This window comes from Streptococcus ictaluri 707-05 (assembly GCF_000188015.2).
Lineage (GTDB): Bacteria > Bacillota > Bacilli > Lactobacillales > Streptococcaceae > Streptococcus > Streptococcus ictaluri.
Window position 1 is genome coordinate 57,672 of sequence record NZ_AEUX02000008.1, and the last position, 57,671, is coordinate 115,342.

A 57,671-nucleotide genomic window follows, 5' to 3' on the forward strand; every position below is an offset into this window, starting at 1 on the left:
ATTTAGCTTACCGCTGGTTTCTTGGCTTGACTCTAGAAGATAAGGCGCCTCATTTCACAACATACGGCAAGAACTACAGCCGTCGTTTCCAAGATAAACAAGTCATTGAAGCCATCTTTTCTCATATTCTAGGTCTCTGCCTCAATGCTGGTTTGATTGATCCTACCGAAATCTTTGTGGATGGGACTCATATCAAGGCAGCTGCTAATCATCACAAATACATCAACCAGGAAGTTGAGGCACAAGCTAAATTTATGAGTGACCAATTGGAGAAGGAAATTGCCAAAGATAGGGAGAAACACGGAAAAAAGTCCGTAAGGCTCGCCAAAGAAAAAGAGCCCGCAAGTAAGAAAATGTCTACAACAGACCCTGATAGTGGTTGGTTTCATAAAGGAGAGCATAAACAAATCTTCGCTTATAACGCTCAAGTTGCTTGTGATAAACATGGTTGGGCATTGGGGTATAGTATTCACGCTGGAGATGTCCATGATAGTCAGGCATTTCCTGAACTCTTTGACAAGATTAAAGCATTGAACTCTCACTATCTCATTGCTGATTCTGGTTATAAAACCCCAAGCATCGCTCATTACTTATTAACTCTAGGTGTCATACCAGTTTTTCCCTATACAAGACCTCATAGTAAAAAGGACCTGCTTCGGCCAAAAGAATTTATCTATGATGAGTATTATGATGTCTATCTTCGTCCAGAAAACCAACCTTTGCACTATTCAACGACTAATCGAGACGGTTACCGTGAGTATAATAGCGATCCAGCTATTTGTCAGACTTGTGCTCTTTTATCAGTTTGTACCCAGTCGAAGAACCACCAAAAAGTCATCACACGTCATTTATGGAAAGATGACTTAAAAGTCTGCGAAGACATCCGACACCAACTAGGGATGAAAGAGCGTTATCAACAGCGCTAAAGAGACTATTGAACGCTTGTTCGGGACAGCTAAAGAATACCATAACTTACGCTATACGAGATTAAAAGGAAAGTCCAAAATGGGGGCAACCCTTGGGCTTACTTTAGCGTGTTTAAATCTGAAAAAATACAGCAAATGGATGGCTGGAATAGCCTTATTTCTTTGCCTGAAAGTTGCCAAAATGAGGCAAATCATCATAATGATAGTAAAAGAAAAGACAAACTGGAGGTTTAGACCAGTTTGTCTTCAATCTGAGTGCTCATTCTTACAAATGAGCACTCTTTTTATCTGCTTTGCTTGCTTTTTTAGTCTAAATAATGAAGTTTTCCTCTGAAGTCCTCTAAAGTCTCGTAGCCTTTTGATGTCATAATGGCTTTCAATTCTTCGGATACCCGAGCAAAGATACTAGGACCTTCTTGATGAAGGGCTGTTCCAATTTGGACCATGCTAGCTCCACAGAGGATATGCTCAAAAGCGTCACGTCCATTTTTTACACCGCCTGTTCCAATGATTTGGATAGAAGGATTTAGCCTTTGGTAAAAGGCATGAACATTGGCTAAAGCCGTTGGTTTAATATAATCACCACCAATACCGCCAAAACCTTGTTTGGGCTTGATGACTACATGCTCATCTTCGATAACCATACCATTTCCAATGGAATTAACACAGTTGACGAAGGCTAAAGGGTATTTGTTAAAAATCGCAGCAGCTTGGTCAAAGTGGACAATGTCAAAATAAGGAGGGAGTTTAATTCCTAGTGGTTTGGTGTAATAGGAGAAGATATGGCTTAGGATTGCATCGGTTGTTTCAAAATCGTAAGCAATCTGAGGTTTTCCTGGTACATTAGGACAAGAAAGGTTCAACTCGACCAGGCCTTGATAGGATGAAGCCTGAATAGCCTTAAGGATAAGATCTGTTTCCTGAGGAGACATTCCAACAACTGACAAAAAGTGAGCTTTGGAATTTTTGTCTTTCTCCATCTCTGAAACGATGTCTAAGTAATACTGATAACCATGATTAGGAAGTCCCATAGAATTAATGGAACCTAAATGGGTATCCACATACCTTGGTTCAGGATTTCCTTGCCTTGCTTCTAAGGTGCCGGTCTTGGTAACGAATGAGCCTGCCTGAGACTTTTCTAACTCAAGCAATTCTTCTTTGGTCATGCAGTAGACCCCTGCTGCATTCATCAAACAATTAGTGAAGTCAAAGTGGGCAATTCTTGTTGCGATAGAAACCATGGTTTAGCATTTCCTCCATATTTTAGACAAATTTTTTCTATTCTATCACTAGGCTTTTAGAATAGCAAGCTATTTTTAAAAACTAATTCTAAATCTTCATCATTTCCGAACTTTCTATTTTTCATGATATTACAAAATAATTTTCAAGAAAATAGGAATAGGCTAGCTTTTTTAAGCTATTTTTTGTAGAATAGAAGGGTAAAAGCTCTTAGAGCTAAATAAAAAGGAGATATTACGAATGGTAAAATTGGTTTTCGCTCGCCATGGTGAGTCAGAATGGAACAAAGCAAACCTCTTCACTGGTTGGGCAGATGTGGATCTTTCAGAAAAAGGTACACAACAAGCGATTGATGCTGGTAAATTAATCAAAGCCGCAGGTATTGAATTTGACCTTGCTTTTACATCTGTTTTAAAACGTGCCATCAAAACAACTAACCTTGCTCTTGAAGCTTCTGATCAACTTTGGGTACCTGTTGAAAAATCTTGGCGTTTGAATGAGCGTCACTATGGTGGTTTGACTGGTCAAGATAAAGCTGAAGCAGCAGCTAAATGGGGTGATGAACAAGTTCATATTTGGCGTCGTTCTTACGATGTTTTACCTCCAGATATGGCTGAAGATGATGAGCATTCTGCACATACTGATCGTCGTTACGCTCACCTTGATTATGCCGTTATTCCAGATGCTGAAAACTTAAAAGTTACTTTAGAACGTGCCCTTCCTTTCTGGGAAGACAAAATCGCTCCAGCTCTTGTAGATGGTAAAAATGTTTTTGTAGGTGCACACGGTAACTCTATTCGTGCCCTTGTTAAACACATCAAACGCTTGTCAGATGACGAAATCATGGATGTTGAAATTCCAAACTTCCCACCACTTGTTTTCGAATTTGATGACAAATTAAACCTTACTGCTGAGTATTATCTTGGTGGTGAATAAGACACAGAACCAAGCTTAGTCTTGGTTTTTTTAGTTATTTTTGACAAAAGAAGAGAGCTTTTGAAAAATATGGTATGATAATTAAAAAAACTAAAAGGAAGATATATGATAGCAAACGATCGTCGACAAGCTATTTTGATAAAGCTTCAACAAGTACAAGAAGCTCTGTCAGCCTCTTCTTTGGCCAAAGAGTTAGGGGTCAGTCGTCAAGTTATTGTGGGAGATATTGCTCTCTTACGGGCTCAGCAGATAGATATTATTTCAACTCCAAAGGGCTACTTACTATCAAGTGCCTTATTTACAAATCATTACTCAGCGAGATTAGTCTGCCAACATGGTCCAGAGCAAACCGAGGAAGAGTTGCAGATTATTTTGGCGCATGATGGTATTATTTCTACTGTAGAAGTCGAACACCCTATTTATGGGATGTTAACAGCTCCTTTAAATATCAAATCTCAGTCAGATATGCTTCATTTCATTACCAAACTAAAGGACTCCAAAGCAGAGTTATTGTCTTCTTTGACAGAAGGTGTGCATGCTCATCTTATTTCTTGCCCTAGTCAAGAAGCTTTTGAGGACATTTGCCAAGACTTAAAAGCAGCAAAAATTCTTTATCAAGAAAAATAGGTCATATTATTACAGGTGTCTTGACACCTGTAATAATATGACCTATAATAACTTGTAAAGGAGATTAACATGTCAAAAAAACCGACTCAAATGATAGCTTATTCCTCTATTCTAGTGGCTTTTGCTATTTTAATTCCAATGTTTATGCCAATCAAGCTCATTCTTGGGCCAGCTTCCTTCACATTAGCTAGTCATGTTCCCTTATTTTTAGCGACCTTTATATCACTACCAGTAGCTATATTAGTAGCTATTGGAACTACTTTAGGCTTTTTCTTAGCTGGTTTTCCTTTTGTTATTGTTTGTAGAGCTTTTTCTCATCTTATTTTTGCAGCTTTTGCAGCTTGGTTACTTGAGAGAAGACCTTCCATCTTGCTAAAGAAAGAACAGACTTTTGTGTTTGCTTTGATGATTAATATTGTTCACGGTCTAGCTGAGTTTATCACTGTCTATGTCATGACAGCGACCGATCTTACCAATCTGTCCTATTTTTGGACCATGTTGGGATTAGTGGGATTCGGTTCACTAGTGCATGGCATGGTAGATTTCTATTTAGCACTCAGCCTATGGCGTTTTTTGAGCCAAAAAATTGGCCTACCTTTAGCTAAGCTAAAAGTTTAAGTAAATCAATATGAAAAAGAAGCCCTTCTTAACTGAAAGGGCTTGCATTTTTTTCAAAAATTGGTATACTAAAAAGTGCATTTGTGAACATCGTAACAAAAGGAGATATCATGAAAACACCTGAGCAAATTTTAGAAGCTACTATTCACATTGGAGAACATAAGATTGCAAAGACTGCTGTGACCAAAGCCATTTTAGGTTTTATTGGTGGCGCTATGATTAGTCTAGGATATTTGCTTTATGTGAGAATTGCAGCAAGTGGACTAGAAACCTTTGGAGCCTTTTCAAGTATTTTAGGAGCCTGTGCTTTTCCAATTGGTCTCATTATCATTTTAATGGCAGGAGGCGAGTTGATTACAGGGAACATGATGGCTGTCTCTGCAGCTTTCTTTGCTAAGAAAGTGACAGCAAGTGAGTTATTAAAGAACTGGTTAGTTATTACTCTTTTTAATATCATTGGTGCTGTTTTTGTGGCTTTTATCTTTGGGCATTTTCTGGGGTTGACTGGAACTGGAATTTTTAAACAAGAAGTTATTGAGGTAGCTCATGCAAAATTAGCAGCTAGTCCGCTACAGGCAATTGTTTCGGGAATTGGATGTAACTGGTTTGTAGGTTTAGCCTTATGGCTTTGTTACGGAGCTAATGATGCTACAGGTAAATTGTTAGGGACTTGGTTTCCTGTGATGACTTTTGTTGCTCTTGGATTTCAGCATAGTGTGGCCAATGCCTTTGTCATTCCCGCAGCTATTTTTGAAGGTGGGGCGACTTGGTTAGATTTTCTGACAAACTTCAGCTTGGTTTATATTGGCAATATTATTGGTGGTGCCATCTTTGTTAGTCTCTTTTATTACAAAGCTTACTATCATCCTAAAAGCCATTGAGAAAAGAAATATTTTTTAGACTGGGAGAAAGTCTTCCCAGTCTTCTTTTTATTTTTTTGTGATAAAATAAGAAACGAAGTTTAAAAAGAAAGGTAGAAAGATTGCCATGGGTTCCTTTATTAAAAAGCAAAAAGCCAGTATTCCTAGACGTCTTCATCTCCTTTTTTTCATTATTGTCTTTTTGGTTACTAGCCTGATATTAAGATTAGCCTATATGCAGATTTATGATCATCAGTTCTATTTATCAAAATTAAATGCAACAACCCTTTATCATGTGCGTGAGTCTAAGCCCAGAGGTAGTATTTTTGACCGGGAAGGAAAAGCTTTAGTGACTAACAATGACAAAGAAGTTGTCACCTTTACCAGAAGTCCTAAAGCAAGTGTAGCAGACATAAAAGTGCTCGCTAATAGACTTGCCCAATTTATGGAGTTACCGCAGCTTCCTGTTTCGACTAGGTCTAAAAAAGACTATTATTTAGCTGATCCTAAAGTATATGCTAAAGTGGTGGATCGGTCAGCAGATAAAGAAAAGACAGATCGTTTTGGGAATCGTTTGACCCAAGCGACAATTTATCAAAATGCTTTGGCTTCGGTTAAAGAGAAAGACTTAGTTTATTCGCAAGACCAATTAAAAGTGATAGCTGTCTTTAATCAAATGAATGCAACAGCAAGTTTTAATACCGTAAAGCTAAAGACGGAGCCTTTAACAGATTATATCAAGGCTTATATTCAAGCCAATCAATCTCAGTTGAAAGGTATATGGATAGGTTCTGATTGGGAGAGAGAGGTTAGAGACACTAGCCTAACATCGATTATTGGTAAGATTTCTTCTCGAGAAGCTGGCTTACCTAAAGAGGAAGCCGATGCTTATTTGAAAAAAGGTTATGCGCTCAATGATCGAGTTGGAACCTCTTATTTAGAGAAGCAGTATGAAGATCTTTTGCAAGGAAAACCTGTCATCAAACAAATTAAAATCAATAAGTCTGGGAAAAAATAGCAGAAAATACGACAGACAAGGGTACTTCTGGTAGTAACTTGAAATTAACTATTTCTTTAGATTTTCAAGAGGCTGTTGAGGGTATTTTAGAGAATCATTATCAGGCTGAATTAGCCAATGGCCAAGCCAAATACTCAGATGGCATCTACGCAGTTGCCTTAAACCCACAAACAGGTGCTATTTTAGCCATGACAGGATTATCCCATAATCCTGAAAATGATCACTTACAAAAGGATGCCCTTGGCACCATTACAGATACCGTTACACCAGGATCGGTTGTAAAAGGAGCTACAATAATAGCTGGATGGCAATCAGGGGTGATTGAAGGAAATCAAATCTTAACTGACCAACCGATTCAATTTGGAAATGCAAAGCCTATTCAATCATGGTTTACAGCAGGCTTGCAAAATATATCTGCTCAACAAGCTTTGGAATATTCTTCAAATACTTATATGGTGCAAGTTGCCTTAAAAATGATGGGGCAAGACTATCACACAGGAATGACCTTAACAAGTAGTGGTATGAAAGAAGCCATGGGCAAATTGCGAGAGACCTTTGCTTCATTTGGTTTAGGGGTTCCAACTGGCATTGATTTACCAGGAGAATCTGCGGGTTACTTGGCTAGTGATTATGATATGTCAGCTGTTTTAGGAGAGTCATTTGGACAGTTTGATAACTATACGACCATGCAGTTAGCGCAATATGTGTCGACAATTGCTAATGGAGGTAATCGTATTGCGCCTCACCTTGTTCAAGAGATTTATCATTCTAAAGGACAAGAGGGATTTGGGACCTTAACAAAAACGATAGAACCTAAAGTCTTGAACAAAGTTGTCGTTTCACAAGATCAGTTAGCGATTATTCAAAATGGTTTTTACCAAGTGGTAAACAGTCAAAGTCCTTATGCTACTGGTCGAGAATTATCCGGTGGACTTGTTTCAATTAGTGCTAAAACGGGAACAGCTGAAACCTTTGCTAAAGATAAAGAGGGTCATACCATTGAAACCTTCAACCTAAATGTGGTTGCTTATGGGCCAAGTCAAACTCCTGAGATTGCAGTAGCTGTCATGTACCCCAAAGCCTCTCAACCATTAGCTAAAGCTCATCAACAGATTGCTAAAGAAATAATTAACCTGTACATGACAGATTATGTCACAAAATAAAGGAGAAAAGTGTGTTATATCCACGACCTATTGCAAAATTGATTGAAAGTTATTCAAAGTTACCAGGTATTGGTGCCAAAACAGCTACCAGATTAGCTTTTTATACCATTGGCATGTCTGATGAAGATGTCAATGATTTTGCTAAAAATCTATTAGCAGCTAAACGAGAACTGACTTATTGTTCGATTTGTGGTAATTTGACGGACGAAGACCCCTGTCACATTTGCACGGACCCTAGTCGGGATAAGAGTCTCTTATTGGTGGTTGAAGAGTCAAAAGATGTTTCGGCTATGGAAAAGATTCAAGAATATCACGGTCTTTATCATGTCTTGCATGGTCTTATTTCTCCAATGAATGGTGTTGGTCCAGATGATATTAATTTGAAGGGTCTCATTACTCGCCTGATGGATAGTGAGGTTAATGAAGTTATCGTTGCAACAAATGCCACAGCAGATGGGGAGGCGACTTCTATGTATATCTCACGTGTTTTGAAGCCAGCTGGTATCAAAGTAACGCGTCTAGCAAGAGGCTTAGCAGTGGGTTCAGATATCGAATATGCTGATGAAGTGACACTTTTAAGAGCGATTGAAAATCGTATAGAACTTTAATGTAGACAAAATAAGCCAATTACCAGAGGTAATTGGCTTATTTTTACTATAAGACAGCTTTAGCTAAAGGCCAGTTTTTTTAATCTCTTTACTTGCTTTGCTATTATTAAGGTTTTGAAAAGCCTACTTCTTTTTGTTATAATAAATAGTAATTTAATTCAGATAGGAAAGGTACCTATGTCTAAACAAACGTTAGTGTTATTATATGGAGGACGTTCAGCAGAACGTGAAGTATCAGTTCTTTCAGCAGAGAGCATCATGAGAGCTGTTAACTATGATAAGTTTTTGGTTAAGACTTACTTTATCAGTCAGGCTGGAGAATTCATTAAGACACAAGAATTTTCTGAAAAGCCATCTGAAACAGAACGACTTATGACCAATGATAGCATTAAGTTAGAGCAGGCCATTTCGCCAAGTGACATTTATGAAGAAGGAGCGGTGGTATTTCCTGTCTTACATGGTCCAATGGGAGAAGATGGCTCTATTCAAGGCTTCTTGGAAGTTTTAAAGATGCCTTACGTGGGTACCAATATCTTGTCTTCAAGTCTTGCAATGGATAAGATCACGACTAAGCGAGTCCTTGATTCTACAGGAATTCCTCAAGTTGCCTACACTGTTTATATTGAAGGGCAAGATTTAGAGGCCTGTTTAATAGAGACTCAAAGTCGTCTTAGCTTCCCTATTTTTGTTAAACCAGCTAATATGGGGTCATCCATTGGTATTTCCAAAGCTAATAACAGCAAGGAACTAAAAGAAGCGATTGCTTTAGCCTTAAAATATGATAGTCGTATTTTAATTGAACAAGGGGTAGTGGCGCGTGAGATTGAAGTTGGTCTACTAGGTAACACAGTGGTTCACTCGACCTTGCCAGGTGAAGTTGTTAAAGATGTGGCTTTTTATGATTATCAGGCCAAATATATTGATAACAAGATTAGCATGACCATTCCTGCGGAACTTGACCCAGAACTAGCTTCAAAAATGAGAGCTTATGCTGAAGAAGCCTTTAGAGCTTTAGGAGCCTGTGGCTTATCACGTTGTGATTTCTTTTTGGATGAAGAAGGGCATATTTACCTCAATGAATTAAACACAATGCCAGGATTTACACAATGGTCTATGTATCCTTTATTGTGGGAAAATATGGGCTTAGCCTATCCAGATTTGATTGAACAGTTGGTTGCTCTAGCACAAGAAATGTTCCAAAAGCGAGAAAGTCATTTATTATAAAAGAGGACAGGAAGAGGCCGCAACGTCTCTTCTTTTTTGTATTTTATTCAGACAGATAAGTCGACTACTTGTCAAATGCTGAAAATGCCACAATATTCTTTCTTTTTTATGCTATAATAGAAAAGAAATCGTTACAAACAAGTGTTTTAAGAAGGAAGAAGAGATGAAATTAACATTACATGAAGTTGCTAAAGTAGTTGATGCTCAAAATAGTCTTTCTGATTTAGACGACGTTCCTCTGAATCAGATCGAATTTGATAGCCGAAAAATTAGTGAAGGGGATCTTTTTCTACCTCTAAAAGGAGAAAGAGATGGTCACGACTTTATTGATTTTGCTTTTGATAATGGAGCAGTCGCTACTTTTTCAGAAAAAGAGCTAACAGGTAAACCTTATCTTTTGGTGGATGATTGTTTGACAGCTTTTCAAAAATTAGCACATTATTATATCGACAAAATGCGAATTGATGTCATAGCTGTTACAGGATCTAACGGTAAAACTTCTACGAAAGACATGATTGAAGCTGTTCTAGCTAGTAACTATAAAACTTATAAAACACAAGGTAATTACAATAATGATATTGGCTTGCCCTATACAGTCCTCCATATGCCAGATGATACCGAAAAAATCGTTTTGGAGATGGGACAAGATCACATGGGTGATATCAGCCTACTTTCTAAAATAGCTAGACCTCGAATTTCAGTGCTTACCTTAATTGGTGAAGCACATCTAGAGTATTTTGGCTCAAGACAAAAAATTGCCGAAGGAAAGATGCAAATTCTTGATGGCATGGACTCAGATGGCATCTTGATTGCGCCTGGGGATCCTATCATAGACCCATATCTTCCTGAAAATCAAATGGTGATTCGATTTGGAGATGGTCAAGAAATCTATGTAGAAGAATTGCAGGAAGCTAAAACAAGTTTAACCTTCAAAACAAACTTCTTAAGTCAAGCAATCACTCTCCCCTTACCAGGAAAGTATAATGCTAACAACGCTATGGTAGCGGCTTATGTTGGCAAATTGTTAGCTGTTCCTGATGAAGATATTATTGAAGCTTTAGAGTCCGTTCAATTGACGCGTAACCGTACGGAGTGGAAAAAAGCTAAGAATGGATCTGATATCTTATCAGATGTCTACAACGCTAATCCCACGGCTATGAGACTAATTTTAGAGACATTTTCAGCTATTCCAAGAAATGAAGAAGGACAGAAAATAGCTCTTTTAGCGGATATGAAAGAATTAGGCGAGCAATCCATTGCTTTACATTCTCAACTCATAGAGAGTTTAAATCCTAAGGACATTGATTATTTGATGTTTTACGGGAATGATATTAAAGAGCTTGCTCAATTAGCTACTCAAAAGTATCCCAAAGATCATGTCTTCTTTTTTGAAAAGAGTGAAAGAAGAGATGACTATCAGGAAATGGCTGAGTTTCTCGAGAAGTTAGTGGAACCTGAGGATCAGTTACTTTTAAAGGGAAGTAACTCCATGGGACTTGCTAAACTTGTTGATCATCTTACTTAAGAAAAATCCATAAATCCCTTTTTTGTCTGACAAAACACAGATTACCCCTTGTTCTCTCATCAAGATTAAGGTATAATGAAAAACTGTAGAAAGGGATATTTATGGATTTTTTTGCAATTGAACCAATTGGGTTACCCCATACCTCGCTAATTTTTTACGTGTCATCAATTCTTGTTGCACCGCTCTTGTTTTTTTTGACACTTCAAGCTTACAAATCAAAACCTTACCGTTATTTTTTTCTGGGGCTTCAACTGAGTCAATTAATTGGCCTTTATACTTGGTATGCTTTGAGAGGTTTTCCTTTAAACGAAGCTTTGCCTCTTTACCATTGTCGTATTGCTATGCTAGCTGTTTTTTTCCTGCCAGATCGTAATAGTATTAAGCAATTATTTATGATTTTAGGGATTGGAGGCGCTTTTTTAGCACTCTTATCACCGGATTTATACCCTTATAAGATGTGGCATGTGGCAAATGTAGCTTTTTACTTAGGACACTATGCTTTACTGGTTAATGGCTTAATCTATCTTATTCGTTTTTATAATCCTGCTCAGCTTAGACCAGTCCTTTTACTGCGTTACTTAGCGACTATCAATTTTGCTTTAATTTTAGTTAATTTACTTACTAAAGGTAATTATGGCTTTTTAATGGATATTCCAATTATCCACACTCATCATTTACTGCTTAATTTTGCCATAGTTAGTCTAGGCTTATTAACCTTAATCAAGTTTATTGAAATGTCCTTCTTGCGAATTAGTCAAGCTAATCAATTACGATTAGAATGGTCAAAGGAAAAGTAGGTCGTTGCGAAAGCTTGTGAAATCAGCTATAATAAAAAGAGTTGTCTACACAGCTCTTTTTATTGTGTCATCAATTAGGAGAAGACCAATGTAACTAAATGAAAATGACAAAATGCTATCGTTTCATAACTAGACAGAGGTATAGCTCTGGACCGATCAAAACAAGGAAAAAGTATGTCAATTACAGAAGAAATTAAAAAACGTCGTACCTTTGCCATCATCAGTCACCCGGATGCTGGTAAAACAACTATTACAGAACAATTGCTTTATTTTGGAGGTGAAATCCGAGAAGCTGGAACTGTTAAAGGGAAAAAATCAGGTACCTTTGCCAAATCAGACTGGATGGATATTGAAAAACAACGTGGTATTTCGGTGACGTCATCCGTGATGCAGTTTGACTATGCTGGAAAACGAGTGAATATCTTAGATACCCCAGGACATGAGGACTTTTCAGAAGATACCTATCGAACCCTTATGGCAGTAGATGCGGCTGTTATGGTGGTTGACTCTGCAAAAGGTATTGAGGCCCAAACCAAAAAACTTTTTGAAGTCGTTAAACACCGTAATATTCCTGTATTTACCTTTATCAATAAGCTTGACCGTGACGGTCGTGAGCCTTTAGAGCTTTTAGAAGAGTTAGAAGAGGTTCTGGGAATTGCCTCTTATCCGATGAACTGGCCTATCGGTATGGGAAAAGCTTTTGAAGGACTCTATGATCTTCATAATGAACGCTTAGAACTTTATAAGGGAGAACAACGTTTTGCTGAGTTGGAAGAAGGCGGCAAGCTCTTTGCTAATAATCCTTTTTATGAGCAAGTCTTGGAAGATATTGAACTATTAGAAGAAGCTGGCAATGATTTTTCTAAGCAAGCTATCCTAGATGGCGAGTTGACTCCAGTGTTTTTTGGCTCTGCCTTAACTAATTTTGGGGTTCAAACCTTTTTAGATACTTTCTTGGAGTTTGCTCCAGAACCACATGGTCACAAAACAACTGAGGATAGACTTATTGATCCTTTAGATAAGGACTTTTCAGGTTTTGTCTTTAAAATTCAAGCAAATATGGATCCTAAACACCGTGACCGTATTGCATTTGTCCGTATCGTTTCAGGGGAATTCCAAAAAGGCATGTCCGTTAATTTGACCAGAACGGGTAAAGGGGCTAAATTATCTAATGTCACTCAGTTTATGGCTGAGTCGCGTGAAAATGTGCAGAATGCGGTTGCTGGTGATATTATTGGGGTTTATGATACAGGTACCTACCAGGTGGGTGATACTCTAACGGTTGGTAAAAATAAATTTGAGTTTGAACCCCTTCCAACTTTCACGCCAGAATTGTTCATGAAAGTGTCACCTAAAAATGTGATGAAACAAAAATCCTTCCATAAAGGAATGGAGCAACTGGTTCAAGAAGGGGCCGTTCAACTTTATAAAAATTATCAGACAGGTGAGTACATGCTAGGAGCTGTTGGTCAATTGCAGTTTGAGGTCTTTAAACACCGTATGGAAGGTGAATATAATGCCGAAGTAGTGATGACACCGATGGGCAAAAAGACAGTTCGGTGGATTTCTGAAGACGATTTGGATCAACGCATGTCTTCCAGTCGTAACATCTTAGCTAAAGACCGTTTTGATCAACCCGTCTTTCTCTTTGAGAATGATTTTGCCCTTAGATGGTTTGCTGATAAATACCCTGATGTTAAGTTAGAAGAAAAAATGTAATCTCAAAAGGATAAGTTAGGGTAACTTATCCTTTTTTAATGTTTAATCTTGTCCTTTGAGTTATAATAAAAGAAAAAGGAGATTTTAATGGGATTTTTATCAGGATTAATGGGTAATGCCTCACAAATGGATAATGAAAAGGCTCAAGAAGAGTTAGCGGCTTTACTCATAGAAGGGGAGAAAGTGGAATTAGCTTATATGCTTATTAGGGATTTAATTGTTTTTACTGAAAAGCGTCTAATCTTGGTAGATAAACAAGGTGTGGTTGGTAAAAAAATCGCTTATAAGACTATTCCTTATACTGCCATATCGCGTTTTTCTCTTGAAACTGCTGGTCATTTTGACTTGGATGCTGAATTAAAAATTTGGATTTCTTCAGCTTTGGAGCCTGCAGAAGTGCTGACATTTAGAAATGATGAAAATGTCCTTGTTATACAACAGGCCTTGGCGAAAGCTATTTTAAAATAGGTTTTCCTTTTGCTAGACAAATCAAACAACCAACTCTAAAAAGAGTTGGTTTTTCTTTTTGAAAAAAAGAAACAAATATTTTGAAAACGCTATATTTTTCTGCTAAGACAACTTTTTGAGGAGTATTAAATAATGATAATAGAATTAAGTGATATTTCAAAAGAATTTCCAAAATCATCTTTTAAATTGGAAAATATCTCCTTTGGTATTAAAAAAGGAGAAATTGTAGGCTTGATTGGTTCCAATGGGACTGAAAAAGCACTCTCTTCCATCTCGCTAATATCTTTGCCTAAAAGTACCAGATACATACCAGGATTGAGAGACATGAGGACAGCAGTGACAGTCACCGCTGAAATGCCTAAGAGCCCGCTGGCAGGAAAAAGAGCTTTGAAAAGTAGGCTTACGACCAGACTAATGGCGATTTTGAGTAATAAAACGGGACCAATAGCTTTGATAACTTTTGGGTATGTTGCCAAATCAGTCTGAATACCAGAAACCAATAATAAAACGGCAATGATGAAAAAAGTAGTCTCTTGACTAAAAAGCCCACTAAAAGGCACCCTTAATTGTAATAACTTAGGGAAAAAAGTGTAAACCAAAGAGGTAAAAAACATGGGGATAAGGAAATTGCTTCCTTTGAAATGACTGAGTTTACGAATAAGAGACATGAGATTCCTTTCTAATCTTTGAGTGAGATGGCTAGCATTTTACGTAAGAGCTCTTGCAACTTATCTAATTCAGCGTCTGTCAGACGCTCAGTCAGTTGATCTTCCAGTTGACTCGCCATATCTTTAAAGACACCTTGATAATCCAGTGCTTTTTTAGTTAAGTAGAGTTGTTTTTGGCGTTTGTCTTTGCCATTGGCTAGACGTTGAAGCCAGCCCTCTTTTTCTAAATTTTGTAGAATTCGAGTAACAGTGGGATTGCTCATATTGAAATAATTTTCAATGTCTCGCTGGTTACGGCTACCATTGTCAAATAAGTAAAGGTATTTTAAACATTTGAATTGGCTATGGGTAATGCCATGTGGGGTTAAAACCTTATTGGCAATCTTATCGAAAGACAAATTGGCTCTTTTAATTAAATAAACGGTATTTTTTTCGCGCATCTTATCTCCTAATATATAGCTTGCTATGTAATTAACTAAAAATAAGATAACATAGCTTGCTATCTTTTTCAAGAAAAGCGTTTGAAAAAAAACACCCAACAAGTTAACTTGCTAGGTGTTAGATGTATTTACCAACGATCTGCGTAGAGATGCTCAGCATTGTCTTTTAAGATAGCCAATGTATCCCTATCATCTAGTGGTGCTTAGTCGAATATAGGAGAACGCTACGGCTGTATTTGTTATCTTGAAAGTAAGGAAAATCACTTCCTGCTAAGAGCCGATCTTGGCCTAGAATAGCCTGACTATGTAAAAGAGAAGCCTCTAGGAAATTGGCTGTATCAAACCAGAAATGCTTTTTTAGGGTGGTGAGAGGATTGTGAGAGAAGCTATGCCAGTCCTCGTAATTATCTAGCAAGCGTTGCATTTGGAAAGAAACACCGCCACCTAAGTGAGCCATATGAAACTTGAGATTTGGGAAGCGCTTTGGATAATCAACTTTTAAGAGTTGGACAGTGGCTAACAAGTCTTCGATAGGTGCTCCCACCGTCCATTCTTGCTCATAATCTGTTACCATTGGGCTAAAAGCGCCACAGCCAGTAGGGTGGACATAAATAATAGCCCCTAAAGCATCCATAGCTTCAAAGAAAGGAACAAAGGCAGGGTCCGCAAGAGATTGACCATTTTCTAAGACGGTATTGACCGCTATTCCTAAAAACCCTAATTCTTGCATAATCCGTTTACCTTCAAGAATAGCTGCCTCCACATGAGGCAATGGCACCGCCCCATAAGCTTTAAAATGGCTGGGATACTTGTCAATGACTTCTTGATATAGGTTATTAATAAGCCTAGCTGCTCCTAAGGCTTGGTCGGCATTTCCAAATTGGGGCACTTGAGGGGTAGCAGAGAGAACTTGTTAGGATACCTGAGCCTTATCCATCATGGCAAGGCGTCCTTGCATGTCTTTTTCTTGCTCACTGGCCTTTAAGCCCTTAGCGATAGCAACCCCTTTTGCTCCTAAGTCTTCTAATAAAGAGAGATAGTCGTCGGACCAGAGATGGGCATGGGTATCAATTGCATTAGCTGTCATTTGTCTACTGTCTACCTTCTTTCTATACGATAAGAAACGGAAGTTCTTTGCTTAGTTCTAAAAAGGCTAATCAAGAGAAATTCTATTATTACTATCTAAAGATAATTGTATCAAAAAACAGTCTTTTTGGTTCACCTAAGCCCTTACTCTTGTAAGCCCTTACTCTTGACAAAGAAGTCAGAATCTAGAGCATTTTAAAAAAATAAAAAATAATCCCGCGTTGTAAAATGAAGTGCAACAAAAAAGACATGTTCGTCTGATATACTAGAATTCCCCAATTCAGTATGGAAAGCAGATGAACATGTCCAACATTAATTCTACCAGAAAATCATCCTATTCTCATCTTTCAGCCACAGAACGGGGTGAAATTGCTGCTTATCTTAAAATGGGAAAGAAACCCGCTGAGATTGCTCGACTCTTGGGTCGTCACCGTTCTACAATCTGACCGAGAAATAAAACGTGGTTCAGTAGAACAGGTAAAGGATAAGAATGGAAAACAAACCTTCTTCAACGCCTATTTCGCTGATAGTGGGCAACGTGTCTATGAAACCAATCGTCAAAAGAGTTCTTATCTCAAGTTGAATGACTGCTCCGCTAGGTTCATTGAACAATTAGAATCTGCCTTGACGGCTAACATTCGTCTCCATAGTGTGGATAGTTTTGTTCAGACTTACAAAGTGAACCATCCTGAAGAAGTCGTCCCCTCTACCAAAACGATTTATCGTTATATCAAAGAGGGGGTATTAGCTATTAAACCAATCGATTTGCCTAAGATGGTTAGTATCAGAAAACGTTCTAAGAAAGTCATGAAGACGAATAAGAAGACTTTAGGTAAATCTATCGAAGAACGTCCAGAATATATTAATGATCGTTCTGAATTTGGGCATTGGGAGATTGATTTGGTTCTCGGCAAGAAAACCAAAGGTGAAGCTGTTATGTTGACTTTGGTAGAGCGCCAGACACGCTATGCACTAGGAGTTAAGCTAGAAGACAAGCAGTCCCAAACCATTAACCGAGCTGTCACGCATCTCATCAGTCAGTATCCTATTGCATCCATCACAGCGGATAATGGTTCTGAGTTTAGTTTACTCTCAAACTTAGAAGCTGTTGAAGTTTACTTTGCACATCCCTATTCTTCACATGAGAGAGGAACAAACGAGAACTTCAATGGCCTCCTCAGAGAATATGTCCCTAAAGGAGTCTCACTTAATCCACTAACCTCTGAAGAACTTGACAATTATATTACTGCCATCAATGAGCGCCCAAGACGACTTCTTCAATATCAATCCTCAAAATTCCTGTTTGAGCTATCCCGAACAGCTTAACACCTGGAACTCTAGTTATCTATGAACTGGTTGCACTTGACTTGACAACTTGCGGAAAATTAAAGTTTTAAAAGAAGTCTTGACGAGTGATGAAATCCGTGATTATATCACCAAAGAAATCCCAAGTGAAGCTGATGTTGCCTTTTAAAGAGCAATATAACTGTCTTATCCTTAGTTGGAAAGGCAGTTTTTTGATGAAAACGTGTTATTAATCAGATTAAAATTATTTCCTATCTTTTTAGCTTTTATTGTGTTACACTAGATAAGTTGTTAATGGAACGACAAAAATTAAAGGCTTATAAGGCAGCTTCGCACTGCTTTTTTAGAAAAGAGAAACAATTGAAATTTACAGAATTTAACTTATCAGAAGACATCCAATCAGCTGTTGTGACAGCTAGATTTGAGAAAGCATCTCCTATTCAGGAAATGACTATTCCCTTAGCATTAGAAGGAAAGGATGTTATTGGTCAGGCACAAACTGGAACTGGTAAAACAGCTGCCTTTGGTCTACCAACCTTGAATAAGATTCGCACAGATGAGAACATCATCCAAGCGTTAGTAATTGCACCAACTCGTGAGCTTGCCGTGCAAAGTCAGGAAGAGTTATTCCGTTTCGGACGTGATAAAGGTGTTAAAGTTCGCTCAGTATATGGCGGATCAAGTATTGAAAAGCAAATTAAAGCATTGAAGTCTGGAGCTCATATCGTTGTCGGTACTCCTGGACGTTTATTAGATTTAATCAAACGTAAAGCTTTACGTTTAGAACAAGTTGAAACACTAATCCTTGATGAAGCAGATGAAATGTTAAACATGGGATTCTTAGAGGATATTGAAGCAATTATCAGCCGTGTTCCTGCTGACCGTCAGACTTTACTATTTTCTGCCACTATGCCAGCTCCAATTAAACAAATTGGTGTGAAGTTTATGAAAGATCCTGAGCATGTTCAAATTAAAAATAAAGAGTTAACAAATGTTAACGTTGAACAATTTTATGTTCGCGTTAAGGAACAAGAAAAATTTGATACCATGACACGTCTTATGGATGTTCAACAACCAGAACTGTCAATTGTTTTTGGTCGTACAAAACGTCGTGTTGATGAAATTACACGCGGTCTTAAATTACGTGGCTTCCGTGCAGAAGGTATTCACGGTGACTTAGACCAAAACAAACGTCTACGTGTTATCCGTGACTTTAAAGGTGATCAAGTTGATATTTTAGTTGCGACAGACGTTGCAGCGCGTGGGTTAGATATTTCTGGTGTGACGCATGTCTACAACTATGACATTACACAAGATCCAGAAAGCTATGTTCACCGTATTGGACGTACAGGTCGTGCGGGTAAAACTGGTGAATCAATTACTTTTGTTTCTCCAAATGAGATGGGTTACCTTTCTATGATTGAAACCCTTACTAAGAAACAAATGTTACCTTTGAAACCAGCAACTGCTGAAGAAGCCTTCCAAGCTAAAAAGAAAATTGCTCTTAAGAAAATTGAGCGTGACTTCGCTGATGAAACTATTCGTTCAAACTTTGACAAATTTAAAGGGGATGCGATTCAATTAGCTTCAGAGTTCACTCCTGAAGAATTAGCGCTATACATTTTGAGTTTAACAGTTCAAGATCCAGATTCACTACCTGAAGTTGAAATCGCTCGTGAAAAACCATTACCATTTAAATATGTTGGTGGTGGCCACGGTGGAGGTAAAGGCGGTAAAGGTGGACGCGGTCGTAACGATCGTGGACGTGGTGGAAATCGCGGTGGTCGTGATGGCGACCGTCGTGGTGGTTACCGCAATGACCGTCGTGAAGAAGGCAATGGAGATCGTCGACGTCAAAAACGTGATAAACGTGATGGGCATGAGGCAAGTGGTAACCGTGATTACAAACGTAAACCAAAACGTGATGCTAAAGATTTCTATCAAAAAGACAAAAAATCAGGATCAAAAAATTCAGGTTTTGTCATTCGTCACAAAGGTGAATAAAGTAGAAAAAGAGTTGATAAGATTCAACTCTTTTCTTGTTAGTCAAATCTTGCTTTTCAAAAGCAATCTGTTATAGTGGTTTCAGTCATTTTTATGATATTTTTTGAAAATTAGGAGGAGTATTGGGATGTCTAGTGCCAATCAGTCTACTTTTGATAAAGCTTCGAAAGCAGGTTTTATCATTGCTCTTGGAATTGTTTACGGTGATATTGGGACAAGTCCATTATATACTATGCAGTCCTTGGTTGAGAATCAAGGAGGTATCTCTCAGGTCTCAGAACCTTTTATTTTGGGTTCTGTTTCTTTGATTATTTGGACCTTGACCTTAATAACCACTATAAAATATGTTCTTATTGCTCTCAAAGCCGATAATCATCAAGAAGGTGGGATTTTTTCACTCTTTACCTTGGTACGTAAGATGTCCAAGTGGCTAATTATCCCAGCCATGATTGGGGGAGCGACCTTACTATCAGACGGGGCTCTAACACCGGCTGTGACAGTGACTTCAGCTATTGAAGGATTAAAATCAGTTCCTGGGTTAAACTCCATATATCACAATCAGACCAATGTCATTATCACCACTTTAATGATTTTGATGATTCTCTTTGGAATTCAACGCTTTGGGACGGGTTTTATCGGCAAGATTTTTGGGCCGGTTATGTTTATCTGGTTTAGTTTTTTAGGTATTAGTGGGCTCATCAATAGTCTATCTCATTTGGAAATTTTTAAAGCTATCAATCCCTATTATGCTTTGAATCTTTTGTTTAGTCCTGAAAATCATCGTGGTATCTTTATTTTAGGATCGATTTTTCTAGCAACGACTGGTGCTGAAGCCCTTTATTCTGATTTAGGGCATGTGGGCATAGGCAATATTTATATCAGTTGGCCCTTTGTTAAACTTTGCATTGTCTTATCCTATTGTGGACAAGCTGCTTGGATTTTAGCTAACAAAGATTCTGGTATCGAGCTAAATCCATTTTTTGCTAGTGTGCCATCACAATTTACGGTCTATGTGGTTATTTTAGCGACTTTAGCCGCTATTATTGCTTCACAAGCTTTGATTTCGGGTTCCTTTACCTTGGTTTCAGAAGCTATGCGCTTGAAAATATTCCCACTGTTTCGAGTGACCTATCCTGGTGCCAACTTAGGACAGTTGTATATTCCTGTGATTAACTGGACCCTTTTTGCTATCACCTCTTGTACCGTTCTTTATTTTAGGACGTCTGCACATATGGAAGCGGCTTATGGCTTAGCGATAACTATAACCATGTTGATGACAACAATCTTGCTGAATTATTACCTTATTAAAGAGGGGATGAAGCCGATTTTAGCGCATCTTATGATGGCCTTCTTTGCTCTTATTGAATTGATTTTCTTCTGGGCTTCAGCGGTTAAATTTATGCATGGTGGTTATGTGGTTGTCATTGTGGCTTTAGCTATTGTGTCTGTTATGTTTATCTGGCATGAAGGAACAAAAATTGTCTTTAAATACGTTAAGTCCCTTGATTTGAATTATTACAAAGGACAAATCAAGCAATTACGTGATGATTGGCGATTTGATCTCTATCAAACTAATGTGGTCTATCTCACTAATAGGATGAAAGATCATATGATTGATCGCTCTATTTTGTATTCCATTTTAGATAAACATCCTAAACGAGCACAGGTGTATTGGTTTGTCAATGTACAGGTGACTGATGAGCCTTATACAGCTAGCTATAAGGTCGATATGATGGATACTGATTATATCGTTCGCGTTGAGCTTTACCTGGGCTTTAGAATGCCACAAACAGTCCCTCGCTATTTAAGAACCATTATTCAAGATTTAATGGCCAGTGGTCGTCTTCCTAAACAAGAACAAGACTACACCATCACCCCAGGTAGAGAAGTGGGTGACTTTAGGTTTGTCATGATTGAAGAGCGGGTTTCTAATGCCATGCAACTGAGTCAATTTGAACGCTTTATTTTGCAAACTAAGGCAAGTATTAAGCATGTGACGGCGACACCAAAACGCTGGTTTGGTTTGCAGTTTTCAGAAGTTACAGTGGAAGTCGTTCCTTTGATTTTATCTGACATTCTAAAATTACCGGTGACGGAATTAGTGGTTTGTGACGAACAAGACTAATATTAAGTAAAATAAAAACCAATCCTATGAGATGATTCCTCTGATAGTGATTGGTTTTTTATTTATTTTTTATGATGTTCAGCGATATAGGCTAATTTTGCAGCACGATTTTTTCGTTTCTTAAAGAGTGCTTCAGCGCTCATGGCTTCTTGCTTACTGCCGAAAGTTTCATAATAGAGCAAACGAACGGGTAAGCGACAGCGTGTATATTTGGCGCCTTTACCAGCATTGTGCGTTTTCAAACGTTTTTCAATATCAGTGGTATAACCTGTGTATAAGCTTTGGTCTGAGCACTCAAGAACATACATGAAGGCTTTTTTACTGGTCATAAGTTTTGTCCCTTTTTTTGACCAAAGTAAATGTCGTAGATATGATCTGTATAGTCTCCGTTATCCTTATGAACAATTAAGGGAGGAAGTATCTTCATGCCTTCAATAGAGCCGTCTTTAATAGCTTCAATTAAGAGCATATTTGCATCTTTGCCTAACTTGGGGTAAACAAATTGCAGGCGCTTAGGAGCTAATCCATTTTGACGCAAAGCATCCAAAATCTCTAAGAAACGATCAGGCCGATGTACCATGGCTAAGCGACCATTTGATTTGAGCGCATGTCGAGCCACTTGGCAAATTTCTTCCAAATTGGTAGTGATTTCGTGTCTAGCCAATAAATAATGTTCAGACACATTTTTTTTTGAGCTCTCGCGGCTTTTAAAATAAGGGGGATTGCATAAAATCAAATCAACACCAGAACGTGGCACATGATTTAGAAGGTTTTTTAAATCATCACAAATCATAGTGACTTGGTCTTGGAGCTGGTTTAAAGAAATGGAGCGTTTAGCCATATCGGCTAGGCGTTCTTGTAATTCGACAGCGACAATAGGCGCCTTAGTCCGTGTACTGGCAAAAAGCCCCACGGCACCATTACCAGAACAGAGATCCACAATCAGTCCTCTGGAGGGCATTTTGGGGAAGCGAGATAACAAGACACTGTCAATAGAATAACTGAATACCGCTTTATTTTGGATAATTTGAACGTCACTTGAAAAAAGCTGATCAATACGTTCGCCTTCTTGTAATTGCATTTTAGTCATAGCATCATTATAGCAAAAATAAAGAAATTTGAACAAGTTGTCTTTCTCTCTTTTGCGATTTCATTTTGAGATTAGTTGCTTTCGTGATACAATAATTAAGATTATAGTGAAAAAGGAGATTCCAGTGTTTTACGCATATTTACGTGGTTTGGTAGTCTTTTTATTGTGGGTTGTTAATGGTAATACCCATTATCATAATGAAGATAAAATCTTGGATAAGAAGGAAAATTATATCCTTGTTGCTCCCCATAGAACCTTTTGGGATCCAGTCTATATGGCCTTTGCAGCAAGACCCAAACAATTCATTTTCATGGCGAAAAAAGAATTATTTACTAATCGTCTTTTTGCTTGGTGGATTAAGATGTGTGGTGCTTTCCCTATTGATCGTGAGAACCCAAGTCCTGACGCCATTCGTTATCCTGTCAATATGTTGAAAAAGAGTAAGCGTTCCTTATTGATGTTTCCAAGTGGTAGTCGTCATTCTAAAGATGTTAAAGGTGGGGTAGCCGTTATTGCTAAAATGGCCAAAGTGAAAATCTTACCAGCTGTTTATCAAGGGCCAATGACGCTTAAGGGATTATTGGCAGGAGAAAGGGTTGACATGAATTTCGGAGATGCGATTGATGTGTCTGATATTAAGCGCATGTCAGCTGAAGGTATTGAAGAAGTCACGCAACGTATCCAAACTGAATTTGATCGTCTTGATCAGGAAATTGCCCCTTTCCAACCTGGCAAAGCTCGGCACGTTTTAACTTATCTTTATCGTGTTCCCTTGGCTTTACTGTTGATTATTGTTTTATTGTTAACGATGATATTTTCATACCTTGCAAGTTTTGTCTGGGATCCAGATAAACATCGTTCTTAAACACATCACGTGATGTGTTTTTTTATGTTATTGGAATGATTTTGGTTTCTTTTTCGAATAATAATGATGAGGTGACAAAATGATTGAAGAATGGATTGAAAATATTAAAGGAATTTGGGAGAGGTATTATTCCTTGTCTGGTCTAATAAGTCTTATTTTACTTATGGCTAATCTTTTCTTAGTGGCACTCTTTTTGATTGGCCCTAAAAAAAGAGAACAGTCAAGTCCAGATTTTCCAAAAGTTCAAGAAGTTATCAAAACGGCTAGTCCAGCAATAAAAGAGAGCCCTGATATGAATGAAGATACCACTATAATGGTCGACATCAAAGGAGCTGTCCAAAAAGAAGGTGTCTATCAATTAGCTAAAGGAAGTCGCTTAACCGATGCGATTGCTTTAGCAGGAGGTTTAAAGGCAGAGGCTGATAAAGAGGCTATTAATCTGGCTGAAAAATTAAGTGACGAGCAATTAATTTATGTGGCACGTCAAGGTGAAAATAGGTCTCTGATTGATGTTACAGAAAAGGAAAGTATGAGCGTGACTTCTTCTCAAGGAGTTGGAAAAGACAAACTTAACCCATGGTGCTAGTTAATTTCAAAATATCTCAAATTGTAAGCTAGTATGATTTGTTCAATCCTCAATTGCAGCCCTGTCATGCCCCTATCCAGTGTTCGTTCCATATCAAAAAGGGAACAAAGTTCTGAAAATCTAGTCTCAATGGTTCGTCTCATAGCCATTAGTTTCCAATGATTATGCTGTTTAGCCCCTTCCATATTTTGACGCAAGGGAGTCCAGAGGTGATAGCCATTTTGCTTCAACTCATCTTTCAGCTCACGGTTAAGGTAACCTAAGTCTGCTAAAATGACGGATTGTTCACACCTTTCTAGCAACTCGTAAACTGCCTTAATATCATGAACAGAGGCTGGGCTGACAACATAATTCAGAATGTAGCCTGATAAGGTCACTAGCATGTGAACCTTAAAACCGTAAAACCACATATGTTTAGAGGCGGTGTAACCAATATTAGCTATCCCATTGAAAAGTCTGACCCTGTGGTTACGAATAGATTGACAAAGTGGCAAAGGAAAGCTGTCTATAATAACAATGGTATTGGGAGAAATTTGAGTGTTCATTGCCTGACGAATCACTTGAACCAGCCAAATCAACTGTCTTGCACGCCTATTAAAGCGACTTCTTTCTAGTAATGTACCGCAGGGAAATAGCTGACAAATCCTATAAAAGTGACGTTGTGATTTAATACCTAGTTCAGCTTGTAATAGCAGTAAAACTAGAAGAGATTGGTCTGAAACTTTGGACAGACAGACGTTACGACGGTGTTTGAAGTCTTCCGGACAATAATCTTGATAAAACTGAGAACAAATTTTTGATAATTGACGCATATTCCATTGTAAGTGATGGGATTTAGCTGTATACTGTAAGTGGCTCATTTGGACTAACCTCCTGTTTGTGTAGGCACTTACAGTATAGTCCTTTTGGGCTTTTTATTGTATTTTGAGATTAACTAGCACCACGGGTAAACTTAATATTAACAAGGCAAGTTTATCAGAACTTCAGGAAATCTCTGGAATAGGTGCTAAACGTGCTCAAGATATTATCGATACCAGAGATAGCAGAGGGGGATTTAAAAAATTAGAAGACTTAAAAGAAGTATCTGGTATCGGAGAGAAAACACTGGAAAGGCTCAAAGAGGCTATTCGTCTTGATTAAAAGCTTTCCTCTTAGGCCGATTCAAATGGCATTTTTAGTCATGCTTCTTTTTTACACGATTTATAGTTACCAATTGTCTTTATTGATTTTAGCTATTATAGCCCTTGCTTTATTATGTAATCGTTTTGGGATAAAAGAGACTTTATTCATTTTATTGCTATTATCCTTATTTTCTGGCTTTTTTACTTATCGAAATAGTCAAGCTAGCCGTGCGGAGGCAAGTGCTCCCCAAAGTATTCCTTATCTAGATATTATTCCAGACAGCATCACGATTAATGGTGACCAAATGGCTTTTACTGGACGTTATCGTACTAATCATTACCAAGTGTTTTACAGGTTCACTCAGAAAGAAGAGGCTGATCGCTTTAAGAAAGAGACAGGATTCTTAAGGTTAAAAGGTGATTTAAAGCTGGAAAAAGTGACTGGAAAACGTAATTTTAATGGCTTTGACTACCAAGCTTATTTAAGGAATCAAGGAATTTATCACATCATAAGAGTCAATGATATTAATTCGTTGACGACTCAAAAAATAAGACATTTAAGAGACTATAGTCATTATCTGAGACGAGCAGCTATTGTTTGGAGTCAAGAGAAGTTTCCAAAGCCAATGAGTCATTATATGACAGGACTCTTATTTGGTTATTTAGATAAGTCATTTGGTCAAATGACAGAGCTTTATAGCCAATTAGGCATTATTCATCTTTTTGCTTTATCAGGGATGCAAGTTGGCTTTTTTCTACAACTGTTCAGACGATTATTGGTCTTACTTAATATCCCCCTAGCTACTATATGTGTGTTGGAGTTACTCTTTGCCTTTTGTTATGCGGGAATGACAGGTTACAGTGTCTCAGTCATTAGAAGTCTTATGCAAGCACAGTTTAGACATCTAGGCTTGAAAGGACTAGATAATTTGTCTATAACTTTTTTGGTGATGCTTGTTTGGGACCCTTATTTTCTGTTGACCATAGGAGGAGTGCTTTCTTTTGCCTATGCTTTTATGTTAACTAGTCTATCCTTTGAAGAGTTAGAAGGTTTCAAAAAAACCTTAGCCATGACTTTTGCTATTACGGTAGGGATGTTACCTTTATTGCTTTATTATTTTGCAAGCTTTAATCCTCTTTCCATTGTTTTAACTGCTTTTTTATCTTTACTTTTTGATGGCTTATTATTACCCCTACTAACCTTGTCATTTGTCTTATCTCCTTTTTTAAAGATGAGTCTGTTTAACATCGGCTTTGTTGGATTGGAGAAACTCATGATACTTCTAGGCCAATGCTTTAGTAAACCAATAGTTTTTGGAAGTCCTCAATTGCTCCACTTGCTCTTATGTTTGACTTGTTTAGTTTATTGGTATGATCACCGATCTCATCGAATAAAAGCATTTGTGTCTTCTATGGTCTTTTTTCTGACTATAGCCAGTATCAGTTGGCCATTGGGTAACGAAGTAACTATGGTCGATATTGGTCAAGGAGATAGTATCTTTATTCGCGATTGGCAAAATAAGACTTTGTTAATTGATGTCGGAGGCATTGTGCAGTTTGGTAGGCAAGAAAGCTGGCGACAAAGGCATAGCACAAGCAATGCAGAAAAAACTCTTATTCCTTACTTACGTAGCCGAGGAATGACAAAGATTGATCAGATTGTGTTAACGCATACCGATACAGATCATATCGGAGATATGGAAGAAGTTGTTAAGGCTTTTAGAGTAAGGGAAATCTTAATCAGTCAAGGTAGTTTAAGTTCTGGTCAATTTGTGAAGAGACTTAAGGCATTAAAGGTCTCTGTTAGGGTAGTATCAGCTAGTGACAAAATTCCTATCATGGGAAGTCATTTACATGTTCTTTATCCTTGGGAAATGGGCGATGGTAAGAATAATGATTCGCTTGTCCTGTATGGTAAACTTTTAAGCCATTACTTTCTCTTTACAGGTGATTTGGAAGCTGAAGGAGAAGAAGCTTTACGAAAACGCTACCCTCATTTACCAGTAGATATTCTAAAAGCAGGACATTATGGATCAAAAGGGTCTTCCAGTGAAGCATTGTTAGATCATATCAATCCTAAAATAGCACTCTTGTCTGCAGGCGAACATAACCGTTACAAACATCCCCATCAAGAAACGCTTGAACGATTTCATTAGCTATTATCGGACAGATCAGCAGGGTGCTATTCGTTTTCGAGGTTGGAGACAATGGCAAATAGAAACTTGTCGATAAGCTCACATTAATGGATAAGAATTGACTTAGAAGATGTTATAATAATAGTATGATTGCAATAGAAAAAGTAGCACAATTACATAAAGATAATATCGGATCATTAACCCTTATTACAGGTGAAGATGTTGGACAGTTTAGTCAAATGAAAGACCTTCTGATGAAAGCCATTGCTTTTGACAAAGAAGATTTAACTTACTCTTATTTTGACATGTCTGAAACTCCTTATCAAGATGCTGAAATGGACTTAGTAAGCATGCCTTTTTTTGCGGATCACAAATTTGTTATCTTTGACCATTTTCTAGATTTAACCACCAGTAAAAAGTCATATTTGAAAGAGAAAGACTTAAAATCTTTTGAAGCTTATCTAGAAAAACCACTAGAAACTAGTAGACTTATTATTTTGGCACCAGGTAAGCTGGATGGTAAGCGTCGCTTAGTGAAACTTTTGAAAAGAGATGCGCTTATTTTAGAAGCCAACCCATTAAATGAGAATGAACTAAAGCAGTATTTTCAAAAGCAAGCGAAACAAATGGGGCTAAGATTTGATAGCGGTGTGTTTGATAAGCTATTGGTAACATCTAATTATGAGTTTAGTCAGATAAGTAAACATTTGGCATTTCTCAAATCCTTCAAAAAAGAAGGATCAATCACTTTAGAAGATATTGACCAAGCTATTCCCAAAAGTTTACAAGATAATATTTTTGAGTTGACTAACTGTATTTTGCAAAAAAAAGTAGACGATGCTAGAGAATTAGTTCATGATTTAAGGTTATCTGGCGAAGATGACATTAAACTAATTGCCATTATGTTAGGTCAGCTTCGTTTATTCTTACAAATAGCTATTTTACTTAAGTCAGGTAAAAGTGAAGGTCAGATAGTGACTAACTTGTCTGATTTTTTAGGCAGATGGGTCAATCCTTATCAAGTCAAATATGCGATTAGAGACTCAAGAACATTATCACAACCTTTTCTAAAAGAAGCCATCAAAATACTAATTGAGACAGATTATCAGATTAAAAGTGGCCTTTACGATAAAGATTATCTTTTTGATATTGCCTTGCTTAAATTAATAACGCTTTCTAATTAAAAGAGAGTAAACGCTTTCTTTTCTATAATCAAATTAGTTGAAAGCTCCCTTATTTTGCGATAAGATAGAGCTATAATAAAGGAAAAGAGGAACGAAAAATGGCTATTATTTTACCAGAACTTCCATACGCTTATGACGCTCTTGAACCACAAATTGACGCTGAAACAATGACGCTTCATCACGATAAGCACCATGCGACTTATGTTGCGAATGCTAATGCAGCGCTTGAAAAGCATCCAGAAATCGGAGAGGACTTAGAAGCATTACTATCAGATGTAACCTCTATTCCAGCTGATATTCGTCAAGCCCTTATCAACAATGGTGGTGGACATTTAAATCACGCTCTTTTCTGGGAATTATTATCACCTGAAAAACAAGACATCACTGAAGATGTAGCAACTGCTATTGACCAAGCATTTGGCTCTTTTGATGCCTTTAAAGAACAATTTACTGCCGCAGCAACAGGACGTTTTGGTTCTGGATGGGCTTGGTTAGTTGTTAACAAAGAAGGTCAACTTGAAATCACGTCAACTGCAAATCAAGATACACCTATTTCAGAAGGTAAAAAACCAATTTTGGCACTCGATGTTTGGGAACATGCTTATTACCTAAACTATCGTAATGTACGTCCAAATTATATCAAAGCATTCTTTGAGATTATTAACTGGAAAAAAGTCTCTGAACTTTATCAAGCAGCAAAAGCATAACACATGGTACCAATCTCAAAGGAGATTGGTTTTTAAGATGTCTTTGGAGAGATTTTTAAATGGTTTGAGTAAATAAAAAATAATCCCGCGTTGTAAAATGAAGTGCAACAAAAAAGACATGTTCGTCTGATATACTAGAATTCCCCAATTCAGTATGGAAAGCAGATGAACATGTCCAACATTAATTCTACCAGAAAATCATCCTATTCTCATCTTTCAGCCACAGAACGGGGTGAAATTGCTGCTTATCTTAAAATGGGAAAGAAACCCGCTGAGATTGCTCGACTCTTGGGTCGTCACCGTTCTACAATCTGCCGAGAAATAAAACGTGGTTCAGTAGAACAGGTAAAGGATAAGAATGGAAAACAAACCTTCTTCAACGCCTATTTTGCTGATAGTGGGCAACGTGTCTATGAAACCAATCGTCAAAAGAGTTCTTATCTCAAGTTGAATGACTGCTCCGCTAGGTTCATTGAACAATTAGAATCTGCCTTGACGGCTAACATTCGTCTCCATAGTGTGGATAGTTTTGTTCAGACTTACAAAGTGAACCATCCTGAAGAAGTCGTCCCCTCTACCAAAACGATTTATCGTTATATCAAAGAGGGGGTATTAGCTATTAAACCAATCGATTTGCCTAAGATGGTTAGTATCAGAAAACGTTCTAAGAAAGTCATGAAGACGAATAAGAAGACTTTAGGTAAATCTATCGAAGAACGTCCAGAATATATTAATGATCGTTCTGAATTTGGGCATTGGGAGATTGATTTGGTTCTCGGCAAGAAACCAAAGGTGAAGCTGTTATGTTGACTTTGGTAGAGCGCCAGACACGCTATGCACTAGGAGTTAAGCTAGAAGACAAGCAGTCCCAAACCATTAACCGAGCTGTCACGCATCTCATCAGTCAGTATCCTATTGCATCCATCACAGCGGATAATGGTTCTGAGTTTAGTTTACTCTCAAACTTAGAAGCTGTTGAAGTTTACTTTGCACATCCCTATTCTTCACATGAGAGAGGAACAAACGAGAACTTCAATGGCCTCCTCAGAGAATATGTCCCTAAAGGAGTCTCACTTAATCCACTAACCTCTGAAGAACTTGACAATTATATTACTGCCATCAATGAGCGCCCAAGACGACTTCTTCAATATCAATCCTCAAAATTCCTGTTTGATCTATCCCGAACAGCTTAACATCTGGAACTCTAGTTATCTATGAACTGGTTGCACTTGACTTGACAACTTGCGGAAATAAAAAATAATAGTCTATCCTCATCAATTACCTTGCATTTTTGAGATAATTCTTTAGAATAGAAATGTTAGGAGAATTTAGGTGTTTAGGGATAGAAAAAAAGTAATGATTATTAGTGTGTTGGGTCTCATATTTTTGATGTCACTAGTGATCTTTTTGATTGTAAAGACTGCCAATAAAGGCTCTATAAAAAGAGAAAGAACGGTCAAGGCCTATTTAGATGAGTTTGGGATTGATTATTCAAAAGTTGCTTTTTCTTACAAAGATTTAGAAACGGGTAAGGTCTTTTCGATGAATGACAATCAACCTATGACAGCAGGAAGCACCTATAAACTTCCATTAAATATGTTAGTTGTTGATGAAGTGGTTAAAGGGAATTTATCCTTGACTGAGCGCTTTGACATTACCCAGTCAGGATATGAATACCAAAAAGAACATGATGCCTATGTTGCTCAGTTTGCTGGTGCCATGACCATTCCTGATATGCAAGAATATTCCTTAGTATATTCTGAAAATACTCCTGCTTATGCTTTAGCAGAACGCTTGGGTGGTATGAATGCTTTTTATGGCGCCTTAGGGCGTTATGGAAAAGCTAAGGGACAAATCCCGACCATTCAAAAAGAAGGCAATAAAACGACAACAGATTATTACCTTCAAGTTCTGGACTATTTATGGAAACATCAAGATAAATACCAAGATATTTTATACTTTATTGGAGAATCCTTTCCAAATCTTTATTATAAGACCTACTTATCCGATATCAGCATCTATCAAAAGCCAGGTTATGTCCGAGAAGCGCTCAATGTGGGAGCAATTGTCTGTGAGAAGTCACCCTACCTCATTGCGCTCTACTCAGCTTACCTGGGTGGTGCCGATGAGAATTCAGAGGAAGTCGATGTCTTAGGATATAACCAATTGGTAAATCTCACTTATGTCATCAACGAATGGCACCGTGTTAATCAAAATAAAGACTAAAAGAGCCTGGGACAAAAGCTCGTCGACAATTAGAAAAAACGAACAAAGATAGACTTAAAACTTTGATAAGCTGTCTTTGTTCGTTTTTATTTCTATTTTGTTAACAAATCAGAACAGGTAATGTAGAATTTCTAAAATGAAAATCTTTTTGTCCCAGACTCTTTTGTGTTAATAGCAGTCATTAGTGTGACTCTGATACAGCAGGACTGACTTGCTGGTTACTCTGGTAGTGTTCCAGCAATTTTTTGAATTGTTTGATGGCTGCTTTGATTAATTGTTTAGCAGATTTTCCATGTCGGCTGAAGATTGGATGGTGCTTATCCGCTTGTTGTTGGATATCTGGAACCGCAAATGGTTTGTCTTGGTTAATAAGTACTTTTTCAATAAACTCAGGGTCAAAGTAATCAATGGGATCGATATCAAGCAGCTTATGGAGATCATTATTTTGGTTACCATAGTTAAAGGAGGCGCCGTTAATAATACTATTTTCTGTTAAGTTATCAGGATCTAAAGCAACCAGAAATTGTCCTGATTCCGATAGAATAAATTCGGAGTGAAAGTGGACTAACACTTTGTAATTGGACTGAGGTTTATTATCTGAGTAAAGAGGCTGAAAATTTCCCTCTTGATCTGTAACACTGGCCACCTTATTGTGATAGCGAGAGGACTCGTAAAGACTGTATGCTTCTTCATCTAAGGTGGCTAGGTATTTGGCTAGAGCATCTGAGTCATTAAGAGCCTGACCACCAAAATGGTTACGAACCCATTGCATCTGCTGTGATGAAATCAAGTAACGTAATTGATGAATTTGTCGATTGAGACTGGTATAGGGGATTTTTTCCTCATGACTATAATAAAGTTGAATCAAAAAAGACAGTCGATCCCAAAAAGGATGAGAAGGATCTAACTCAGAAGAAAAGCGATTTAGAAGCCTTTTGGTTTCTTGTGATTTGCCACTAAGTTCACTAGGCATTCTGAGGTACTTGAGAAGAAGCTTTAGTTTTCTTTCGGCTTCAATAGTAGTTTGTGCCGTGGGCTCTTGGGACCAAAGCTTCTCAAAAGCAACTGAGCCAATGGTATGTATGGCCTGATAGTGCTTTTTAAAAGAGTAAGACGTTTTTTCTGGCTTTAGCTCTTTAAAAAAGCCTTTTTTGATGGCTTGGTAAGACCAACCATCTTCCACTAATTTTTTCGAATAGATTAAAATGTCTTTTCGGAGCTGATTTTCTTGAGGAATACTTAAATTCTGAGGTTTTTTTTGAACCCTATAAAAGAGGGGGATAAGGTCACGATAAGCCCTATACTTGCTTTCAAAGCTTAAGCGTTCCTTTTCTAATTGACCAAAATGCCATAGAAAAGTAAGAAATAGCAAAAAAGCGATGCATTTTCCAACATATTTCATAAGATTGATTTATTTGACAAACATGGCATCGCCAAAACTAAAGAATCGGTATTTTTCGTCAACGGCGTGTTTGTAGGCTTCTAAGACAAATTCACGTCCAGCAAAGGCTGAGACAAGCATCACAAGGGTTGATTTTGGCAGGTGGAAGTTTGTCGAAAAAGCATCAACGACCTTGAAGTCATAGCCTGGCTTAATAAAAATGTTGGTCCATCCTGAATCTGCCTGGATCTGTCCATTAAATTTACTACCGATAGTTTCTAAGGTACGGATTGACGTGGTTCCAACTGCCACCACACGTCCTCCAGAAGCTTTAACCTCTCGTAAGGTTTGAGCAGCTTCTTCAGAAAGAGAGTAGAACTCAGAGTGCATGTCGTGTTGATCGACGTTCTCAACAGAAACGGGTCTAAAAGTCCCTAGACCTACATGAAGGGTTAGGTAAACGAGGTGAACGCCTTTGGCTTCAATTTTTTGAAGTAACTCTTGGGTAAAATGAAGGCCAGCTGTAGGTGCAGCAGCAGATCCGTTTTCTTTGGCGTAGACGGTTTGATAGCGTTCTGAGTCTTCTAATTTTTCATGAATATAAGGAGGAAGAGGCATTTCACCCAGACTTTCCAGAACTTCAAGAAAAATTCCCTCGTAACTGAAGGAAACAATTCGTCCACCATGCTCTAATTCGTCAAGGACAGTCGCCTTCAAACGCCCATCACCAAAGGAAATGCTAGCTCCCACTTTTAAGCGTTTGGCTGGTTTTGCTAAGACTTCCCATTGATCTCCTTGCAGGTTCTTTAAAAGAAGGAGTTCCACATGACCATGTGTTTCTTCTTTTTCACCATAGAGGCGAGCAGGCAAAACGCGCGTGTTATTCATAACTAGGGTATCACCTGGGGCTAATTGATCAATAATATGGTCAAAATGGCTGTCGGTCATGGTCTTTTTGTCACGATCGATAATTAATAGTTTTGAACTATCCCTTTTTTCTAGGGGTGTTTGTGCAATCAGTTCCTCAGGGAGGTCAAAATCAAAATCATTGGTATTCATTACATATCTCCTTCAATTCAAATACAGGCTATGTTAGAACGACTCTTAGTAATCCATAAGCCTTTCGCTAAATCTTTACTATTATAACACTTGTCCCTCGAGACGTCATCTGTCGTCTATTGCTAAAAAAGGTCAGGACTTGACAGATATTGGTATATACCATATAATAAAAATAGATAAAAGGTCTATACCAATTAAAAAGGAGAAATCAATGAAAATTATTCGTGTTGAAGATCAATTAGAAGGTGGTAAAATTGCCTTTACCCTCTTAAAAGAGAGTATGAGTAAAGATGCTAAAACCTTAGGCTTAGCTACAGGAAGTACACCTTTAAGTTTTTATCAGGAGATGGTGAAAAGTCCTATTGATTTCTCTCAAATGACAAGTGTTAATTTGGATGAGTATGTAGGACTATCTAGTCAGGACGATCAAAGTTATAACTACTTTATGCACCAGCATTTATTTGATGCAAAACCTTTTAAAGAGAATTTCTTGCCAAATGGGTTAGCAGAAGATTTACAAGAAGAAGTCAATCGCTACAATCAAGTCATTCTTGATCATCCCATTGATTTTCAGATTCTGGGTATTGGTCGTAACGGCCATATTGGTTTTAACGAACCAGGGACAACTTTTGAAGAAAAAACACATATTGTTGATTTAGATCCATCAACCATCGAAGCCAATAGCCGCTTTTTTGCTTCTATTGATGACGTTCCTAAACAAGCCATTTCTATGGGAATAGCGTCAATTATGTCATCTAAAATGATTGTCTTATTAGCCTTTGGACAAGAAAAAGCTGAAGCCATTAAGGCAATGGTAGAAGGCCCTGTAACAGAAGCTTTACCTGCTAGTATTTTACAAAAGCACGACCATGTGGTTGTCATTTTAGACCAAGTAGCAGCTTCTCTTTTAGATTAAATAGGATGAAAAAGGTTAAGTGGATTCTTAACCTTTTTAGTTGCAGGAAAAGTCTTCTTTTTTTGTGGTAAACTATTCTTATGCGTTTAGATAAATTATTAGGAATAAGTAGCCTAGGCTCTCGGAATCAGGTTAAAACATTAATTAAGAGTCAGGCGGTTAAGGTGGATGGACAGGTAGTTATTAAAGGAAATCAAAATGTTGATCCGGGCTTGCAAGTTATTTCGGTTCGTGGAAAAGTGATTCAAGGTCTTAATCATCGTTACTTTATTGTTCATAAACCAGCAGGAGTGGTGACAGCTTGTAAGGACACTGAACACCGAACCATCCTTGATTTGATTGATAATCAAGATCATAAAGAAGGTCTCTATCCTATCGGACGATTGGACAGAGATACAGAAGGTTTGATCTTAGTAACAGATAATGGCCCTTTAGGTTTTCGAATGTTACACCCCAAACACCATGTGGATAAAACATACTTGGTATCGGTGAATGGTTATTTAAGAAACGATGCCATCGCTTTTTTTCAAAAAGGGGTAAGCTTTTTGGATCAGACTGTCTGTAAACCAGCGAGATTGGAGATTTTAAAGGCTACTGCTGATCAATCAGATGCTTTATTAACTATTTCTGAAGGAAAGTTTCATCAAGTAAAGAAGATGTTTCTTGCTTATGGGTTAAAAGTCATCCGTTTAAAACGATTGAGTTTTGGGATTTTTCAATTGGGAGACTTAGCACTTGGACAGTATCGTGAGTTGACGCTAGATGAACAAGAGAAAATCAAAACTTATTTGGATTAAGCAGAATAAAACAATTCACAATTCTTGACCTCAAGCTCTAGACTTTATATACTTTAACAAGTAGATTTTCAAGGAGATTATAAATGAAGGATAAATTATCAACTCGATTAGCCCTTTTGTCGATTTCACTGTTTTTGATGTCGCACCTTGCTATTGCACCAGCTATTCCAAAACTTTATAGCCTTTACCATAGCAAAAACCCAGCTATTGGGTTAGCTTCTGTTGAAAGTTTGGTAACCATACCAGCTATGATGATTACTATCTTTGTCGTACTGAGTAATGTCATTGTTGCGAAACTCGGAAAGAAACGTACGATTGAACTTGGACTCATTTTAATTTTGATATCTGGTATTGTATCGTTTTTTACGGTTAATTTTACCATTGTGATGATTTGTCGCTTACTATTAGGAATAGGGATTGGTCTTTACAACTCCTTGTCTATTAGTATTATGAGTGACTTTTATGAAGGTGAGACAAGAGCCAGTATGATAGGATTTCGCACAGCCACTTTAAACATTGGTAAAGCTCTAACAACTTTCTTAGTTGGTTTAGCACTGCTCATTGGTGTCAATTATACTTATCTTGTTTATTTATTGGTGATTCCTGTCTATTTCTTTTTTAATCGTTATGTTCCTAAAATGCAGCATGAGAAACTTTCGTTAACAGCCACTACTAAATGGGACAAAAAAGCTTTTCTTTTAATGCTGATGACTTTCTTTATTGGGATTGCTTATATTGGGGCAACTATCAAAATTCCAAGTTTACTGGTTAGTCGTTACCATTATTCTAGTTTTTTTGCCAGTAATATGCTAACTGTTTTGGCTTTTAGTGGGATTCTGATTGGCTTGGTATTTGGAAAAATCACCAAGCTATTAAAAGAAAAGACTATGCTTCTTATGGTTATCATGATGGGACTTGGCAACCTTATGTTTACGGTAGCCAATCATTCTTTTTTCTTTCTTACTGGTGCCTTTTTGATCGGAGCTAGTTTTGTAGGAGGCATGTCCTCAGTCTTTAATTATATTGCCAGACATTATGCTAAACACCATGTTAACTTTATTACGAGTTTAGCTATTACAGCTGGTAATATTGGGGTAATTTTAACACCTTTACTTTTGACCAAGCTTCCAGCACACTTTCATTTAGAAGCCTTCATGACACCATTTTATATGGCAAGTGGCTTGATGGTGCTTAATGTGATGGTTTATCAATTATTACCTAAAACAGTTGATTAAAGAAAAGAAGTTATCTGAGATAGCTTCTTTTCTTTTCGAATAAATAGATGAATCTAAAAATAAGGGGGACAAAACGATATTAACGGCATTAGATGAACAAGGGCATATTATCTCGCTCCTGGAGCGATTGCCTACGGCCAAAACATTTTTTTGTCCGGCTTGCCATAGTCCACTTCGTTTGAAAAATGGTCACTTTAAAAGACCTCACTTTGCCCACGTGACCCTTAAGCACTGCTCAGTTTATGGTGAGAATGAGTCAGCACAGCATCTGTCTCTGAAGGCTAGCTTATACCATAATTTGAGTCAGACACAAAAGGTAGTTATAGAGCAGTATATCCCATCGCTTAATCAAGTGGCCGATTTACTGGTTAATGATTGCCTAGCACTTGAAGTTCAACTGAGTTCTATGTCTTTTCTAGCCTTAGCTAAAAGGACAAAGTCCTATCAAGAACAGGGATATCAGGTTCGTTGGCTTTTGGGAGAGAAACTCTGGTTAAAAAAACGGTTAACAACCTTGCAAAAACAGTTTCTTTATTTTTCTTGGACGATGGGTTTTCACTTATGGGAAATCGATGAGAAAAGGGCTGAGTTACGATTACAATACATGATCCATGAAGATTTGTTTGGCAAAGTAGTCTATTTAACCAAGACATGTTCATTCAATCAGGATATTATGACTTTTCTTAGAAGCCCTTACCAAAAACAATTATTGAAATTGTCACAAAAGATGGATACTAAACTACTAGAGAAGATACAAAAAGCTCTTTTTATGAAAAATACAAGGTGGCTGCAACAGCAAGAAGAAGCCTACTTAAAAGGTGATAATATCTTAAGCTGGCCTGTGACGCGCTTTTTCCCGCAATTTCATCCAATTACTTCTGAACAGGGATTTCTCCAAATTCAAGATGATCTGTCAGTTTATTACAAATCATTTGAAAGATATTATAAAAAAGAGCCCAATAAGAGGGTGCAAACGCATTTTTCTCCTCTTTATTATGGTAAAATGGAAAAGAATAGAAATTAGGAGGAACTTATGTCAGATAATCGTAGTCACTTAGAAGAAAAATACACTTGGGATTTAAGTACCATTTTTGCGACAGATGACCTTTGGGAGCAAGAAATTGCTGATTTGGCAAAGGTTATTGACCAATCCAAAGCATTTGCGGGCCACTTGTTGGATTCTGCTAGTAAACTGCTAGAAATTACAGAAGCTTATCTAGAACTTTCTAGACGCATTGAAACAGTATATGTTTATGCTCACATGAAAAACGACCAAGATACAACTGTCGCCAAATATCAGGAGTACCAGGCAAAAGCATCTGGTTTGTATGCTAAATTTAGCGAAGTCTTTTCCTTTTATGAGCCTGAATTTATGACCTTGAATGAGGAAACTTATCAGGCATTTCTTGAGGAAGAGGATGGCTTATCAGCTTATGCTCATTTCTTTGATAAGTTATTTAAAGCGCGTGAACATGTTTTATCTCAAGCAGAAGAAGAACTTCTTGCAGGTGCACAGGAAATTTTTAATGGTGCCGAAGAAACCTTCAGTATTTTGGATAATGCAGACTTAATTTTCCCAACTGTCACAAGTGATAAGGGTGAGGAAATTGAGTTAACTCATGGCAATTTCATTAGTTTAATGGAATCTAAAAATCGTCAAGTCCGTCAAGCAGCTTATGAAGCAATGTATAGTACTTATGAGCAATTCCAACATACTTATGCCAAGACTCTTCAAACCAATGTTAAGGTTCAAAATTATAAGGCGCGTGTTCATAAATACGATTCTGCCAGACAAGCAGCCATGTCTGCCAACTTTATTCCAGAAGCTGTTTACGACACTCTTTTAGAAACGGTCAATAAAAACCTACCTTTACTACATCGCTATCTGAGACTTCGTCAAGATGTTTTAGGATTAGACGAGTTGAAAATGTATGATGTCTACACACCATTATCAGAAATAGATTTGGCGATTGGTTACGACCAAGCTTTGGAAAAATCTGAAAAAGTCTTAGCTGTTTTTGGTAAAGATTATGCGGATCGTGTTCACTGTACTTTTTCTGAGCGTTGGATTGATGTGCATGTTAATAAAGGAAAACGTTCAGGAGCTTATTCAGGTGGATCTTATGATACCAATGCTTTCATGTTATTGAATTGGCAGGATACTCTAGATAATTTGTATACCCTTGTACATGAAACAGGACACAGCTTGCACTCAACCTTTACGCGTGAAACGCAACCTTATGTCTATGGCGACTATAGTATTTTCTTAGCTGAAATTGCATCAACAACAAACGAAAATATTATGACAGAAGCCCTTCTACAAGAAGTTCAAGATGACAAAGAGCGCTTTGCTATTTTGAATCATTACCTAGATGGCTTTAGAGGAACCGTTTTCCGTCAAACGCAGTTTGCTGAATTTGAGCATGCTATTCATAAAGCAGACCAAGAGGGTCAAGTATTGACAAGTGAATTTTTAAATCACTTGTATGCTTCTTTGAATGAAAAATATTATGGCTTAAGTAAAGAGGACAACCATTTCATTCAGTATGAGTGGGCTCGTATTCCCCATTTCTACTACAACTATTATGTTTATCAGTATGCAACAGGATTTGCGGCTGCAAGTTATTTAGCAGATAAAATTGTTCATGGCAGTCAAGAAGATATCGACAACTACTTAACTTACCTCAAAGCAGGAAATTCTGATTACCCACTTGAAGTTATTGCTAAAGCAGGTGTTGACATGGCAAAAGGTGACTACCTAGAAGCAGCCTTTAAGGTCTTTGAAGAACGCTTAACAGAATTAGAAGCGCTTGTTACAAAAGGTGTTCATCACTAATTCACATTTGAATTCAACTGAGAGATAGCAAAATGCTGTCTCTTTTTGATAAGACTAATCATCTCAAAAAGGAGTTGACAATGAAAACGATTCGTCGATTAAGGCTGTCAGATCAGTCAGCTTTTCAAGAATTTCAATCAGCTTTATTAACGGAAAATCAAAATGGTAATGGTTTTGTAGAAGTAAAAGAAATCAGTGATTTTCCAGCTTTTCTTGCCAAGCTAAACCGTTCAGAGTACCAGACAGATAATCCTGACTGGTCAACGGCTACCCATTATTATTATTTTTTAAATGATGTTATTGTAGCTAAAATTAGCTGTCGTTGGCAAATTGATAAAGGAGACTTGCTCTTATATGGGGGACATATTGGTTTTGTAACGCATCCCGAGTATCGCAGACAAGGTATCATGAGAGAACTGTTAGTATATGCCTTGAAGCAGTACTCAGAGCGTGCTATCGAGAAAGTACTAATTACAGCAAATGTGAGAAATAGCCCAAGTCGTCAAACTATTGAAAATATAGGAGGTGTTTTTGAAAATAGCCTAAAGGTTCCTGATGATTATTCACAAAGCAGGATGGCAGGACAGGAAATCGCTAGATATTGGGTTGCTAGCAAAAGATAAAGTTCGAATTTTAATCTTTGAGCATACTTTTTGACACTAAGTGAGTTTTTTATAAACTAAAAACCTAACATTTTTTGTAAATTATATGATTAATATTCGTATATAGAAAAAGGGGTTTTTGTGAAAAAACAAATCGTTGCCTAGTTGCCTTCTCAGGTGTGACGCTTCATCTGGTTTTGGGATCAACTTATGCATGGAGTGTTTACCGCAATCCGATTATGGCGGAGACAGGTTGGGAGCAATCTTCGGTTGCATTGGCTTTTTCATTGGCTATTTTTTGCCTAGGTATGTCAGCAGCCTTTATGGGCAGATTGATTGAAAAGTTTGGTCCTCGCATGATGGGAACCATTTCAGCCATTCTCTATGGTAGCGGAAACCTCTTAACAGGTTTGGCTATTGCTAATCATCAACTTTGGCTGCTCTATCTTGGTTACGGTCTTCTTGGAGGTTTAGGTCTTGGTGCAGGCTATATTGCTCCTGTTCCGACTATCATTAAATGGTTTCCAGATAAGCGAGGGCTTGCTACTGGATTAGCGATCATGGGTTTTGGATTTGCTTCCTTACTGACTAGTCCAATTGCTCAATTTTTAATGTCTAAACAAGGGGTAGTGCAAACATTTTATATTTTAGGAATAGCTTACTTTCTGATTATGATTATTGCTGCCTAAGGTATTAAAAGGCCTACACTGGAAGAGCAAGAAGCCTTAGCGGCAAAAAGCAAGAGTGGTCAAAAGATTGATATGACAAAAGGTATGACAGCTAACCAAGCTATCAAAACTCAAGAATTTTATCTTTTGTGGTTTATGATGTTTGTCAATGTTGCCTGTGGTCTTGGCCTAATCTCAGCCGTTGCTCCAATGGCACAAGATTTAGCTAATATGTCAGCAGAAGCTGCAGCAGTTATTGTTGGTATTATGGGGATTTTCAATGGTTTTGGAAGACTGTTATGGGCAGGTTTATCTGATTATATTGGACGACCATTGACTTTCGTTTTACTCTTTATTGTTAATATTGTGATGATAGCAGGACTTTTAGTCTTCAAAGCACCAGTCTTATTTGTCCTTGTAATGGCTATTTTGATGACTTGTTACGGGGCTGGTTTCTCTTTAATTCCTCCTTATTTGAGTGATGTTTTTGGAGCCAAAGAATTAGCAAGTCTTCATGGCTATATTTTAACCTCAGGGGCAGTTTCTGCATTAGTTGGTCCCATGTTATTAGCCTTTATTTTAGACTTAACACAGAGTTATACTATTATTTTGGTGGTCTTTATCCTCTTGCATACGGCAGCCTTAGGGGTTTCTTTATACCTTAGACAGAAATTACAAGCTAAAGATAAGCTACCACTTTAATAACATGCATTTCCATAAACTCTTACAGCTCTTGTAAGAGTTTTTATAGTGACCTTTTGGGTTAAAATCAGACAAGAAATAAAGAATAAAGTCGCCTACTGTCGCTATTCTTGACACTCGATAAGAGTCTATGATATGCTACTTTCATGGTTAAATCATATAGTAAAAATGCAAATCATGATATGCGACGTCCGGTAGTTAAGGAAGAAATTCTTTCTTTCATGCGAACACAACAAGAGCAAAATTCAGGATTTTTAGCAGAATTAGAAGCATTTGCGAGACAAGAAAATATTCCGATTATTCAACATGAAGTTGTGGCTTATTTTAGATTATTATTACAGAGCTTACAACCCAAAAAGATTCTTGAAATAGGGACAGCCATAGGGTTCTCAGCCTTACTGATGGCAGAAAATGCACCTGATGCTCAGGTTATCACCATTGATCGGAATCCCGAAATGATTGGTTTTGCGAAAGACAATTTTGCCAAGTATGATAGTAGACATCAAATTACTTTACTTGAGGGTGATGCTGTTGATCTCTTGGCAGAGTTAGAAGATGATTTTGATTTTGTCTTTATGGACTCAGCTAAATCTAAATATATTGTTTTCTTACCAGAAGTCTTGAAGCGCTTAAAAGTGGGTGGTTTAATTGTTTTTGATGATATCTTTCAAGGTGGAGATATTGTTAAACCCATTGAAGAGGTTCGCCGTGGACAACGAACCATTTATCGTGGCTTGCAAGCGCTGTTTGAGGCAACGCTTGATCATCCTGGCTTGACCGCAAGCCTTTTACCCCTAAGTGATGGCTTGCTGATGATTCGCAAAAATCAAGAGAATATTATCCTGTCAGATTAAGATAAGTTTAAGAAATTATGATATAATATACTGGTTAATGAAAAAAGGAGCTCTTAATACGATGAAAAAAACAAACAAACTGCTTGTTGGAATTGTGACATTGGCTTCAGTAGTCACTCTAGCAGCCTGTAATTCAACAAGTAACAATACAAACGTTATCACAATGAAAGGTGATACCATTACTGTCAGCGATTTTTTTAATGAAGCTAAACACTCAACGACTTCTCAACAAACCATGTTAAACTTAGTCTTGACTCGTGTCTTTGAGGCTCAATATGGTAAAAAAGTTTCTAATAAAGAAGTCGATAAAGCCTATAACAAAACAGCTGAACAATATGGCTCATCATTTTCAAATGCCCTTGCAGGAGCTGGTTTAACACCAGAATCTTACAAAGGTCAAATCAGAACAACAATGTTGGTAGAGTATGCTGTTAAGGAAATGGCTAAAAAAGACTTGACAGAGGCAAATTATAAAAAAGCCTTTGAAGCTTACAGTCCTAAAATGACAACTCAAGTTATTACGTTAGATAGTGAAGAAGCTGCGAAAACAGTCTTAGGTGAAGCAAAGACAGAAGGTGCTGATTTTGCTGCTATTGCTAAAGAAAAAACAACAGCTGCGGATAAAAAAATTGACTATAGCTTTGATTCAGGCTCATCTATTCTTACAGCTGATGTGATTAAAGCTGCAACAGGACTCAAAGAAGGCGATGTTTCAGAAGTGATTTCTGTTTTAGACCCAGCAACTTATCAAAGTAAGTTCTACATTGTCAAAGTGACTAAGAAAGCTGAAAAGAAATCTGACTGGAAACACTATAAAAAACGTCTCAAAGATATTATCTTAGATGAGAAAACAAAAGACACTAACTTCCAAAACAAAGTGATTGCAAAAGAACTAGACAAGGCTAACGTTAAAATTAAAGATCAAGCTTTTGCTAATATCTTGGCGCAATATGCAAGCACTGATAAGTCAGGACAAACTGGTAAAGATAAAAATGGGACTAAGTCAGATGTAGCTCCAGCTGAAACACCAGAAACTGGTGATGCTCCAGCACCATCTGAGGAAGCACCTGCTTCAGAGCCAGCTGCAGAATAAAGGATTTTTGTTGACTAATCTCAAAAAAAATCTTATAATAATTTAGTTAAGAATTGTTTATCAAGAGATGAGAATCAGAAAAATGACGGTTGCTGCGAGTCACGGATCATCAGATAGATATGCTACTTAACTTCAATACTTTAATGATAGACTAATAAGAATGACAAGTTCATTGAATAGAGGTGGTACCGCGGTTTTCGCCCTCTGTCAGATGAGCTTGTCTTTTATTTACTAGCATGGTCTTGGACTCTTTAGAGTTTAGGGATAACGATTGAAGTAAATGGTAATCTTCTTATTAACACTGTGAAAGGAATTAGATACGGGTAAGTTCAGGCTCAAAAGTCTCAACTTAGTCGTTCTTGGTATCTTATTTATGAAACAACTCACTTCAGCGGAAATTCGTCAAATGTGGTTAGACTTTTGGAAATCCAAAGGTCACTCGGTAGAACCATCTGCTAATCTTGTACCGGTTAACGATCCAACCTTACTTTGGATCAACTCTGGTGTAGCTACCCTGAAAAAATATTTTGATGGGTCTGTTATTCCTGAAAATCCACGTATTACCAATGCGCAAAAATCCATTCGTACCAACGATATTGAAAATGTTGGGAAAACAGCACGTCATCATACCATGTTTGAGATGTTGGGAAATTTCTCCATCGGGGACTATTTCCGTGATGAGGCTATTGAATGGGGATTTGAGCTTTTAACTAGTCCAGAATGGTTTGATTTTCCAAAAGAAAAACTTTATATGACTTATTATCCAGAGGATAAGGACTCTTATAACCGTTGGTTAGCTCTTGGGGTAGAGCCAAGTCATTTGATCCCTCTAGAAGAGAACTTCTGGGAAATTGGTGCAGGTCCTTCAGGACCGGATACGGAAATTTTCTTTGACCGCGGTGAGGACTTTGATCCAGAAAATATTGGTATTCGTTTACTAGAAGAAGATTTGGAAAATGACCGCTACATTGAGATTTGGAACATTGTTTTATCTCAGTTTAATGCAGATCCAGCCGTTCCTCGATCAGAATACAAAGAATTACCAAACAAAAATATTGATACGGGTGCTGGACTTGAGCGCTTAGTTGCGGTGATGCAAGGAGCCAAAACAAACTTTGAAACCGATTTGTTTATGCCAATCATTCAAGAAGTTGAAAAGCTTTCAGGCCAGACTTATGACCCAGATGGCGACAATATGAGCTTCAAGGTTATTGCTGACCATATTCGTGCACTATCCTTTGCTATTGGTGACGGTGCCCTTCCAGGAAATGAAGGTCGTGGCTACGTGCTTCGTCGTTTGCTTCGTCGTGCGGTCATGCATGGCCGTCGTTTAGGAATTACTAAGAGTTTCTTATACCAACTAGTTGATGTCGTTGGCCATATTATGGAATCTTATTATCCAGAAATTTTGGAGAAAAAAGACTTCATTGAAAAAATTGTGAAGCGTGAAGAAGAGACCTTTGCGCGCACCATTGATGCCGGTTCTGGTCATTTAGATGAGTTATTGCAAGCCTTAAAAGCAGCAGGTAAAGATACACTTGAAGGTAAAGATATCTTCAAACTTTATGATACTTATGGATTCCCAGTAGAGTTAACCGAGGAAATGGCTGAAGATGCTGGTTATAAGATTGACCATGAAGGCTTCAAGGCTGCTATGGAAGAGCAACAAGATCGTGCCCGTGCAGCTGTTGTCAAAGGTGGTTCAATGGGGATGCAAAATGAAACCCTCGCTGGAATCACGGAACCTTCTGAGTTCTCTTATGAAGAGGAAAGCTTAGAAGCTAAGTTGTCAGTTATTGTTGTTGACAACGAACGCAGTGATATGGTTTCAGAAGGACAAGCTCTTCTTGTCTTTGATAAAACACCTTTTTATGCCGAAATGGGAGGACAAGTTTCTGACCATGGTGTCATCAAAAATGACAAAGGTGATATTGTAGCTAAGGTTATTGACGTTCAAAAAGCACCAAACGGCCAAACTTTACATACAGTAGAAGTACTGGCTAGTCTTTCACTAGGAACGCTTTATACCTTAGATATCGATCACAAACGTCGCTATGCAGTTGAAAAGAATCATACTGCCACTCACTTGCTCCACGCAGCGCTTCACAATATCATTGGTGAACACGCCACACAAGCAGGCTCCCTAAATGAAGAAACATTCTTACGATTTGACTTTACACATTTTGAAGCTGTTACAGCTGAAGAGCTTCGTCGTATTGAAGAAGAAGTGAACCAACAAATCTGGAATGCTATTTCGGTTAAAACCGTTGAAACTGATGTGGATACCGCAAAATCAATGGGCGCGATGGCTCTCTTTGGTGAAAAATATGGAAAAACGGTTCGTGTTGTAACCATTGGAGACTATTCTATTGAATTATGTGGGGGAACTCATTTAGCTAACACTTCTGAGATTGGACTTTTCAAGATTGTTAAAGAAGAAGGTATCGGTTCAGGTACAAGACGTATCTTGGCTCTTACTGGAAAAGAAGCTTTTGAAGCTTATCGCAAACAAGAAGCTTTCCTAAAAGAGGTAGCTAGAACCTTGAAAGCTCCTCAAGTAGAGCAAGTTCCAGCTAAAGTCATTAGCCTTAGTGAAACAGTCCGTGACCTTCAAAAAGAAGTGGCTGAATTAAAAGAAAAAGCAGCAGCAGCTCAAGCAGGAGATGTTTTCAAAGATGTCAAAGAAGCAAATGGCGTATCCTACATTGCGACTCAAGTCTCAGTGTCAGATGCGGGTGCTCTTCGTACTTTTGCTGATAACTGGAAACAAAAAGACTATTCAGATCTTTTAGTGTTAGTAGCAGCTATTGGTGACGAGGTAAATGTCTTAGTAGCAAGCAAATCTAAAGCAATCCATGCTGGTAATATGATTAAAGAACTGGCACCGATTGTTTCAGGCCGTGGTGGTGGTAAACCAGATATGGCTATGGCCGGAGGCTCTGATGCCAATAAAATAGAAGAACTCTTATTAGCAGTTCCAGAAAAATTGTAAAAGACTAAAAACCAAATAAGAGCTAGAGATGGTATCAATCAGACACAACTAGCTAAGTTGGCCGGAGTTTCACGTCAGACTATTAGTCTAATTGAACGAAATGAGTATACGCCTTCAGTAAAGAGGTCGGATTTTAATGAGATTAGCCAAACAGTTAGGACTTGGTGCTTTAATTGGTTCGATTGTTGGGATTCTAGTAGGTATTTTAGCCGTCGACTTGGATGGCTTTCAACAAGCATTTCCTTTTGATTTATCTCAGCTCACAAGCTCTATTATTTGGATAAATCGTCTGGTATTGATGCTATCCTTCTTAGCGACTCTTTATTACAGTTTTCAAGTTTTGAAGCTATATAAAAGTCACCAAAATAAGATTGATGACTTGCCAGATAGTATTTACCGGTCTTTAAATCTCAAGCATAGCTATGCCATTACCTTTAATGGCATATCATGTGTTTTAGCTCTGCAAGAGTTTCTTTTGGGAAGTAAACTCATATTTAAGTCGTCTGGTTTGGAGATGACCATATATATCTATGCCGTATTCACCTTGCTTAGCTGCGCTTTGATTCAGATGTATCTACTAAAGCTTTATAATCGTATTCGTGGTCTGAATGTTACTCTTTTACCCACTCTGAAGGAATTGAAAGAGAATGTTTTGCAACAAGACGAAGCCGAGCTAACAGCTAATTACAAAATCAGTTTTGATATTGTCATGACGCTTAGCGGCCTTATTTTACCAAGTATTTATGTGATTTTGTTTTTCTTATCTATCGTTTTACAAGAAGTGCAACTAACCGCTATTCTTATTACAGTAGGTATCCATCTTTATATTATCTTTAAACAATTTCAGATGGCACGCGACTTTTTTAAATAAAGTAAATGAGGTATTAGGATGACAACTATTTTAAAAGGATTGAAACTTATTTTATTAATGGGCTTCCGATGTTATTGTTACAAAAGCAAGCAGAACTCCCTCTGGTTTGGAAGTGGATTTTGGGATTGGCTTATCTCGTTTTAGTGGGGGCTAGTCTTATGGTTCTTTGGAGACGCTTCAGAACAAAAGAAGTTAAAGTAACATTACATTTCTCGTTTACATGGAAGGATTTAGCTTATTTGGGCTTGTTCTGGTTATCAGCTCGAGTTATAGCTATTGTAGGAACACTTTTAAATCAAGCTATCTCTGGTCAAGAAACAACCGCAAATGATGCCGGTCTACAAGTATTAGCTCATTTTATGACAGGTGGTTTCCCTTTGTTTAGCTTACTTTATTTTCTAGTGATTGCCTTCATCGCACCGATCATGGAGGAGCTAGCCTTTAGAGGTTACCCGACTTTAGATTTGTTTAAGGGTCAATTTAATGTATGGGCAGCCATAGTAACCTTAGTTATATTTTCCTTACCACATGCGACCAATGCTGTTGAGTTTATAACCTATGCTGGTATGGGAGTTTTACTCTATCTGGCTTATCGTCGTAGAGGAAATCTTCTTGATTCTATTTTTCTTCATATCCTTAATAATTTACCTGCAGCAATCTATCTATTACTAATCAGTTTAACCTAAAAAGGTTCGGTCATTATTAGGACCGAACCTTTTTAGGTATTATCAGTAGTCGTTGCTGTAAGTACTTTTGAAGCAAGAAAGCCGTTAAGCTGGCTACTAAAATAGGAATAAGAGTTGTTAGGGATTGTCCTGTAATTTCAATTAGAAAAAGAGGAGCAGCTAAGAACATATCATTAATAATACCTAGAAAAAGACTTGCGCCAATGATAATTGCTAGCACGGGTGAGATGTCAAAACCTAAAAAGTGATTACTAAAACTAGCAAGTAGTAGTCCGCAGGCTCCTCCAAGCATCATAGAAGGAGCGATTTTGCCTCCTTTTGCCCCAGAGTAAATGACCAGGTAAATGGCTAAACTTTTGGCGAGAAAGAGTGAGAAAATATAAGAAAGATGACTTTCTTCATGAAGAAAGAAGAGTAGGCCAGCTTTTCCATTTCCTAAAATCTGAGGGAAAAAAATACTTAATAGGGCGATGACAGCAAATGAAAGAAAAACACGATAGATAAAGAGAATGTTTTTAAGATTTCTTTTTGGGAGAGTGACCAATAATTGACGATAGTTTGAATAGGTTACACTAAACTAGACAGAATTTATAAAGTGTTCTACACTAAAGAAAATAGGAGAATATTATGTCTAGAAAAATACGTCGCCACTTCACCGATGACTTTAAGCAACAAATCGTTGACCTTCACAATGCAGGGATGAAACGAAGTGAGCTTATCAAAGAATATGAGTTAACCCCATCAACCTTCGATAAGTGGGTACGTCAGGCTAAAACAACTGGTTCCTTTAAAACTATTGATAATCTTACAGATGAGCAGCGTGAACTGATTGAACTCCGAAAGCGTAATAAAGAACTCGAAATGCAGTTAGATATCCTAAAGCAAGCGGCGGTGATTATGGCACGAAAAGAGAAGTAATCACTGCTAATAAAGACAAATATAGCATTTCAGCCATGTGTCGTTGGTTGAACATTCCTCGTTCTAGCTATTACTACAAGGCTGTTAAACCAGTCTCTGAAGCGGAACTTGAAGAAAATATCAAAGCTATTTTTCTCGAAAGTAAGGCCAGATACGGGGCTAGGAAAATCAAGAAATGTTTGGAAAATGAAGGCATCCAGCTGTCTCGTCGTCGGATTCGTCGCATCATGCACAAACTCAACTTAGTATCCGTTTATCAGAAAGCAGCCTTCAAGCCACATTCAAAAGGGAAGAATGTGGCAGCTATTCCTAATCACTTAGCCAGACAATTTCATCAAGAAAAGCCTCTAAATGCTTTAGTAACAGACTTAACCTACGTTCGTGTCGGTAATAGCTGGGCTTATGTTTGCTTGATTATTGATCTCTTCAATCGTGAAATCATCGGTTTGTCAGTTGGTTGGCATAAGACCGCCGAATTGGTTAAACAAGCGATTCAGAGCATCCCTTACGCTCTGACCAAGGTCAAGATCTTCCATTCTGATCGTGGGAAGGAGTTTGATAATCAGCTGATTGATGACATGTTGGAAGCTTTTGGAATCAATCGTTCTCTAAGCCAAGCAGGCTGTCCCTATGACAATGCGGTAGCTGAGAGCACCTATCGCGCTTTCAAAATTGAATTTATTCATCAAGAAACCTTTCAGTCACTGGAAGAATTAATCCTTAAAACGAAAGATTATGTGCACTGGTGGAATTACTATCGCATTCATGGCAGTCTCAACTACCAGACACCCATGACATGGAGATTAATTGCTTAAAGAAAAAAGCACTTTATAAATGTTGTACAGAAAAGTGTTGCCTTTTCAGTTAATGGCTATAAGTGTGATAAGTGCTCCAGCCAATATAGCCCAAAGGAGACTTGATATGGACCAGTTTTGCTGTGGCATTAGATACTGAATATGATGATCACCGCTTAAGAAGGCAACCATTTCAACAGCTACAAAACTACAAATTGTAGCGGCGTGCATGCTCTGAAAGACCATTTCTTCAAAATCGTAGCTAAGATAAAGATAATTGTGGCTAATGGGGCATTATAAACAGCTCCTAAGGCTGCGCCAGAAGAACAGGCTAACAGAAGTCTTTGGTCTTTTGGGGTAATTTTTAAGTGTTGGGTCCATAAGGCAGTTATGGCGAGCGATACCTCACGAGCAGCCCCCTCACGCCCCACGGGGGCTCCCATAGAAACAGTGATTAATTGTAACCAACCGTGCCAAAATTGTGACCATGGACAAAAATCCCTTTTAAAGGCCAGTTTTTCTTGGATGGATTGTGTTGGTTTGGCATATTTCGCCAGAAGGTGCCATCCCATCTCAGCAACTAAACCCGCAGCTAAGAGTGAGTACACGCGCCGTTGAGGAGAAATACTAGCAATTATGGTACTAAAGGATCCTTGACGGTAGCCAAAACTCATCATTTGAATCACATGGATGATTTCTGTTAAGACGTAGGCTACAATACCTGCCGTTAAACCTGTTAATATTAATAAAATGGATAAGGTAAACCATCGTTTTAGAGCTTCTATCGTAAGCTCTATTATATCAAAAGAGAAGCAAAGAAACTAAAAAGACACTTTTCAAGACAGACGCGTTTAGTCTATTTTGAAAGAGTGTCAAAAAGATTATTTTAAAAGCACAAAGAAATGATAAGTCGTAATGACAATTCTTATTAGAAATGACCTAAAGGAATGCTAGTAGATAGGTATTTCCGACCATTTTAGGTTTTTCTCACCCTTCTATTCCGAAATCATAATCAGAATCAGTCATCGCTTCCACAGAACCGAGAAGGTATCCGTTACCTACCTGTGAGAAAAAGTCATGGTTGGATGTTCCTGTTGAGATACCATTCATGACAATTGGGTTGACATCATTTGCGGTATCTGGAAATAGAGGATCTTGGCCTAAGTTCATCAAGGCTTTATTTGCGTTGTAACGTAAGAAGGTCATCACTTCCTCAGTCCACCCAACCCCATCATAGAGGTTTTGGGTATATTTCTCTTCATTTTCGTACAATTGATAAAGAAGATCATACATCCAATCACGCATTTCCATTTGTTCATTTTCAGATAATTCATTAAATCCGATTTGGAATTTGTAACCAATGTAGGTTCCGTGAACAGATTCATCACGGATGATTAATTTGATAATTTCAGCCACATTAGCTAGTTTATTATTTCCTAGGTAATACAGAGGTGTAAAGAAGCCTGAGTAAAAAAGGAATGTTTCTAGATATGTTGAAGTAACTTTCTTTTGTAAGGCATCGCCATTTTCATAGATATCGTTGATGATACGAGCTTTTTCTTGTAAGAATTCGTTGTTGTTGGTCCACTCAAAAATCTCTTCAATTTCTTTTTTGGTGTTCAGTGTCGAAAAAATGGATGAATATGATTTAGCGTGGACAGATTCCATGAATTGAATGTTATTGAGAACAGCTTCCTCATGCGGAGTACGGACATCTTGACGTATGGCCTCAACTCCAGACTCAGACTGCATGGTATCAAGTAATGTCAAACCACCAAAAACCTTGCCGACAAGGTCTTTTTCGGTGGCAGAAAGTTTGCGCCAATCGTCTAAGTCATTGGATAAAGGAATACGTGTGTCAAGCCAAAATTGCTCGGTCAACTTTTCCCAAGTTGACTTGTCAATCACATCTTCAATTTCGTTCCAGTTAATGGCTGAGTAATATGTAGTCATAGTTTTCTCCAGTAGGCAGTAGGTTTTATGATATAATGATGATAATGGGGGGTAACAAGATAGATTTGATTCTTGAAGTACTACTAACTGCTATTTTCACGGACTCCGAAGAACTTTTAGAGCTTTCTGAGTCTAAGAAAGCTTCTAAAAGTTGGTGGCGGTGGATTAGTTATAGTATAGTGGCTTTATGGGTGGCTTTTGCTATTTTTTTACTAGTTGTATCAATAGAATCGATTAATCTAATTATTTTTAATAGACAAGAAGCAAAATCAATTTTAGAGCTAGTCGCTATTAGCTTTGTTTTTTGGTTTTTAACCCTTTTTTGGTTTTATAAAACCTATTGTTTATATTTAAAAATAAAAGTAGTCTATAAGAATTCTAAAATATAAAGTAACACCTAGAGAGACCGGAAATAGAATTTTTCCGGTCTTTTTGGGTGTCACGTTGAACAACGTGATTAAATTTCCTAGGAGTAAGTCTAGACTGTTCAAGCTAGCTAAGCTATCCGAAATAGCGTTTAGTCGAGCTTTAATGGGGCATAGTCTCAATCGTAGTAAAAATGTTACGAAGTTAGTAAGTGGTCTAGGCAGATCGCCTAAAGCGACTGCCCTAGAAGTAATAGATGCTTTAGCATCCTTACTTCTTAACCAATTAAATTACACAGCTTTCACATTGGTTTGCGCCGACTTCTTCACCATCGTCCGTAAAGGTACGAATATAGTAAATGGATTTGATCCCTTTGTTAAAGGCGTAATTACGAAGAATTGAAAGGTCACGTGTTGTTTGTTTACTTTCAGTTTTCCATTCATAAAGTTCCATAGGTAACTCACTACGTAAGAAGAGTGTTAGTGATAAACCTTGGTCAACGTGTTGTGTTGCAGCTGCATAAACATCAATAACTTTACGCATATCCATATCATAAGCAGATGTATAGTAAGGAATGGTATCCGTTGACAGACCATTTGCAGGATAGTAGATTTTACCAATTTTCTTCTCTTGACGTTCTTCAATTCTTTGTGTAATTGGGTGAATAGAAGCAGAGCAGTCATTAATATAAGAAATTGACCCATTAGGAGCGACAGCTAGACGGTTTTGATGATAGAGACCATCTTTTTGAACAGCCTGACGTAAAGCCTCCCAGTCTGATGCCTGAGGAATAAAATGATCCTTGAAGAGATCTTTAACTAAGTCAGAATGAGGAACAAATTGACCAGTCACATATTTATCAAAGTAGCTACCATCAGCATACTTTGATTTCTCAAAGCCAACAAAGCTTGTTTTTCGTTCACGAGCAATCTGATTAGACTCCACTAATGTCCAGTAATTCATTAGCATGAAGTAGATATCGGTAAATTCAATAGATTCAGGGCTACCGTATTCAATATGGTGCTGAGCTAAGTAAGAGTGTAGTCCCATAGCTCCTAGACCAAAGGTATGAGCTTGACTATTACCATTTTTAATGGTTGGCACAGCTTCAATACTAGAAGAGTCTGTAACAAAGGTCAGAGCACGTGTCATGGCTTTGATAGAGCGACCGAAGTCTGGAGAGGTCATCATATTAAGGACGTTCGTTGAGCCAAGGTTACATGAAATGTCTGTTCCCATTTGAACAAACTCTTGTGCATCATTAATCAGACTAGGTGTTTGAACCTGTAAAATCTCAGAACAAAGATTACTCATGATGATTTTCCCATCAACAGGATTGGCTTTATTGGCAGTATCGATATTAATGATATAAGGATAGCCTGATTCTTGCTGCAGTTTAGAAATTTCAGTTTCCAAATCACGTGCTTTAATTTTGGATTTGTTAATCTTTGGATTAGCCACTAATTCATCGTACATCTCGGTAATATTAATGTAGTTGAATGGGATACCGTATTCTTTTTCCACACTATAAGGGCTAAAGAGGTACATGTCTTCGTTATTACGAGCTAATTCATAAAACTTATCTGGTACTGTAATCCCAAGTGATAAGGTTTTAACACGTACTTTTTCATCAGCATTTTCTTTTTTGGTAGATAAAAAGGCAATGATGTCTGGATGGAAAACATCTAGATAGACAACACCTGCACCTTGACGTTGACCAAGTTGGTTAGAATAAGAGAAACTATCTTCGAACAATTTCATAACAGGAACAACACCTGAAGCTGTTCCAGCATACCCTTTAATAGGTGCACCCGCTTCACGTAGGTTAGAAAGAGTAATCCCAACACCACCACCAATTCTTGATAATTGGAGGGCTGAGTTAATTGATCGACCAATTGAGTTCATATCGTCAGTAACTTGAATAAGGAAACAAGAAACTAATTCACCACGACGACTACGACCGGCATTCAAAAATGAAGGAGTAGCTGGTTGGTAACGTTGGTTAATCATTTCAATGGCTAAATCTTTCGCCAATTCTTCATTGCCATCCGCGAAATAAAGCGCATTAAACATGACACGATCAGCCAAACTCTCTAAATAGTAATTCCCATCGTTGGTTTTTAGGGCATACTGTTGGTAAAATTTATAGGCAGCCATGAATGACTTAAACTCAAACTGTTCATTCTCGATAATAGCCGCTAAGTCTGCTATAAATTGAGGAGTATATTTTTGGATAAAGGCCGCTTCAATGTAATCATTTTCAAGTAAATAGGTAACCTTCTCATTAATAGAAGGGAATGTCGTAGTATTTGGAATAACATTTTCCTTGAAAAAAGCTTCCAAAGCCTCTCTATCTTTGTGGAGAGGAATATGACCGTTTATAGGACGGTTAATTTCGTTGTTTAAGCGAAAATAAGAGATATCGCCAAGATCTTTTAGACTCATAATAATCCTTATCTAATTAAATAATTTCTTTTAATTTGGCTGGTTGGAAACCAGAGAAGACCATGTTATCAGCTTCAATAATTGGAGCGGAGGTAAAACCAAGGCTTTTAACATAGTCAATTTTATCTACTTGTTCATCAATGTTAATCTCTTGGAAATCAGCTCCATGTTGCTCAAGGAACTTCTTGGTCATTTTGCATTGCATGCAGTTATTTTTGGAATAGACAGTAATCATTTCAGTTTCCCTCTTCTTGAAAGTTTCGTTCCAGTGGATGACTGGAAGTTCTTCTAATAGCATATAAAAATTAACTTTAAAAAGCAAGCTATTGGGCTATCTAAAAACACAATATCTTGTGCTTCTTTATCGAACTGTTACTAAATATAGTGTCGCAGCAAGCTTTCATGAGGTTTTCTTACATCTTCAAGGAACAGATTTTTTTAGAAGCATTATTTTTGTTTTAAAGGGTGTTTTAAGAATTCAAACAAAGAAGAAAAAGAGCTTGGGAATAAAATGAAAAATATAGGAAAGTATTTCAAGTTTTTTTCGCCCAAACACATTTAATCTTGAAAATAAAATAGCATTATGCTATAATCGGTTACTGTAAGGGTTATCAGCTGATGACCCAAATATACACAACTTACAAAGGAGAACTATACTATGGCTTCAAAAGACTTTCACATTGTTGCAGAAACAGGTATTCATGCACGCCCAGCGACTTTGCTTGTTCAAACAGCTAGTAAATTTGCTTCAGATATCACTCTTGACTACAAAGGTAAAGCAGTAAACCTTAAATCAATCATGGGTGTGATGAGTCTTGGTGTTGGTCAAGGTGCTGATGTGACTATCTCAGCTGAAGGCGCAGATGCTGAAGATGCTATCGCAGCTATCGAAGAAACTATGACTAAAGAAGGATTGGCATAAGACTATGACAGAAATGCTTAAAGGAATCGCAGCCTCTGACGGAGTTGCTGTTGCCGAAGCATATCTGCTAGTTCAGCCGGATTTGTCATTTGAGACTATTACAGTCGATGATACAAATGCAGAAGAAGCTCGCCTTGATGTTGCACTCCAAGCTTCACAAGACGAGCTTTCTGTTATCCGTGAAAAAGCAGTAGAAAGCTTAGGCGAAGAAGCAGCAGCAGTTTTTGATGCCCATTTGATGGTTCTTTCTGATCCAGAAATGATTAGCCAAATCAAAGAAACGATTCGTGCTAAACAAACTAACGCAGAAACTGGCTTAAAAGAAGTGACAGATATGTTCATCACTATCTTTGAAGGTATGGAAGATAATCCTTACATGCAAGAACGTGCAGCTGACATCCGAGATGTTGCTAAACGTGTCTTAGCACACCTTTTAGGGGTTAAACTACCAAATCCTGCTACCATTAATGAAGAATCAATCGTAATTGCGCATGACTTGACACCTTCTGACACTGCTCAGTTAAACAAGCAATTTGTTAAAGCATTTGTCACAAATATTGGTGGACGTACAAGTCATTCAGCTATTATGGCTCGTACCCTTGAAATTGCAGCTGTTCTAGGAACAAATGACATTACCAAACGTGTTAAAGACGGTGATCTTATTGCTGTTAATGGTATCACTGGAGAAGTCATTATTGATCCAAGTGAAGATCAAATCTTAGCTTTTAAAGAAGCAGGTGCTGCCTATGCTAAGCAAAAAGCAGAGTGGGCTTTACTTAAAGATGCTCATACAGAAACTGCAGACGGTAAACATTTTGAGTTAGCAGCAAATATTGGGACACCTAAAGATGTTGAGGGTGTCAATGATAATGGTGCGGAAGCTGTTGGACTTTACCGTACTGAGTTCCTTTACATGGATTCTCAAGACTTCCCAACTGAAGATGAGCAATATGAAGCTTACAAAGCTGTTCTTGAGGGAATGAATGGTAAACCAGTGGTTGTTCGTACTATGGATATCGGTGGCGATAAGGAACTTCCTTATTTCGATCTTCCAAAAGAAATGAACCCATTCTTAGGTTTCCGTGCACTTCGTATCTCAATCTCTGAGACAGGGGATACTATGTTCCGTACTCAAATGCGTGCTCTGTTACGTGCGTCAGTACATGGACAATTGCGTATCATGTTCCCTATGGTTGCCCTTCTCAAAGAATTCCGTGCAGCGAAGGCTGTCTTTGACGAAGAAAAAGCTAACTTATTAGCAGAAGGTGTCGCTGTTGCAGAAGATATCCAAGTGGGTATCATGATTGAAATCCCAGCAGCAGCTATGCTTGCAGACCAATTTGCAAAAGAAGTTGACTTCTTCTCAATCGGTACTAACGATTTGATTCAATACACAATGGCTGCTGACCGTATGAATGAGCAAGTGTCTTACCTTTACCAACCATATAACCCATCAATTCTACGTTTGATTAACAACGTTATCAAAGCAGCTCACGCTGAAGGTAAATGGGCAGGTATGTGTGGAGAGATGGCTGGTGATCAACAAGCTGTACCATTATTAGTAGGTATGGGCCTTGATGAATTTTCAATGTCAGCAACTTCAGTGCTTCGTACGCGTAGTTTAATGAAGAAATTAGATTCAGCAAAAATGGAAGAGTATGCTAACCGTGCTCTTACAGAATGTTCAACTGCAGAAGAAGTTCTTGAACTTGCTAAAGAATATCTTGTTGAAGCTTAATGTTTTAAAGAGTTGGTTTTAACCAACTCTTTTTGCTAGTTAAAAATATCATTACTTTTGATGTAAAATCATTTGAGTTATCAAATAGTTATCAGAATTTTCAGATAGTTAGCGTAGCCAAATCTTGAATTATATTGGAAAAGTGATAGAATAATATTACTATCGTAAAAGGAGACAGATTTTGACAAAAGAATACAAAAACTTAGTGAATGGTGAATGGAAACTTTCTGATAATAATATCACAATCTACGAACCAGCCACTGGTAAAGCATTAGGTAGCGTTCCGGCAATGTCACAAGAAGAAGTGGATTATGTATATGCATCTGCTAAACAAGCATTGCCAAAATGGAGAGCGCTTTCTTATGTAGAGCGTGCAGCTTACCTGCATAAAGCTGCTGACATTTTAGTACGTGACGCTGAAAAGATTGGTGCTATCCTTTCTAAAGAAGTGGCAAAAGGTTTTAAAGCTGCTGTCAGTGAAGTTGTTCGTACAGCTGAAATCATTAATTACGCTGCTGAAGAAGGGCTCCGCATGCAAGGTGAAGTTCTTGAAGGTGGTAGTTTTGAAGCTGC

General features: G+C 37.8%; 47 protein-coding genes and 10 pseudogenes (2 of these 57 cut by a window edge). 42 read left to right on the forward strand and 15 right to left on the reverse strand.

From position 1 onward, the window contains the following. A pseudogene (locus tag STRIC_RS10710) lies at window positions 1–1,260 on the forward strand (IS1182 family transposase); it begins 262 nt to the left of the window's first position. Here the strand turns inward: STRIC_RS10710 and STRIC_RS10715 are convergent. Continuing rightward, the gene (locus STRIC_RS10715) at window positions 1,232–2,167 is read right to left on the reverse strand and encodes a dihydroorotate oxidase (protein ID WP_008090706.1); all 936 of its coding nucleotides are present in this window, start codon (window positions 2,165–2,167) and stop codon (window positions 1,232–1,234) included. The pseudogene STRIC_RS10710 and the gene STRIC_RS10715 sit on opposite strands and share 29 nt — an antisense overlap. A 238-nt stretch (window positions 2,168–2,405) precedes the next feature. Here STRIC_RS10715 and STRIC_RS10720 point away from each other — a divergent pair, with 238 nt between their 5' ends. The 11 genes and pseudogenes from STRIC_RS10720 to STRIC_RS10770 all read left to right on the forward strand — a co-directional run bounded on the left by STRIC_RS10720 (window position 2,406) and on the right by STRIC_RS10770 (window position 13,728). Further along, window positions 2,406–3,101 (forward strand): phosphoglycerate mutase, encoded by a 696-nt coding sequence (locus STRIC_RS10720; RefSeq protein ID WP_008090547.1) that lies wholly within the window; start codon window positions 2,406–2,408, stop codon window positions 3,099–3,101. 105 nt (window positions 3,102–3,206) lie between these two features. Further along, complete coding sequence (locus STRIC_RS10725) at window positions 3,207–3,728, forward strand: transcription repressor NadR (protein WP_008090831.1); 522 nt, start codon at window positions 3,207–3,209, stop codon at window positions 3,726–3,728. A gap of 69 nt (window positions 3,729–3,797) precedes the next feature. After that, window positions 3,798–4,346, forward strand: coding sequence for a hypothetical protein (locus STRIC_RS10730; RefSeq protein WP_008090647.1), 549 nt, complete (start codon window positions 3,798–3,800; stop codon window positions 4,344–4,346). Between the two features lie 110 nt (window positions 4,347–4,456). Next, window positions 4,457–5,227 carry a formate/nitrite transporter family protein gene (locus STRIC_RS10735; RefSeq protein ID WP_008090690.1) on the forward strand — a complete coding sequence of 257 codons (771 nt, stop codon included), beginning with the start codon at window positions 4,457–4,459 and terminating at the stop codon, window positions 5,225–5,227. A gap of 106 nt (window positions 5,228–5,333) precedes the next feature. After that, window positions 5,334–7,387: pseudogene (pbp2b, locus tag STRIC_RS10740) on the forward strand (penicillin-binding protein PBP2B). 11 nt (window positions 7,388–7,398) lie between these two features. Continuing rightward, window positions 7,399–7,995, forward strand: coding sequence for a recombination mediator RecR (recR, locus tag STRIC_RS10745; protein ID WP_008090611.1), 597 nt, complete (start codon window positions 7,399–7,401; stop codon window positions 7,993–7,995). A gap of 177 nt (window positions 7,996–8,172) precedes the next feature. Beyond that, window positions 8,173–9,219 carry a D-alanine--D-alanine ligase gene (locus STRIC_RS10750; RefSeq protein ID WP_008090717.1) on the forward strand — a complete coding sequence of 349 codons (1,047 nt, stop codon included), beginning with the start codon at window positions 8,173–8,175 and terminating at the stop codon, window positions 9,217–9,219. A gap of 163 nt (window positions 9,220–9,382) precedes the next feature. Beyond that, a complete protein-coding gene (locus STRIC_RS10755) occupies window positions 9,383–10,744 on the forward strand; it encodes a UDP-N-acetylmuramoyl-tripeptide--D-alanyl-D-alanine ligase (protein WP_008090505.1) in 1,362 nt (453 codons plus the stop codon). Window positions 10,745–10,845: 101 nt separating this feature from the next. Then, window positions 10,846–11,541: a TMEM164-related integral membrane acyltransferase gene (locus tag STRIC_RS10760; protein WP_008090535.1), complete on the forward strand. Its 696-nt coding sequence runs from the start codon at window positions 10,846–10,848 to the stop codon at window positions 11,539–11,541. Between the two features lie 174 nt (window positions 11,542–11,715). Next, window positions 11,716–13,260, forward strand: coding sequence for a peptide chain release factor 3 (locus STRIC_RS10765; RefSeq protein ID WP_008090756.1), 1,545 nt, complete (start codon window positions 11,716–11,718; stop codon window positions 13,258–13,260). A gap of 87 nt (window positions 13,261–13,347) precedes the next feature. Beyond that, window positions 13,348–13,728, forward strand: coding sequence for a PH domain-containing protein (locus STRIC_RS10770; protein ID WP_008090766.1), 381 nt, complete (start codon window positions 13,348–13,350; stop codon window positions 13,726–13,728). Window positions 13,729–13,853: 125 nt separating this feature from the next. Here the strand turns inward: STRIC_RS10770 and STRIC_RS13100 are convergent, their stop codons facing one another. From STRIC_RS13100 to STRIC_RS12805, 4 genes are all read right to left on the reverse strand, one after another. Further along, window positions 13,854–14,327 (reverse strand): 2-keto-3-deoxygluconate permease, encoded by a 474-nt coding sequence (locus STRIC_RS13100; protein ID WP_407635927.1) that lies wholly within the window; start codon window positions 14,325–14,327, stop codon window positions 13,854–13,856. Between the two features lie 80 nt (window positions 14,328–14,407). Next, a complete protein-coding gene (locus STRIC_RS10785; protein WP_008087303.1) occupies window positions 14,408–14,836 on the reverse strand; it encodes a MarR family winged helix-turn-helix transcriptional regulator in 429 nt (142 codons plus the stop codon). 193 nt (window positions 14,837–15,029) lie between these two features. Then, window positions 15,030–15,725, reverse strand: a complete 696-nt coding sequence (locus STRIC_RS10790; RefSeq protein WP_008090642.1) for an amidohydrolase family protein — start codon at window positions 15,723–15,725, stop codon at window positions 15,030–15,032. A 24-nt stretch (window positions 15,726–15,749) separates the two neighbouring features. After that, on the reverse strand, window positions 15,750–15,923 hold the full coding sequence (locus STRIC_RS12805) for a hypothetical protein (protein ID WP_008090798.1): 174 nt from the start codon (window positions 15,921–15,923) through the stop codon (window positions 15,750–15,752). Between the two features lie 301 nt (window positions 15,924–16,224). Here STRIC_RS12805 and STRIC_RS10795 point away from each other — a divergent pair. From STRIC_RS10795 to STRIC_RS10805, 4 genes and pseudogenes are all read left to right on the forward strand, one after another. Further along, window positions 16,225–17,248: pseudogene (locus tag STRIC_RS10795) on the forward strand (IS30 family transposase). A 46-nt stretch (window positions 17,249–17,294) separates the two neighbouring features. Next, window positions 17,295–17,396 (forward strand): annotated as a pseudogene (locus tag STRIC_RS13135) (MetQ/NlpA family ABC transporter substrate-binding protein); the annotation flags it as partial. A 191-nt stretch (window positions 17,397–17,587) separates the two neighbouring features. Next, complete coding sequence (locus STRIC_RS10800; protein WP_040832574.1) at window positions 17,588–19,231, forward strand: DEAD/DEAH box helicase; 1,644 nt, start codon at window positions 17,588–17,590, stop codon at window positions 19,229–19,231. Window positions 19,232–19,358: 127 nt separating this feature from the next. After that, window positions 19,359–21,356, forward strand: a complete 1,998-nt coding sequence (locus tag STRIC_RS10805) for a KUP/HAK/KT family potassium transporter (RefSeq protein WP_008090528.1) — start codon at window positions 19,359–19,361, stop codon at window positions 21,354–21,356. Window positions 21,357–21,418: 62 nt separating this feature from the next. On the opposite strand, the gene STRIC_RS10810 is transcribed toward STRIC_RS10805, so the two are convergent. Next, window positions 21,419–21,685: a GIY-YIG nuclease family protein gene (locus tag STRIC_RS10810; RefSeq protein ID WP_008090652.1), complete on the reverse strand. Its 267-nt coding sequence runs from the start codon at window positions 21,683–21,685 to the stop codon at window positions 21,419–21,421. Beyond that, window positions 21,682–22,446, reverse strand: coding sequence for a tRNA1(Val) (adenine(37)-N6)-methyltransferase (locus STRIC_RS10815; protein ID WP_040832576.1), 765 nt, complete (start codon window positions 22,444–22,446; stop codon window positions 21,682–21,684). The genes STRIC_RS10810 and STRIC_RS10815 overlap by 4 nt, the downstream gene beginning before the upstream one ends. A 124-nt stretch (window positions 22,447–22,570) precedes the next feature. On the opposite strand from STRIC_RS10815, the gene STRIC_RS10820 reads away from it, so the two are divergent. Both STRIC_RS10820 and STRIC_RS10825 read left to right on the forward strand, forming a co-directional pair. Further along, complete coding sequence (locus STRIC_RS10820; RefSeq protein WP_008090687.1) at window positions 22,571–23,311, forward strand: lysophospholipid acyltransferase family protein; 741 nt, start codon at window positions 22,571–22,573, stop codon at window positions 23,309–23,311. A gap of 79 nt (window positions 23,312–23,390) precedes the next feature. Beyond that, window positions 23,391–23,897, forward strand: coding sequence for an SLBB domain-containing protein (locus STRIC_RS10825; protein WP_008090608.1), 507 nt, complete (start codon window positions 23,391–23,393; stop codon window positions 23,895–23,897). Here the strand turns inward: STRIC_RS10825 and STRIC_RS10830 are convergent. After that, window positions 23,894–24,757: an IS982 family transposase gene (locus tag STRIC_RS10830; RefSeq protein WP_008088535.1), complete on the reverse strand. Its 864-nt coding sequence runs from the start codon at window positions 24,755–24,757 to the stop codon at window positions 23,894–23,896. The genes STRIC_RS10825 and STRIC_RS10830 overlap by 4 nt on opposite strands. Before the next feature lie 76 nt (window positions 24,758–24,833). On the opposite strand from STRIC_RS10830, the pseudogene STRIC_RS10835 reads away from it, so the two are divergent. The 6 genes and pseudogenes from STRIC_RS10835 to STRIC_RS10860 all read left to right on the forward strand — a co-directional run. Further along, window positions 24,834–25,037: pseudogene (locus STRIC_RS10835) on the forward strand (ComEA family DNA-binding protein); the annotation flags it as partial. Window positions 25,038–25,062: 25 nt separating this feature from the next. Then, window positions 25,063–27,250 (forward strand): annotated as a pseudogene (locus STRIC_RS10840) (DNA internalization-related competence protein ComEC/Rec2). 49 nt (window positions 27,251–27,299) lie between these two features. Continuing rightward, on the forward strand, window positions 27,300–28,337 hold the full coding sequence (gene holA, locus STRIC_RS10845; RefSeq protein WP_008090786.1) for a DNA polymerase III subunit delta: 1,038 nt from the start codon (window positions 27,300–27,302) through the stop codon (window positions 28,335–28,337). Window positions 28,338–28,435: 98 nt separating this feature from the next. Further along, window positions 28,436–29,044, forward strand: coding sequence for a superoxide dismutase SodA (sodA, locus tag STRIC_RS10850; RefSeq protein ID WP_008090650.1), 609 nt, complete (start codon window positions 28,436–28,438; stop codon window positions 29,042–29,044). Window positions 29,045–29,215: 171 nt separating this feature from the next. Next, window positions 29,216–30,237, forward strand: a pseudogene (locus STRIC_RS10855) (IS30 family transposase). 139 nt (window positions 30,238–30,376) lie between these two features. Continuing rightward, window positions 30,377–31,270, forward strand: coding sequence for a serine hydrolase (locus STRIC_RS10860; protein WP_008090829.1), 894 nt, complete (start codon window positions 30,377–30,379; stop codon window positions 31,268–31,270). 181 nt (window positions 31,271–31,451) lie between these two features. Here the strand turns inward: STRIC_RS10860 and STRIC_RS10865 are convergent, their stop codons facing one another. Together STRIC_RS10865 and queA are read right to left on the reverse strand one after the other, a co-directional pair. After that, window positions 31,452–32,672, reverse strand: a complete 1,221-nt coding sequence (locus STRIC_RS10865; protein ID WP_008090648.1) for a DUF3114 domain-containing protein — start codon at window positions 32,670–32,672, stop codon at window positions 31,452–31,454. Window positions 32,673–32,681: 9 nt separating this feature from the next. After that, entirely contained in the window at window positions 32,682–33,710 is a 1,029-nt protein-coding gene (gene queA / locus STRIC_RS10870) for a tRNA preQ1(34) S-adenosylmethionine ribosyltransferase-isomerase QueA (RefSeq protein ID WP_008090509.1), read from the reverse strand. Between the two features lie 211 nt (window positions 33,711–33,921). On the opposite strand from queA, the gene nagB reads away from it, so the two are divergent. The 13 genes and pseudogenes from nagB to STRIC_RS10930 all read left to right on the forward strand — a co-directional run bounded on the left by nagB (window position 33,922) and on the right by STRIC_RS10930 (window position 47,962). Continuing rightward, the gene (gene nagB, locus STRIC_RS10875; protein ID WP_008090507.1) at window positions 33,922–34,626 is read left to right on the forward strand and encodes a glucosamine-6-phosphate deaminase; all 705 of its coding nucleotides are present in this window, start codon (window positions 33,922–33,924) and stop codon (window positions 34,624–34,626) included. Window positions 34,627–34,706: 80 nt separating this feature from the next. Next, window positions 34,707–35,423: a pseudouridine synthase gene (locus STRIC_RS10880; RefSeq protein WP_008090765.1), complete on the forward strand. Its 717-nt coding sequence runs from the start codon at window positions 34,707–34,709 to the stop codon at window positions 35,421–35,423. Window positions 35,424–35,506: 83 nt separating this feature from the next. Beyond that, a complete protein-coding gene (locus tag STRIC_RS10885) occupies window positions 35,507–36,658 on the forward strand; it encodes an MFS transporter (protein ID WP_008090755.1) in 1,152 nt (383 codons plus the stop codon). Between the two features lie 76 nt (window positions 36,659–36,734). Further along, entirely contained in the window at window positions 36,735–37,682 is a 948-nt protein-coding gene (locus STRIC_RS10890; protein WP_040832507.1) for a competence protein CoiA, read from the forward strand. Window positions 37,683–37,691: 9 nt separating this feature from the next. Beyond that, window positions 37,692–39,494: an oligoendopeptidase F gene (gene pepF / locus STRIC_RS10895; RefSeq protein WP_008090689.1), complete on the forward strand. Its 1,803-nt coding sequence runs from the start codon at window positions 37,692–37,694 to the stop codon at window positions 39,492–39,494. A gap of 80 nt (window positions 39,495–39,574) precedes the next feature. Then, entirely contained in the window at window positions 39,575–40,117 is a 543-nt protein-coding gene (locus STRIC_RS10900) for a GNAT family N-acetyltransferase (protein WP_040832510.1), read from the forward strand. Window positions 40,118–40,209: 92 nt separating this feature from the next. Next, window positions 40,210–41,466 (forward strand): annotated as a pseudogene (locus tag STRIC_RS12810) (L-lactate MFS transporter). A gap of 146 nt (window positions 41,467–41,612) precedes the next feature. After that, window positions 41,613–42,320: an O-methyltransferase gene (locus tag STRIC_RS10910; protein ID WP_008090719.1), complete on the forward strand. Its 708-nt coding sequence runs from the start codon at window positions 41,613–41,615 to the stop codon at window positions 42,318–42,320. 61 nt (window positions 42,321–42,381) lie between these two features. Continuing rightward, on the forward strand, window positions 42,382–43,413 hold the full coding sequence (gene prsA, locus STRIC_RS10915) for a peptidylprolyl isomerase PrsA (RefSeq protein ID WP_040832582.1): 1,032 nt from the start codon (window positions 42,382–42,384) through the stop codon (window positions 43,411–43,413). 373 nt (window positions 43,414–43,786) lie between these two features. Beyond that, window positions 43,787–46,405 (forward strand): alanine--tRNA ligase, encoded by a 2,619-nt coding sequence (alaS, locus tag STRIC_RS10920; RefSeq protein WP_008090761.1) that lies wholly within the window; start codon window positions 43,787–43,789, stop codon window positions 46,403–46,405. A gap of 15 nt (window positions 46,406–46,420) precedes the next feature. Continuing rightward, a pseudogene (locus tag STRIC_RS13105) lies at window positions 46,421–46,525 on the forward strand (helix-turn-helix transcriptional regulator); the annotation flags it as partial. A 16-nt stretch (window positions 46,526–46,541) separates the two neighbouring features. Beyond that, complete coding sequence (locus STRIC_RS10925; protein WP_008090578.1) at window positions 46,542–47,276, forward strand: DUF3169 family protein; 735 nt, start codon at window positions 46,542–46,544, stop codon at window positions 47,274–47,276. 68 nt (window positions 47,277–47,344) lie between these two features. Further along, entirely contained in the window at window positions 47,345–47,962 is a 618-nt protein-coding gene (locus tag STRIC_RS10930) for a CPBP family intramembrane glutamic endopeptidase (protein WP_008090727.1), read from the forward strand. 16 nt (window positions 47,963–47,978) lie between these two features. Here the strand turns inward: STRIC_RS10930 and STRIC_RS10935 are convergent, their stop codons facing one another. Then, window positions 47,979–48,506, reverse strand: a complete 528-nt coding sequence (locus tag STRIC_RS10935) for a chloride channel protein (RefSeq protein WP_008090568.1) — start codon at window positions 48,504–48,506, stop codon at window positions 47,979–47,981. An 83-nt stretch (window positions 48,507–48,589) separates the two neighbouring features. Between STRIC_RS10935 and STRIC_RS10945 the strand changes: the two genes are divergently transcribed. Further along, window positions 48,590–49,695, forward strand: a protein-coding gene (locus STRIC_RS10945; protein ID WP_156033624.1) for an IS3 family transposase whose coding sequence is annotated in 2 segments (ribosomal slippage) — window positions 48,590–48,866 and window positions 48,866–49,695 — 1,107 coding nt in all. Because the reading frame shifts where the segments join, the coding sequence is not laid out codon by codon here. A 54-nt stretch (window positions 49,696–49,749) separates the two neighbouring features. Here the strand turns inward: STRIC_RS10945 and STRIC_RS10950 are convergent. Together STRIC_RS10950 and nrdF are read right to left on the reverse strand one after the other, a co-directional pair. Further along, window positions 49,750–50,474 (reverse strand): annotated as a pseudogene (locus tag STRIC_RS10950) (chloride channel protein); the annotation flags it as partial. Window positions 50,475–50,661: 187 nt separating this feature from the next. Further along, entirely contained in the window at window positions 50,662–51,627 is a 966-nt protein-coding gene (gene nrdF, locus STRIC_RS10955) for a class 1b ribonucleoside-diphosphate reductase subunit beta (RefSeq protein ID WP_008090686.1), read from the reverse strand. A 44-nt stretch (window positions 51,628–51,671) separates the two neighbouring features. On the opposite strand from nrdF, the gene STRIC_RS10960 reads away from it, so the two are divergent. Next, window positions 51,672–52,016 carry a hypothetical protein gene (locus tag STRIC_RS10960; protein WP_008090782.1) on the forward strand — a complete coding sequence of 115 codons (345 nt, stop codon included), beginning with the start codon at window positions 51,672–51,674 and terminating at the stop codon, window positions 52,014–52,016. Window positions 52,017–52,278: 262 nt separating this feature from the next. On the opposite strand, the gene nrdE is transcribed toward STRIC_RS10960, so the two are convergent. Together nrdE and nrdH are read right to left on the reverse strand one after the other, a co-directional pair. Continuing rightward, the gene (nrdE, locus tag STRIC_RS10965) at window positions 52,279–54,438 is read right to left on the reverse strand and encodes a class 1b ribonucleoside-diphosphate reductase subunit alpha (protein WP_008090546.1); all 2,160 of its coding nucleotides are present in this window, start codon (window positions 54,436–54,438) and stop codon (window positions 52,279–52,281) included. 16 nt (window positions 54,439–54,454) lie between these two features. Beyond that, on the reverse strand, window positions 54,455–54,673 hold the full coding sequence (gene nrdH, locus STRIC_RS10970) for a glutaredoxin-like protein NrdH (protein ID WP_008090820.1): 219 nt from the start codon (window positions 54,671–54,673) through the stop codon (window positions 54,455–54,457). A gap of 423 nt (window positions 54,674–55,096) precedes the next feature. Between nrdH and STRIC_RS10980 the strand changes: the two genes are divergently transcribed. From STRIC_RS10980 to STRIC_RS10990, 3 genes are all read left to right on the forward strand, one after another. Beyond that, window positions 55,097–55,360, forward strand: a complete 264-nt coding sequence (locus tag STRIC_RS10980) for a phosphocarrier protein HPr (RefSeq protein WP_002984031.1) — start codon at window positions 55,097–55,099, stop codon at window positions 55,358–55,360. A 4-nt stretch (window positions 55,361–55,364) separates the two neighbouring features. Continuing rightward, entirely contained in the window at window positions 55,365–57,098 is a 1,734-nt protein-coding gene (ptsP, locus tag STRIC_RS10985; protein ID WP_008090810.1) for a phosphoenolpyruvate--protein phosphotransferase, read from the forward strand. A gap of 181 nt (window positions 57,099–57,279) precedes the next feature. Continuing rightward, a protein-coding gene (locus STRIC_RS10990; protein WP_008090774.1) for an NADP-dependent glyceraldehyde-3-phosphate dehydrogenase crosses the window boundary here: on the forward strand, window positions 57,280–57,671 show its beginning. 1,036 nt of this gene lie beyond the right edge of the window; 392 of the gene's 1,428 nt are visible here — the first part of the coding sequence; the start codon lies at window positions 57,280–57,282; its stop codon lies off the right edge, out of view.

What these genes read in the sequence shown, in the direction of transcription:
- STRIC_RS10715 (WP_008090706.1), bottom strand. Translation starts at nt 2,167, where the DNA reads ATGGTTTCTATCGCAACAAGAATTGCCCACTTTGACTTCACTAATTGT.
- STRIC_RS10720 (WP_008090547.1), top strand. Translation starts at nt 2,406, where the DNA reads ATGGTAAAATTGGTTTTCGCTCGCCATGGTGAGTCAGAATGGAACAAA.
- STRIC_RS10725 (WP_008090831.1), top strand. Translation starts at nt 3,207, where the DNA reads ATGATAGCAAACGATCGTCGACAAGCTATTTTGATAAAGCTTCAACAA.
- STRIC_RS10730 (WP_008090647.1), top strand. Translation starts at nt 3,798, where the DNA reads ATGTCAAAAAAACCGACTCAAATGATAGCTTATTCCTCTATTCTAGTG.
- STRIC_RS10735 (WP_008090690.1), top strand. Translation starts at nt 4,457, where the DNA reads ATGAAAACACCTGAGCAAATTTTAGAAGCTACTATTCACATTGGAGAA.
- STRIC_RS10750 (WP_008090717.1), top strand. Translation starts at nt 8,173, where the DNA reads ATGTCTAAACAAACGTTAGTGTTATTATATGGAGGACGTTCAGCAGAA.
- STRIC_RS10755 (WP_008090505.1), top strand. Translation starts at nt 9,383, where the DNA reads ATGAAATTAACATTACATGAAGTTGCTAAAGTAGTTGATGCTCAAAAT.
- STRIC_RS10760 (WP_008090535.1), top strand. Translation starts at nt 10,846, where the DNA reads ATGGATTTTTTTGCAATTGAACCAATTGGGTTACCCCATACCTCGCTA.
- STRIC_RS10765 (WP_008090756.1), top strand. Translation starts at nt 11,716, where the DNA reads ATGTCAATTACAGAAGAAATTAAAAAACGTCGTACCTTTGCCATCATC.
- STRIC_RS10770 (WP_008090766.1), top strand. Translation starts at nt 13,348, where the DNA reads ATGGGATTTTTATCAGGATTAATGGGTAATGCCTCACAAATGGATAAT.
- STRIC_RS10785 (WP_008087303.1), bottom strand. Translation starts at nt 14,836, where the DNA reads ATGCGCGAAAAAAATACCGTTTATTTAATTAAAAGAGCCAATTTGTCT.
- STRIC_RS12805 (WP_008090798.1), bottom strand. Translation starts at nt 15,923, where the DNA reads ATGACAGCTAATGCAATTGATACCCATGCCCATCTCTGGTCCGACGAC.
- STRIC_RS10805 (WP_008090528.1), top strand. Translation starts at nt 19,359, where the DNA reads ATGTCTAGTGCCAATCAGTCTACTTTTGATAAAGCTTCGAAAGCAGGT.
- STRIC_RS10810 (WP_008090652.1), bottom strand. Translation starts at nt 21,685, where the DNA reads ATGACCAGTAAAAAAGCCTTCATGTATGTTCTTGAGTGCTCAGACCAA.
- STRIC_RS10815 (WP_040832576.1), bottom strand. Translation starts at nt 22,446, where the DNA reads ATGACTAAAATGCAATTACAAGAAGGCGAACGTATTGATCAGCTTTTT.
- STRIC_RS10825 (WP_008090608.1), top strand. Translation starts at nt 23,391, where the DNA reads ATGATTGAAGAATGGATTGAAAATATTAAAGGAATTTGGGAGAGGTAT.
- STRIC_RS10830 (WP_008088535.1), bottom strand. Translation starts at nt 24,757, where the DNA reads ATGAGCCACTTACAGTATACAGCTAAATCCCATCACTTACAATGGAAT.
- holA (WP_008090786.1), top strand. Translation starts at nt 27,300, where the DNA reads ATGATTGCAATAGAAAAAGTAGCACAATTACATAAAGATAATATCGGA.
- sodA (WP_008090650.1), top strand. Translation starts at nt 28,436, where the DNA reads ATGGCTATTATTTTACCAGAACTTCCATACGCTTATGACGCTCTTGAA.
- STRIC_RS10865 (WP_008090648.1), bottom strand. Translation starts at nt 32,672, where the DNA reads ATGAAATATGTTGGAAAATGCATCGCTTTTTTGCTATTTCTTACTTTT.
- queA (WP_008090509.1), bottom strand. Translation starts at nt 33,710, where the DNA reads ATGAATACCAATGATTTTGATTTTGACCTCCCTGAGGAACTGATTGCA.
- nagB (WP_008090507.1), top strand. Translation starts at nt 33,922, where the DNA reads ATGAAAATTATTCGTGTTGAAGATCAATTAGAAGGTGGTAAAATTGCC.
- STRIC_RS10880 (WP_008090765.1), top strand. Translation starts at nt 34,707, where the DNA reads ATGCGTTTAGATAAATTATTAGGAATAAGTAGCCTAGGCTCTCGGAAT.
- STRIC_RS10885 (WP_008090755.1), top strand. Translation starts at nt 35,507, where the DNA reads ATGAAGGATAAATTATCAACTCGATTAGCCCTTTTGTCGATTTCACTG.
- pepF (WP_008090689.1), top strand. Translation starts at nt 37,692, where the DNA reads ATGTCAGATAATCGTAGTCACTTAGAAGAAAAATACACTTGGGATTTA.
- STRIC_RS10900 (WP_040832510.1), top strand. Translation starts at nt 39,575, where the DNA reads ATGAAAACGATTCGTCGATTAAGGCTGTCAGATCAGTCAGCTTTTCAA.
- STRIC_RS10910 (WP_008090719.1), top strand. Translation starts at nt 41,613, where the DNA reads ATGGTTAAATCATATAGTAAAAATGCAAATCATGATATGCGACGTCCG.
- prsA (WP_040832582.1), top strand. Translation starts at nt 42,382, where the DNA reads ATGAAAAAAACAAACAAACTGCTTGTTGGAATTGTGACATTGGCTTCA.
- alaS (WP_008090761.1), top strand. Translation starts at nt 43,787, where the DNA reads ATGAAACAACTCACTTCAGCGGAAATTCGTCAAATGTGGTTAGACTTT.
- STRIC_RS10925 (WP_008090578.1), top strand. Translation starts at nt 46,542, where the DNA reads ATGAGATTAGCCAAACAGTTAGGACTTGGTGCTTTAATTGGTTCGATT.
- STRIC_RS10930 (WP_008090727.1), top strand. Translation starts at nt 47,345, where the DNA reads ATGTTATTGTTACAAAAGCAAGCAGAACTCCCTCTGGTTTGGAAGTGG.
- nrdF (WP_008090686.1), bottom strand. Translation starts at nt 51,627, where the DNA reads ATGACTACATATTACTCAGCCATTAACTGGAACGAAATTGAAGATGTG.
- STRIC_RS10960 (WP_008090782.1), top strand. Translation starts at nt 51,672, where the DNA reads ATGGGGGGTAACAAGATAGATTTGATTCTTGAAGTACTACTAACTGCT.
- nrdE (WP_008090546.1), bottom strand. Translation starts at nt 54,438, where the DNA reads ATGAGTCTAAAAGATCTTGGCGATATCTCTTATTTTCGCTTAAACAAC.
- nrdH (WP_008090820.1), bottom strand. Translation starts at nt 54,673, where the DNA reads ATGATTACTGTCTATTCCAAAAATAACTGCATGCAATGCAAAATGACC.
- STRIC_RS10980 (WP_002984031.1), top strand. Translation starts at nt 55,097, where the DNA reads ATGGCTTCAAAAGACTTTCACATTGTTGCAGAAACAGGTATTCATGCA.
- ptsP (WP_008090810.1), top strand. Translation starts at nt 55,365, where the DNA reads ATGACAGAAATGCTTAAAGGAATCGCAGCCTCTGACGGAGTTGCTGTT.